This is a genomic window from Cyanobium sp. LEGE 06143 (assembly GCF_015207535.1).
Classification (GTDB): domain Bacteria; phylum Cyanobacteriota; class Cyanobacteriia; order PCC-6307; family Cyanobiaceae; genus NIES-981.
On record NZ_JADEWP010000001.1, the window covers coordinates 1 to 56959 of the forward strand.

The following is a 56959-nucleotide window of genomic DNA, read 5'->3' on the forward strand; positions in this document are numbered from 1 at the left end:
GGCGACATCAGCTCGGCGCCGGGGATCACGGCAGCGGCCACCAGCCAGAAGGCCGCCGAGCTGATGTCGCCTGGCACTACCACGTGCTGCCCTGTCAGGCTGGCTCCCGGCCGCACGGTGACGCAGGTGCGCGCCTCCCCGCCCACCTCCAGATCGGCCCCGAAGGCCCGCAGCATGCGCTCGCTGTGGTCGCGGCTCTGGGCCGGTTCGATCACCGTGGTGTCGCCCCTGGCCGTGAGCGCCGCCAGCAGGATGGCGCTCTTCACCTGGGCCGAGGCCACCGGGGTGTGCAGGGTGCTGCCCTGGAGTGGGCGGCCCAGCACGGCCAGGGGCGCGAAGTTGCCGCCGCTGCGGCCATGGATCGAGGCCCCCATCGCGGTCAGGGGGTCGCCCACGCGCCGCATTGGCCTGGCCCGCAGGGAGCCATCGCCGTTGAGCACGAAGTGGCGCCCCTGCCGGCCGGCCAGCAGGCCCAGCATCAGCCGCATGGTGGTGCCGGAGTTGCCGCACTCGAGCACCTCAGCGGGCTCCTGCAGCCCATCGAGCCCCACCCCCTGCACCCGCACCAGCTGGCCCGCGGCGATCGGTGACACCTCAACACCCATGGCCCGCAGGCACGCCGCCGTGCTGAGCGGGTCTTCGGCCGGCAGCAGGCCCTCGATGCGGGTCTCACCGCCGGCGATGGCGCCGAACAGCAGGGCCCGGTGCGAGATCGACTTGTCGCCCGGCACCCGCACGCTGCCGCGCAGGCGGCCTCCGGCCGGCAGGGGGAGCGGCGTGCTGCTGGAGAGCTGGACCAAGGCGGTGGCTTCGCGTTGCGGCGATCCTATGGAGCGCGCCCGCTCAGCCCAGCAGCAGACCGGCCTCGCCGTCGCGGCAGGCCTCGGCACTGCGCAGATCGAATAGCAGCTCCTCCAGGCTCAGCTCCAGCAGCGCCCGGGTCACGGCCCGCTGCAGCCGGGCCTCCAGGGCCCGGGTCACCTGGTCAGCGGCGGAGCCACCGCTCTCGGCAGAGGGGCTGGAGGGTCCCTGCACGGCGGCGATCACCTCCTGCACGCCGATCTGATGGGGCGGTCGGGCCAGGCGGTAGCCCCCCAGGCGGCCGCGCCGCGCCTGCAGCAGGCCGGCCCGGCGCAGCCTCAGCAGCAGCTGCTCCAGCATCGGCTCGGCCAGCTGCTGGGCCTCGGCCAGCTCCCTGGTGGAGCGCCAGCGCTCCGGGGCCTCAGCCAGTTCCAGCAGGGCCCGCAGGGCATCGGTGCTGCCCTTGCTCAGCATCAGCCGCCCAGGCCGGCCTGGCTGAGTCGCTCCAGCACGTGTTCGAGGGTGTAGCCGAACAGGGCGGGGTCCGCCTGCTGGCTGCCCACATCCCCCAGCCCCAGCTCCTGCCAGCGACCGTCGAGGCGGGCCTCCAGCTCGGCGGGGCGCTGCAGGGGCTCGCCCCAGGGGTGGCGCTTCTCCGGGCCCACCTTGGTGGTGGCATCGATGGCCAGGCGGCCGCCCAGGCCCAGCCGCTCGCTGGCGAAGTCGAGGCTGTCGAAGGGCGTGTCGCCCAGCACGAACAGATCCCGCTGGGGATCCACCAGGGCGCTGATGGCCCAGATCACCTGGCGGGGATCGCGGATGTTGATCGCCTTGTCCACCACCACCACGAACTTCGTGTAGGTGAACTGGGGCAGGGCCGTCCAGAAGGCCATCGCCGCCCGCTTCGCCTGGCCGGGGAAGGCCTTGTCGATGGCGATCACGGCCAGCTTGTAGCTGAGGCCCTCCATCGGCAGGAAGAAATCCACGATCTCAGGGATCTGCTGGCGCAGGATCGGCGTGTAGATGCGGTTCAGGGCGATGGCCAGCATGGCGTCCTCCTTGGGGGGACGGCCGCTGAAGGTGGTGAAGTAGATCGGCTGGCGGCGCTGGGTGACGCACTGGAAGCGCACCAGCGGCGAGGGCTCCTCGCCGCCGTAGAAGCCCATGTGATCCCCGAAGGGTCCATCGGCCAACGCCTCGCCGGGGGTGATCGTGCCCTCCAGCACCACTTCGCTGTGGCTGGGCACTTCGAGGTTCACCGTCTTGCATCTGGCCAGCCGCACGCCTTCGCCGGCGTAGATGCCCGCGAACAGCCACTCGCTGAGCTGCACCGGGATCGGTGTGGCCGCCGCCATCACCAGCAGGGGGTGCACGCCGATGGCGATGGCGATCTCCAGCTTTTTGCCCAGGGCCGCCGCCTTGCGCAGGTGGCGGGCACCGCCGCGCACGCTCAGCCAGTGCACGGTCATGGTGTTGATCGACTGCTGCTGCAGCCGGTAGACGCCCACGTTGGGGGTGCCGGTCTCGGGGTCCTTGGTGATCACCAGGCCCAGGGTGATGATCCGGCCGGCATCACCCGGCCAGGGGCGCAGCATCGGGATGGCATCGAGGTTCACGTCCTCGCCCCGGAACACCTGCTGCTGGCAGGGGGGCAGCAGGTCGAGGTCGGGGCGGGCCTTCACCACGTCCCAGAGCACCCCGCCGAAGCGGGTGGCCTCGCGCAGGCCCTTGGGCGGCCTGGGTTGCTGCAGCAGGGCCAGGCGCTCGCCCAGGGCCTCCAGCTCTTCAGGCCGCTCCATGCCCATGCTCCACAGCACCCGCTCCTGGGTGCCGAGCAGGTTGATGGCCACCGGCATTGAGGAGCCCAGCACGTTCTCGAACAGCAGGGCAGGCCCGCCGCAGCTCAGCACCCGATCGGAGATCGCCGCCAGCTCCAGATCCGGGTCCACCGGGGCCTGGATGCGCCGCAGCTGCTGGCGGCTCTCCAGCAGCTCCAGGAAACCGCGCAGATCCCGGCGGTTGCGGCGACGGGTGACGGGGGCAGCCTCGGTGGCGGTCATCGCGGTGAGGGAATTCGGTGACATCGAGCCGCGGCACGCCAGGACGCGCCGCCCGATGCACTGTGCCGCAGCCACTCCCGCCGCTGCGGCCTGAGCCTCGTGGGGCACGCTCCCTACGCTGAGGCCGCCAGCGTTGCCGCCTTCGTGCAGATCTCCTACTACCCCACATCCGAGTGCGTGCCACCCGTGGTCGCCGCGGCCGAGGGCGGGCCCGAGGCCGCCGTGGTGATCGATGTGCTGCGGGCCACCACCACCATCGCCTGGTCGCTGCAGAACGGCGCCGAGGCGATCGAGGCCTTCGCCGATCTGGAGGCCCTGGATCGGGCCGCCGCCGCCTGGCCCCCAGCGCAGAGCCTGCGGGCCGGGGAGCGTGGCGGCCAGCGGGTGGCGGGCTACGACCTGGGCAACTCACCCCTGGCGGTGACCGCTGAGCGGGTGGGGGGCAAGCGCATCTTCATGAGCACCACGAACGGCACCCGCTCGCTGCAGGCGGTGCGCGCGGTGCCCCTGCTGGTCACCGCCTGCCTGCCCAACCGCACTGCCGTGGTGCGACGGCTGCTGGAAGCGGGCGTGGAGCGGGTCTGGATCGTGRGCAGCGGCTGGGAGGGCGACTACTCCCTGGAGGACAGCCTGGCGGCGGGGGCCGTGGCCTCAGCCGCCATCGAGCTGGCGGTGGCTCCCCACCGGGGAGTGGACCTGGGCAATGACGAGATGCTGGCCGCCCTGGCCCTCTGGCAGCAGTGGCACAGCGACCCTGAAACCTGCCTGCGGGCCGCCAGCCATGGCAAGCGACTGATCGCCCTGGGCGACCACGACGCCGATTTCGCCTGCTGCAGCGCCGTGGACACCCTCACGWTCGTGCCCACCCAGAGCGGGCCTGGGGTGCTCAGAGCCGGCTGAGGGGGAGGCCCTTACAGTGCGGCGATTCTTTTTCGGCATCAGGTGAGCAGTTATCTGGCGGCAGCGGTGCAGCTCACCAGCACTCCGGTCCCGGACGACAACTTCGCCGCCGCCGAGGAACAGATCGAGTTGGCCGCCCGGCGTGGGGCCGAGTTGGTGGGTCTGCCCGAGAACTTCGCCTTCATGGGAGACGACGAGCTGCGTCTGGAGCTGGCACCCAGCCTGGGGCAGCGCTGCAGCAGCTTTCTGGTGACCATGGCGCGCCGCTACCAGGTGACCCTGCTGGGTGGGGGCTTCCCCGTGCCGGCCGGGGACGGCCAGACCCTGAACCGGGCGGAACTGGTGGGCACCGAGGGCCAGCTGCTGGCCCGCTACGACAAGATCCACCTCTTCGACGTGGACCTCCCGGACGGCAACACCTACCGCGAGTCGGCCACGGTGCGTCCCGGCACCGAGCTGCCCCCGGTTGTGGCGGTGCCGGGGCTGGGCCGCATCGGCATCTCCATCTGTTACGACGTGCGATTCCCTGAGCTCTACCGCCACCTGGCCGGGGCCGGCGCCGATGTGCTGATGGTGCCCGCCGCCTTCACGGCCTTCACCGGCAAGGATCACTGGCAGGTGCTGCTGCAGGCCAGGGCGATCGAAAACACCGCCTACGTGCTGGCACCGGCCCAGACGGGTCACCACTACGGTCGCCGCCAGAGCCATGGCCATGCCCTGGTGATCGACCCCTGGGGCACGGTGCTAGCCGATGCTGGCAATGCGCCCGGTCTGGCGGTGGCCCCGGTTGACCCACGCCACGGCGAGCGGGTCAGGGCTCAGATGCCGAGCCTGCAGCACCGTCGTCCGGCCCTGTTCTGAGTGGCGGCCCCCATGCCACTGAGGCGCTCCGGCAGCGCCAGGTCCCCGCGACGCCTCGGCCTGCTGCGGCTGCTGCTGGCCGTGGCCCTGGTGCTCGCCGACCTGCCGGCCCTTGCCTCGAGCCTGGCCGCCTGGCGGATCACCCGTCAGGGTGCCCTGGAGCTGCGCACCAGCCCCAATGTGCGGCTGCAGGCTTTCTTTGAAGACGGCACGCGTCTTAGGGGCCCACGGGTGTGGGTGGACCTACCGGGGGCTCCTTCCCGCTCCCGCTCGATCCGCGGCAGCGGCGATGTGCGGGAGGTGCGGATCGGCAAGCCCACGCCCACCACCACTCGGATCGTGGTGGAGTTCAGACCGGGCACCCAGCTCGACCCTGCGGACCTGCGCCTGGTGGGCACCGCCTCGGACCGCTGGAAACTTGAGTTCAAGGGGCTGAGGCGGCCGGTGCTGCTGGGCCTGGGCGAGGGGGATGTGGACCGCCGCACCCCAGTCGCCTCCAGGCGAAGCCCGAGTTTCCCAACGGCCAGTACACCCCTCTCCGCCGATGGCCTGCCCGTGGTGCCGCGGGGCCGCTTCCGGGTGGTGATCGACCCCGGCCACGGCGGTCCTGACCCAGGCGCGGTTGGCATCCGCGGCCTGCGGGAGACCGACATTGTTCTGGATGTGTCCCTGCAAGTGGCCCGGCTACTCCAGGCCCGTGGCGTCAACGTGGTGATGACCCGCACCTCGGAAGTGGATGTGGACCTGCCGCCCCGAGTGGCCCTGGCCAACCGGGTGGGTGCCGATGCGTTCGTGAGCATCCACGCCAATGCCCTGAGCATGGCCCGCCCAGATGTGAACGGCGTTGAGACCTTCTATTTCTCAGGAGGGCGTTCGCTGCGCCTGGCGCGAGCGCTGCAAGCCCAGATGATGTCTGTGTCACCGGGTTCGCCGGATCGGGGCGTCAAGGCCGGCCGCTTCTTCGTGATCCGCCGCACCGTGATGCCGGCCTCCCTGGTGGAGATGGGTTTTGTCACCGGGGCCTTCGACGCGCCGCGCCTGGCCGATCCCTCCCATCGCCGCCGCCTTGCCATGGCGCTGGCCACGGGCATCCTGCAGTTCCTGGGGGGGCGCTGATGGAGCTGCTCGTGGGCCTGTTCGACAGTGGTGTCGGCGGGCTCACGGTGCTGCGCCGGGTCACCGAACGGCATCCCCACTCCCGCTGTCTCTACCTGGGGGATACGGCCCGGGTGCCCTATGGCAGCCGCAGCCCGGAGGAGATCCGGCAGATCGCCGCCGAGGTGGTGCGGTGGCTGCGGGCCGAGGAGGTGGGGGTGCTGGTGATGGCCTGCAACACCTGCAACGCCCTGGCGCTGGACGTGGCCGTTTCCGAGGCCGCCGTGCCGGTGCTCGGGCTGATTGACAGCGTGGCCACTGTGATCAAAAGTGATCGGGTGGGCGTGCTGGCCACCCCCGCCACCGCCGCCAGCGGTGCCTACCGCCGGGCCATCCATGCCAGCCGCCCCATGGCGGTGGTCACCGAGGTGGGCTGCCCGGAGTTCGTGGGCCTGATCGAGGCTGGCCACCGCGATTCCGATGTCCTGCGTCGGGTGGCCCAGGCCTACCTGGCACCGCTGCTGGCCGCCGAGGTGGACATGGTGGTGCTGGGCTGCAGCCACTACCCCCTGCTGCGGCCCCTGCTCACCGAACTGCTGCCGGCGGGGGTGGAACTGGTGGATCCGGCCCTGGCAGTGGTGGAGCGGCTCGGCCCCCTGCTCGGCAGCCTCGGCGAATCGCCGGAGGTGGAGCGCCGCACCGAGCTGGTACTGCCGCTGCAGCAGCGCTCCCGCCTCTGCGTGACCGGCTGTCCAGACACCTTCGCCGCCGGCGCTGAGGACTGGCTGGGTCATCGCCCCGCCGTGGAGCATGTGGACCTGCGGACGGCAGCACGCGCCTTCTAGGATCTCGGCACGGCGGAGGTGATGTGGCAACGGTTGCAGAGCTGCTCCAGCCGGTGGAGGCCGATCTCGACACCCTGCTCTCGGATCTGCGCAGCCTCATCGGCGCGGGGCATCCCATTCTTCAAGCGGCGGCCGAGCACCTGTTCGCCGCAGGCGGCAAGCGATTGAGGCCGGGCATCGTGCTGCTGCTGTCGCGGGCGGTGGCTCCGGATGGGGAGCTCACGCCGCGCCACCGGAGGCTGGCTGAGATCACCGAAATGATCCACACCGCCTCCCTCGTCCACGACGACGTGGTGGACGAGGCGGCCACCCGCCGCGGCGTGGACACCGTGCACAGTCGCTTCAACTACCGCGTGGCCGTGCTGGCCGGAGACTTCCTCTTCGCCCAGGCCAGCTGGCACCTCGCCAACCTCGACGACCTCGACGTGGTGAAGCTGCTCAGCCGCGTGATCATGGATCTGGCCGATGGCGAGGTCAAGCAGGGCCTCTTCCGCTACGACACCACCCAGAGCTTCGAGAGCTACCTCGAGAAGAGCTACTGCAAAACGGCCTCGTTGATCGCCAACAGCGCCCGGGCCGCCGGCGTGCTCTCGGCCCTTCCCCCCAGCCACCTGGACGATCTCTACCGATTCGGCCGCCAGCTCGGCCTGGCCTTCCAGGTGGTGGATGACATCCTCGACTTCACCGGCAGCGACCAGCAGCTGGGCAAGCCCGCCGCCAGCGATCTCGCCTCCGGCTACCTCACGGCACCGGTGCTCTACGCCCTGCAGGAGCGGCCTGCCCTGGCGGGGTTGATCGAGCGCGAGTTCTCCGAGGACGACGATCTCGACCAGGCCCTGGACCTGGTGCGGGGCTGCGAGGCCATCCCCCGCTCCCGGGCCCTGGCGGAGCAGTTTGCGCGGGAGGCGGCCGAGTCGATCGACTGGCTGGCCCCATCCGAGCCGCGCAGTGCCCTGCGAGGTCTGCCGGATTTTGTGCTCAGCCGGCTCTACTGATCACCTGCGCACTGATCCCCCAGCAGAGCTACTCGAGCAGCACGTCCTCGAGTGAGCGCAGGCACTGCACTGCCGCTGGATAGTGCTCCCTGAGGGCTCCATCGGGCAGCAGCACATACACCTGGCAGCCGGCCCCCAGGGCCGCCTGGCTGCCGGCAAGGGAGTCCTCGAAGGCCCAGCAGTCGCAACTCGGCACCCCGAGACGTTGCGCTGCCATCAGGAACGGATCAGGCGCCGGTTTGCCGGCGCTGAGCTCGGGGTCATCGCCGTAGACGCAGGTCTTCATGCCGCCCAGCCAGTCGTGGGGGGCGCACTTGAGCGCCACGGAGGCTTCGGCGCTGCTGGTCACCAGCGCCATCGGGAKCCCCCGCTCGCGGCAGCGCTGCAACAGCTGCGGGGCTCCCTGGATCGGAGGGGCCTGCACCAGCAGGGCCTCCGCGATCGGCTGGCGCACGGCCAGCAGTTCGGCCACAGCGGGCTTGGCAGCTGGGCTGGCGTTGGGGCTGGCGCTGATCCAGGCGCACACCTGCTCGGCGCAGTCCAGGCGGCGCCGTCCCCGCAGGCTGCTCAGCTCCTCGGGNCTCAGGGGTCGGCCGAAGCGGCTGGCGGCCTCCTGCCAGGCCCTGGCATGGAGCGGTTCGGTGTCGAGCAGGAGCCCGTCGAGATCGAACAGGCAGGCCGCGGGGCGGTTCATGGCGCCATTCTCTCAGGGGGGTTGCCCTCACGGCGCTGGCGCCGGCCGGCTGAACGACACTGCAAACCGCCCCGGCTGGCCACAGGCCTCGGGGTGGAGCCAGCTCCAGCGGGTCCAGATCAGTAGAKAGAGCTGGGTGTTCTCGGGACCCTCGGCCCAGTCGCTGCCGAGGTAGTGACCCCAGACCACGGGTGGGCCGCTGCCCTGGGAAGACTGGGCCGGGCCCCTGGCCAGCTCGCTCCTGTGCAGGATGACCCGGSCGTTGTAGGTGAACACGGGCTGCAGACCTTTCACCGCCCCGCGATCCACCCGGAACCACACCCTCTTGCTGGTGCGGAGGTACCAGAACCCCCAGGCGTGCCCGCTCACGGCATGGTTGCCGTAAGTGGAATACACAATGCCGCGGGCCTGGTAGGGGTGGGCACTGGCCGCTTCAGTGGTTCCTGCTGGTGCCAGTGGCTGTTCCTCTGGGTCGGGTCGTCGCAGCTCAGAATGCACCCTGACTGCTGCCATGGCGATGTCTGAGGTCACGATCGAATCGGTGCTCCACGAGGAGCGGGTCTTTGCGCCGCCGGCAGAGCTGGCCGCCAGCGCTGGGATCGGTTCCATGCAGGCCTACCGCGATCTCGTGGCCGAGGTGGAGGCGGATCCGGATGGCTTCTGGGGCCGGCAGGCCCGCGAGCACCTGCACTGGTTCGAGCCGTTCCACACGGTGCTCGACTGGAGCGATCCGCCCTTTGCCCGCTGGTTCGAGGGTGGCCGCACCAACCTCAGCTACAACTGCCTCGACCGCCACCTGGCGGGGCCCCGGGCCGACAAGACGGCCCTGATCTGGGAGGGAGAGCCCGGCGATACCCGCCGCTTCAGCTACCGCGAGCTGCATGGGGCGGTGTGCCAGGCGGCCAATGCCCTCAAGGCCCTCGGCATCGGCAAGGGCGATCTGGTGGCCCTGTACATGCCGATGGTGCCGGAGGCGGCCATCGCCATGCTGGCCTGCGCTCGCATCGGGGCACCCCATTCGGTGGTGTTCGGGGGGTTCTCGGCCGAGGCCCTGCGCGACCGGCTCATCGACGGCGACGTGAAGCTGGTGATCACCGCCGACGGCGGCTTCCGCAAGGACAAGCCCGTGGCCCTCAAGCCGGCGGTGGATGCGGCCCTGGCGGGCGGTGCCGCCCCCAGCGTTGAGCATGTGCTGGTGGTGCGGCGCACGGGCGAGAACTGCGCCATGGAGCCGGGGCGGGATGAATGGTGGCAGGAGCTGGTGGATCCCCAGGCCGACAGCTGCCCGGCCGAGCCGATGGCCAGCGAAGACCGGCTGTTCGTGCTCTACACCTCCGGCTCCACCGGCAAGCCCAAGGGGGTGGTGCACACCACCGCTGGCTACAACCTCTGGGCCCATCTCACCTTCCAGTGGATCTTCGACCTGCGCGAGGACGACGTCCACTGGTGCACCGCGGATGTGGGCTGGATCACCGGCCACAGCTACATCGTCTATGGGCCCCTCTCCAACGGCGCCACTACGGTGATGTACGAGGGCGCCCCCCGGCCCTCCAAGCCTGGGGCCTTCTGGGAGGTGATCCAGAAGCACAGGGTGAGCCTCTTCTACACCGCGCCCACGGCGATCCGGGCCTTCATGAAGAGCGGGCGTGAGGTTCCTGATCAGCACGACATGAGCAGCCTCAGGATCCTCGGCACGGTGGGCGAGCCGATCAACCCCGAGGCCTGGATGTGGTACCGGGAGGTGATCGGCGGCAACCGCTGCCCGGTGGTAGACACCTGGTGGCAGACCGAGACCGGTGGGGTGATGGTGAGCCCGCTGCCGGGGGCCACCCCCACCAAGCCCGGCTCCTGCACCCTGCCCCTGCCGGGCATCGTGGCCGATGTGGTGGACCATGAGGGGGTGTCTCAGCCCGCCGACGCCGGCGGCTACCTGGCGGTACGGCGCCCCTGGCCGGGGATGATGCGCACGGTCCACGGCGACCCGGAGCGCTTCCGCAGGAGCTACTGGGAGGAGATCCGCCCGGCCGACGGCTCCTGGCTCTACTTCGCCGGCGACGGTGCCCGCCGCGATGGCGACGGCTACTTCTGGGTGATGGGCCGCGTCGATGACGTGATCAATGTGAGCGGTCACCGCCTGGGCACGATGGAGATCGAATCGGCCCTGGTGAGCCATCCGGCCGTGGCGGAAGCCGCCGTGGTGGGCCGGCCCGATGACCTCAAGGGCGAGGGGGTGGTGGCCTTCGTGACACTGGAGAGTGGCCGCTCGGGTGATCAGGCCCTGGTGAGCGAGCTGCGCGCCCACGTGGGTCAGGAAATCGGCCCGATCGCCCGCCCCGATGACATCCGCTTCAGTGATGCCCTGCCCAAGACCCGCAGCGGCAAGATCATGCGGCGCATCCTGCGCTCCCTGGCGGCGGGCCAGGAGGTGAGTGGCGACACCTCCACCCTGGAGGACCGCTCCGTGCTCGATCAGCTGCGGGTGTGACCCCTTGAGCCGCAACATCCCGAGGCGTGGAAGCCCCCGGCATCCACGGGTTCAGCTCCGGCGACGGCTGGAGGATTCACTGCTGGCCACGTTCTTCCGGGGACTGGTGATCGTGATTCCGCTGTACTTAGCCAGCTTGCTGGTGCTCAAGGCCATGCGTACGGTCGCCGGACTTGTGCGGCCGGTGACCCTGGTGGTTCCCGACAGCGTGCCGCTGGAAAGGATCCTGTCCGTGCTGCTGCTGATCGCCATCTGCCTGGCGGTCGGCGCGATCGTGCGCACTCCCGCTGGCCTGGAGTTGCACCAGCGCCTGGAGCGAAGGCTCTATGACCGCATTCCCGGCTACGGCCTGATCCGCAGCCTCGTTCAGCAGCTGCTGGGTCTGTCGGAGGAGAACGTCTGGAAACCGGCCCTGTTCGAATCCGATGAGGGCCTGATGCCAGCCTTCATCATCGAGGAGTTCGAGGATGGTCGCTTTACCGTGTTCATCCCGTCGATCCCGACGCCCTTTGCCGGGGCTGTGATGATTCTCGATGCCAGCCGGGTGCACATCATCGATGTGCCCTTCACCGTGGCGATGCAGAGCGTGGCCCGCTGGGGATCGGGCAGCAAGGAGATGGTGCTGGCCTTCGAGCGCGCCGGAGGCAGGCTACGGCCACGCCCCCTGGAACCACTGGACTGAGGGGGCCTTCAGCTGCGGGCCACGCCAGGGGGCGCGCGACTCACTCCAGCTGCTGATCTGCCCCACCAGCCGCTCCATGCCCCGCTGGCGGGCCGGATCATCGGCCCAGGCCCCGAGCACCTGCTTGCGCAGGCCACCGCTGGCCGGCGTCAGGTGGTCGCCGGGCAGCTCCAGCAGGGTGGAGTCGTCGCCGGGACGGGCCTTCAGCACCCCCAGCAGGCGGCTGCTCTGGTCGATGCCGTCGCGGCTGAAGCGCACCAGCAGGTTGTGGGGCTGCAGGTAGGTGGCGCTGATCTGGCTCAGCGTCTGCTCCGGCGAGGGGCTGAACTCACTCCGGAAGCGCAGCTGCTGGCCGAGTTCCGCCAGCAGCGGCACGGAGCGCTCGGCTGAGAAGTTGTTGAAGCTCAGGGCCACCAGAGCGGCGTTGCGGCGGCCGCCATCCGGCGCCAGCAGGTGCAGCTTGCAGCCGAGGCTGTGGCCCAGGCGTAGCACCGGCAGCCGGGCCGCCGCCGCCGATTCCAGCAGGGCGCCGTCGCCGGCCCGGCTGAGCCGAAACAGGCGCCAGGCCTGATTGGCCTGGGCCTGGTGGTCGAAGCCCGGCACGTAGCTCCAGGCATGCACCCGCCAGCCCTGGGCGGCCAGGGCCTCCAGCAGGCGGCGATAGCTGAGCTGGGGGCTGGCGGCCAGATAGCTGCCCCCGATGAACTCGATCAGACCGCGGGGCCTGCCCGCCGGCTCCAGGCACCAGAGCTTGTCCCGTTGTTGCCAGGGCGCCATGGCGCTCGCTCCGTGTCGGTGGTGGGCTCTCAGGTCGCCTGCAGGGCCTGCAGGGCCTGCAGGGCCTCGCGGCGATGGGCTGGGCCATCGAGCAGGTTGTTGAACTGGTGGCGCACCACCCCCGCCCCATCGATCACATAGGTGACCCGGCCGGGGAGCAGGCCCAGCACGCTCGGTATCCCGTAGGCCTTGCGCAGGGCATTGCCCTGATCCACCAGCAGCGGGTAGGGGAGGTTGTGGCGCTGGGCGAAGCGGCTGTGGCTGGCGGCGTCATCGCCACTCACGCCCCACACCTCGGCGCCGAGGGCCTGCAGGTCGGCGAAGCTGTCGCGGAAGGCACAGGCCTCCATCGTGCAGCCCGGGGTGTCGTCCTTGGGGTAGAAAAACAGCACCAGGGCCCGGCCCCCCAGCTGGTCGCTGCGCCGCTCGCAGCCGCTCTGGTCGGGGAGGGCGATCAGGGGGGCCCGATCGCCGACGGCAACACCCATGGTCAGCAGTCGTGGTGCCCAGACCCTAAGCAGCGGCAGGGGCTCATCGCTTGCCGGGGCTGGGAGGATGGAGGGGCGCAACCGCCAGCTCTGTGAGTGGACCTCCTCCGGAACAGGACAGCCTGTGGCAGCAGCAGGATCTGCTGGGGAGTCTGCTGGCTGCTCCCGCTTCCGCAGGGCCTGAGCCCACACCAGCTCGGGGCCCTGAGGCCGAGCTGCAGCTGCTGCCGAGCGCCGAACCCGAACCCGAACCCGAACCGCAACTGGACCGAGGGCCTTCAGGGGAACAGCGGGCTGTGCCCGAGTTTCTGCTGATCCTTGACACCGAAACCAGCGGGCTGGATCCCCGCGAGCACGTCTGCCTCGAGGTGGGGGCCATTCTGTTTCACGTGAGCGGCCGGGCTGTGCTCAACCAGGTGTCCTTCCTGCTGCCGGCCCACAGCAATCCGGCCGAGGCGATCAATGGCATCGCCCCGGCCATCACCCGGCTGCCCCAGCCCTGGCGGCAGGGCCTGGCCTGCTTCGAAGCGATGGCGGCCCACGCCGATGCGGCCCTGGCCCACAACGCCCGCTTCGATCGGCAGTGGTTTGGCCGTCAGGAGCTGCCGGAGCTGGCGCTGCCCTGGATCTGCTCCATGGACGACATCCGCTGGCCGGCCGAGCGTCAGCTGCGGCCCAGCCCCTCGGTGCGCGATCTGGCCCTCGCCTATGGGGTGCCGGTGTGGGCCGCCCACCGGGCGCTCACCGACTGCATCTACCTGGCGGAGGTGTTCGCCCGCTGCGACGATCTGGAGCTCCTGCTCGAGGCAGCCCTGGAACCGAGGGAGCTGTTCCGGGCCCGGCTGCCCTATGCGGAACGTCATCAGGCCAAGCAGGCCGGATTCCGCTGGAACAACCCCGTGCCCGGCGCCTGGACGCGGCGCCTGAGTGCCCGGGAGGCCATGGCCCTGCCCTTTGCCGTGGAGCCCGTGGCGGAGGGCAGCGCCGCGGCCTGATGGCCAGCCTGTTGCCCGGCCTCCTGATGGGCCGCCTGCACCGTTTTGCTTCCAGTGGTTGAAGCGCAGCGGTGGGTTCCGGCCTCAGCCGCAGCGCGCTCTGCATCCTGGGGCTAACAGGGTTGTTCAACCGATGGTCATGCCCTATCGACCCTGCCGCCGGGCCGGCAGGCCTTCGCCGCGGCTGCGGCTCAACCGCTGGCAGGTGAGCCGCTCCTGGGCCCGGCTGATCCGGGAAGCCGAAGGGCTCTGGCGCGTGGATGTGCGGGCGCTGCATCGCCTGGCCGCCCAGGAACTGGGCCAGCTGCACGAGGAGGTGCCCGTCCTGCTGCGCGGCCGGGTGAACCGCTGGCTGGTGGGTTTCAGGGTGCGCACCCGCCTGGTGCCCAGCCCAGCAAAAAGCCGGCTGGGGAAGCCGGCGGAGGAAGACATCACAGCTGAGCGGGCTCGAGCTGGGCCCTCAAGGGGCCGGTTGAATCGGAGCGGCGGGATTTGAACCCACGACCCCCACTACCCCAAAGTGGTGCGCTACTATGTGTAGCTCCTGCAGGGCAAGGGATTTGAGGGTAGGCGAGAGAGGGTTGGACTAAAAGCAGGACTAAAGACGCTCGCAAATGGCCCGAAATAACTAGGGCCAAGTGGGTGCTGAAGCGCCAGGCGAGCAGGGGCTACTGGAAGTATTCCCCAGTAGGTCTGGCGGTGTGTGGCGAGTGTCGGGGCTTTGGGAGCACGGCTTGAGACAAGCAAAAAGCCAGTGAGGGAAAGGAATTACAACAGCAAACCCAGCAGATGAGAGCTGTTGAGAGCCAAGGAAGAGCACACAGGGCTTCGTAGCGTTGCCCAGCTGCTACGAGATGAGGGACGACACACTCCTCTCTCTTTTAGCCCAGCCCTCTACACTGCTATGCCAGCCCACTTGCCACAGGCCAGAAGGCACGAACGCATAAAGCAGCCGTGGGAGAGCACCCCAGCCATTGCGGGGGGGGGGATCAAGCCAGATGCATAGCCTGGCAAGGACACCGCCCACGTGACGGCTGGGGAACCGCCTAATCAGCGTTAGCCATGCCTAAGAAGACAAAGAATCCATGACTTGACAAGTCATTGCTACTAGAGTACTATGAATATATACAAGCAATCGGCAAAGTGAAACTTTTCAACAATAGAAAAGCAGATGTCATCATCGACCCTTCTGGTGCGTCCAAAGTCAACATTCTTGAAACCATCCTTAGCCCAGAAGGGAAGAAAGAACTCAGCGATATGGCTGAAATTGCAGAGCTGTATAACTTACGAAATTCTCAGTCCCATTCGTAGTGAACGCGCTTCCTTCCAGGCTAGCGGGAAATGCCTTTTAATTCCCTCCTACTGCCATTAGCTGGAGGGTTTCTTTTTATATCATTTTGGAACAAGACGAAATACAATGCCAATAGATCAAACGGCCAAAGGCTTATTCTAGAATCTGCTTTATGGGGGATGCTATTTCTAGGAATAGCATATTTTATTATTCGTCTGCTGAACTGGATGCTTCCAGCTTTTTATCCAATTTGGCACTATTGGATTCCTTATCCGCAGCTTGGGCCGCCAATTGGGTCATTGTTAATTGGCTCATGTCTTCCATGTATTCTCAATAGGTTCTGGAGCGAGAAAAAGGAGAATGCTATCAGCTACGAAGCCTTCTCCGATTATATTGGCCTGGTCTTCTTCAGGGCACAGACAAACAGAAAGCCTGTCATGATTACCTTGCGCAATGGCAAGGTATATATAGGTTTTATACGTGGCTGCAACTGCCCTGGCAATCACGACGGGGGAGGGTCGCTATACATGCAGCCGTCAATGAGTGGATACCGTCGAGAAGAAACCCATGAAATGCATCTAACAACCGACTATACAGCAATCCTTCAGAGCATTGCAGCTTCTGTAGAGGAAGAACAAGCAAGACTTGATGCAATGGCAAAAAGCAATGCCAAGAACAAGATTGAAGTTCAACAGGAGCTGCGCGAAAGACTCAAAGAGGTGAAGACTGCTGCCCTAGAACGACTGGATGTCCTATATATGGCCATTTCAGTCTCGGATATCGTTTCGGCGGGGATATTTAACAAGTCGGCTTATAAGCAGTTTAATCCCATGTTCAAGGAACCTCTGAAAAACCCAATAGAATCAGCCTAGATCCAAGACTGAGACTGGGAACGGATGGCAACACCCCTCCAGCTGGGCTTCACAGATTACGAGCAGACCTACGCCAAGAAGAAGACGCGTCGGCAGATCTTCCTGGAGGAAATGGACACCACGGTTCCGTGGGACTCCTTCCTGGAACTGGTCCAGCCGGTGTACTACAAGCCCACTGCCAAGGGTGGGCGACCTCCATTGCCGTTAGAGGTGATGCTGCGTATACACCCCCTGACGCAGTGGTTCACGCAGTCCGATCCATTGATGGAGGAGATGCTGATCGACACCCCTGCTTCCGCCGCTTTGCGGGGATCGACATGATCGAGGGCCGGATCCCTGATGAGACAACGATTCTGAACTTCCGGCACTTACTGGAAGAGCACCAGATTGCGGAGCAGCTCCTAGAGAGTGTGAACCAGAGCCTGAGCGAGAAGGGCGTGATGCTCAAGGAGGGGACGACCCTCGATGGAACGATCGTCAATGCCCCCAGCTCCACCAAGAACAAGAAAGGTGTGCGGGATCCTGAGATGCACTCGGTGGGCAAGGGCAACCAGTGGTTCTTTGGGATGCGCTGCCATATTGGCGTTGATGCAGTCTCGGGCTTGGTCCACTCCGTGATGAGTACGGCAGCGAACGTGCATGAGCTGAATACTGCGGCCGATCGCATCCATGGCGGGGAACGCGTGATCTATGGCGATGCTGGCCACATCGGCATTGAGAAGCGCGATGCTTTGAAGGGCTGCGCGGCTGAAATGCGTATAGCTATGAGGCCCGGACAGCGCCGCGTGCTACCGGACATAGTAGAAGGCAGCCTGCTTGATCTGATTGAGACGGCGAAAGCGCATTTCAGGGCGAAGGTGGAGCATCCTTTCGGATCATCAAATGCCAGTTTGGATTCCGGAAGGTCTACTACCGAGGCATCAATAAGAACGGCCTCAAGCTTAAGATGCTCTTTGCACTGGCCAATCTCTGGATCATGCGAAAGCGTTATCCTTGTATAGTGTGAATGACAGGGGTCAGTGTGCCTTGCATGAGTCAACAAGACGCAAAACAACAGTTGACTCTCAGGAAGCGTGGATAAACAGGCTGATTGCTCACCCAGCGGAGAAGCCCAAGGTCATAAACGGCTCATATTCGTCTCATTGACGAGAAAGAGACAGGCGTCCTACGAATTGGGCGGCTTGATCAGAGTTTCCTCAAGCCCTAGAGAGAAGTAAGGCCAAGAAGATCTGATGCCTTGAGGGGCTGGTCTCTTGGCAGCTAAGAAAATGCGTACAACCTCTAGGGACGTCGCAAGGGAGTACCTTGATTCATGAAAAGCAGCCTGGGGCCTAGTGAAAGCAGAGGTTAGGCAGTATTAAACGACACGCGGGACTATCCCTGCGATTGGCATGATTAAACACACAATGGCGAACATTAGTGGCTGCTTCTTGGCAGAAGGCATGACTGCATAGCTTCACGTGAGGTCCTGGACTAAAGCTTTCAACCCTGCTTGCACACTCCCGGGACCAGGGGTGGTGTGCAATCACACACCACCCCTGGGCAAAGTCGTAGCATAACCCTGAACCTGCTGCAGGCGTGGGATATCATTCTCAGATATACAACAGGGAGAGAGTGGCATGCGGCTTGTCTCGTTCAACGTCAAGAGCTTCCGTTCGATTAACGACAGCGGGCCAGTCGATGTATCCCAGATAACCGCGGTCTTAGGCCGCAACGAGAGTGGCAAGTCAAATCTTCTGCGGGCGCTGTACAGCATCAACCCTGCAGAGGGTTTCCAGCCCCTTAACAAGGTCAAGGACTTTCCGCGCGATCGACGCTTGGAGGAATGCACAGACGACACTGAAGTCATAAGCTCCCGCTGGTTTCTAGACACCAAAGAGAGGGGCGAGCTTGTCGAAATACTTCCCCGCGCCAAGGACGTACAGGAAGTGGTCATTTCCAGGCGATACAGTGGCAAGAATTGCATTGTCACATTAGAAGGACTAGCTGAGCAAGACCTCAGTGAGAAAGATGTGAAGGCCAAGGTGCGAAAGGTTGTGCCAATAGTCGAAGCGGCGGCAGACAATGCCGCCATAGAGCATCAGCAAAGTCTAAAAGCTGCTTGCAAAGCCTTCGAAACTGGGATGGCTCTGCTACCGGACCGAACGCAATGGGCAACGAACGCAACGCAAGCGGTGAAAAATATGCGCAAGTCGTTAGCGGCGGCACAAGTCGAGTTGACGGATAGACAAGAACAGCCTATTTACGAGCTTGAGGAGCTCTCGGAGACGATTACTGGAGACAAGGATGCCCAACAGGCTGCAAGATGCTGGGTGATGGAGAAGTTGCCGAAGTTCATCTATGTCGATGAGTACCCAGAGCTGCAGGGTCATCAGAACATCGCAGAGTACCTTTCTCGAAAGTCACAAGGTGCGCAGTCCCTTACGCCCGCGGATCGTCAATTCGAGAAGCTGTGCAAGGTTGCAGGACTTGATCCCCAGCACTTGCAGGGACTTCTAAAACACAGCGAGCAGGAGACACGAAATCAGCTTGCGAACCGAGCTGGCGCCTTAGTCACTTCGGAGATTCGGCGGCTATGGAAAGACCGCGCGCTCAAAGTCCGGTTTGGTCTTGATGCGCAGTACCTCGACACGCTGGTGTCTGATCCCAACGCCGCGTATGACGTGGAAGTGAACCTTGATGACCGAAGCCGCGGCTTCCAGTGGTTCTTCTCCTTCTACATCACTTTCTTTGCTGACACGAAGGGAGGTGAAGCAGAGAACGCAATTCTATTACTCGATGAGCCTGGGCTGTATCTGCACGCTCGATCGCAAGGCGACTTGCTGCGTCACTTTGAGAAGGACTTTAACAATCAGATCATCTTCACGACACATTCGCCCTTCATGGTCCCAACGCATCGCTTGGATTCAGTGCGCACAGTGAGCATCGGAGAGAGCACAGGCACCACAGTGACAAACAGCCCAACCGGGGACTCGCGTACGCTGTTTCCACTTCAGGCGGCGCTAGGATACAACATCTCCCAAAGCCTATTCGTCGGTTCTAAGAATCTGGTGGTTGAGGGTGTTACTGATTACTGGTTTTTAGCGTCAGTTTCAACATACCTCGCCGAGGCGAACGGAGTATCACTAGACCCGGAACTTACATTGACGCCGGCCGGCGGCGCACAAAAAGTCTCGTACATGGTCGCGCTCCTAACGTCGGAACATCAAAGCGTTGTGGTGCTTCTGGACCAAGAGAGAGATGCCAAGGCGACCAAAGACAGTCTGGTCAAGAACAAGCTGATTGCCGAGCAGAATGTCGTCTTCGTTTCCGAGGGCTTCCCTGCGCCCGCGCAGACAGATCGAGATGTTGAAGACATGCTTGACCCAACTGTGTTCGATGAGCTTGTGCGTGTGTGCTATGAGGCCGACCTAGACGGGAAGTCGCTAGTGCTGAATCCCAACATCCCCAGGATAGTCAAGAGATACGAAGCTGCCTTCAACACCTTAGGCATCAAATTCAACAAGAGCCGGCCTGCGCGGCTGTTCTTAAACATGATGGCTAAGGATCCGGAGGCTGTACTGCCCCAAACGAGCATCGCAAGGTTCGAGTCGCTGTTCCGGACCATCAACGAGCGCCTTGTGAGGCATGCCGACCATGGGGCTGCCCCTTTCCGGTAAGATGCTCAGATATCAGGGTTACAATCACAAGTTGGAGCGGCGGTATGGCACGACGAGTTAAGCTGCAGATAAGCCCAAGGCAGATACTAGATACAGCTTCAACCAAGTGTCGCGTAAAATCCGTATGCACATAAGCAGCTCCAGCAGGCTTCGCTCGCAGGTTATTGAGGTTGTTCGGCATCTACGAGATTCCAATAGAGAGACTGACCTTCATTGTTGATGAGTCTAGAGGCAGAGGTGTTTGCGGCAGGCAGGAGTCATCACCTGTCGAATCTGGCGTAATGGCTGGACTCATGGTCTCATCCAACAAGCCCATTGAGTTGCATCTAACATACAAGACCTGTTATAGGGTTAAAGCCATCAAAAAGGCTAGAGATGACAGAGTCCTGCCTGATTGGGCACCATAAGTTGCACGAAACGACGCAGTAGCTGCTACTAGTATTAATAAGATTACCGAAAAGAAGCTCAAATAATGGCAGCTAGTCATGCTCAACACTATTGCAACGCTGCCCATGAATGGGGAGGGTGAAGCAGTATAGCGATAGCCTTCACTTCACAGGACAAGAATCTCGGAGAGCCATGAGCAGGGACATAGGTTTCACCGGTGACGAATTCGCTTGTAACCACTCTTCTTTGCACGCTGCTGCATCTCCTTGATCAACCCCATGGGTAGAGGGCTATTGGTGAACGGCCTTGCCCCACTCCTTGGCCTCAGGTTGAGCTTGATCCTGCCGATCCGCTTCTTGGCTTGCTGCGAGCTTGCAGCCTTCCTCTGGAGCGATTTCAACGATGATTTCTCCAGTATCAGTCGCTTCGTGCGCAACCGGCTCTCTTCCCTGCTCTTAGGTGGTTCAGCCTTCCACTCCTTTTGAATCCTCTCGATATTCCCTTCCCGCTCTTTGATCTTGCGTAGCAAGACTCTCCTGTAGCCCCCCACCCGGCGCCGCACGCTGTGCACGCCTTGCAGGCTCGACAGCTGACCACCAACCTTTCGACCCGCCTGGGAAGCGAACCCAGCTCCGCGAGCTGCCAGGCCAGCAGGGGTGCTGAAAGCTTCACCTGGCCCCTGCACGGGTTCAATGCTGCGACCAACCGCGGGGAAGCTTCGACCCAGCGCGGACCCCCGGCGGCGCCCCGCAGGGCCGCGCATCGAGCTACGGGCTGCGAGGGTGCCGATGTAGGCGGCCCCGCCAACTGCGGCGCCCCCAGCGGTGATCTGGGCGGCCCGTTTCAGCTTGCCCCCCGCAGGCCCAGCGGGGTGTGCAGCCCCTGCGGGCTGGTTGCGCTTCCCCCCACCCCGGCCCGACGCGAGCAACAACACCATTCACCTTCGGTGGGTCGCTGAAGGAGAAGATGGGGTCGTTCATGACTGCACCCCCCGCTGGGGCTGCTTCCTGCTCTTGCTCTTCTTCCAAGGCTTGTACGGCTTACCGGTGCGGTAGCTCAACCACGTGCCATCGGCGTCTTGGTAAAGATGCTCGCCGTCTATATCGAGAGTGATAAACGAGTCGTTGCGGCTAGTTGCTCCGCAGGAGTCAGCAGCGGTGCGCCTGGCAGCAACCCGGTCAGCAGAGGAGCAGTCGTCGTCGTCGTCGTCGTCGTCGAGGTCTTCTTCTTCTTCGAAGGTCGCCATGCTGTAGCTGAGCTTGGCAATCTCGGATGGATCGCATTGCCTGCCGTTCCAGTAGGCGCTGGTAAGGCGAGCGTCTGCTGCAGTAATCGGGTGATTGCGGTTATTCATGGGTGGCTCAAGGGGTCAAGAGTGAAAGCGGGATAAACAGATGGGAGCCCAGCCCCAGGCCGGGGGCTGGGGGTGTTACTGAGGTCGGATCGGCCTCCGAGTTAGCTGCCACTGGCCACGCTGAGCGTGAAACACCACCTGGCCAATGAGAGCATCGGCAAGAGCTGCATCGCAGCCTGAGTAGAAGAAGGTGCCACCTCGCGAACGACACTCGCGGTAAAGCGGCAGTACCTTCTCTTTCATCTCGCTGTTCGCGAGATCGAGAAGTCGAGCGATATTCGCAAGCAGCGGTTCCGCTTGCTTAGTTAGCTCTTCAATCCTGCGCTGATCTGCAGCTACTTTTCCCGCGAGTTCCTCCTGAGCATACGCAGCTTCAAACTCTCGGTTGGCTTCTTCGAGTTTAGCCTCAGCTTTTTCTGCGAAGGCTTTCTTTACGGTGCCAGGCAGTTCAAGCTCTTCAACAGCCTTGTACTCGGCTAAAGCTTTGTTGTAACGCTCGCCGGCGCGTTCGAGTCGGACACTGCCTCTGGCGATGACAGAGATTACGCCGATTGATGTTGCAGTAGGGGACATAGAGAGGGGGGTTCTGTACTCTCAGTATAGGACAGTTAAGGGTGCATTGTTGTTAGAATGTGGTGAGGCCCCACCGGACTCTCGAAATCTCAAACACACACATGAGCCATGACGCCTTTTTACACACCCGACCCAAGTGATCCGCTCCTTCAGCAAGCCGGAGCGGATTATGTCTACTTAGAGTTGCCCGAATACTTGTTCGACCGTCTGTATCGAGAAGGATTAGACGTGAGTCGCGGGATGATCGGCCCTAGTCATCAAATCGAGAGAAGCAAAGCAGAAGTGGCGAAGCATGATGAGCATTACGCACCGGAGCACATCTCAGAGACACTGGATCTGCTGGCGCGATCTACCTGGAAACCGGAGCTTCCGACTAGAGAGTTAATGGAAGCGACGCGAGAGCTAGCTCACGAACCGGGAGCTGATTACACTCCGGAAGAGTTCCGAGAGGCGGCAGCTTATCACTACTACCATGCGATGTACATCGCGTTGTGCGCGAATTACTCTGAAGAATCAGCGATGAGGCTGCTGCACAAGATCCAAGGCGCTGAACACGATGAAGAGATCGATCTAGAGCTCTTCGAAGAAGAGCCAGCCGTAGAGGTGCCCTGGTACTTGCTGAGCAGCTGGTTGAGGCTTGGCTACAGAGAAGGATGGAGAATGGCAGAAGCGTTTGGGACTAAGAGTAAGAGGGGGCTAGCGCCTCACTACATCCGGCGTGTGATCAAGAGAGGGGAGCAGCCGTGAGAGCGCCGTCGCTACAAAGCCGCTACGATGCTCAGCACGCTGGGGCAGGCCCAGGGAGGGGGTACCCCAACCTCGTAGAGCGTTATAACTCAGCGCTGAAGCTTGAAGAAGATCTCACCCTGCGGAACTTCAACAAGGCTCTAACACAAAGCTACCGCTCGCTACTTCCACGCATCACGGGCGAGATCCAACGTGGAGCGTTGAGCCGCGTCGGCTACAACTTAGAGATAGCTCGCCAACTCCAAGCTTTGCTGCCTGCGGCCGCACCGGATGAGCCTGACCGCTACGAAAAGGGCTTTGAGCGACTGCTTCGCGATGCCAGCAAGCTCGGCACCACCCTTGGTGAGGGCCTGCTGGCCCAGGGGGCTGGTGGTTCGCGAGTCTCCGCTCTTGCAGTTGGTGTGCCACTGGAATCGGCTGTAGCAATGGCCAGGGAGTCGAGGCGCTATCTGCAGAGACACGGTGAAGACTTCGCAAATACCGCAGCGGAGCTGCTCACCAGCGGGATTCTCGAAGGGCGCAGCAATCAGGAGATCGAACGAGTGCTGCGATCTCGGCTCGACGTGGTGAAGAACGCGGCGGAGGTGATTGTGCGGACTGAGAGCATTCGCGCTTACACAGCCGCGCGGCACGACCGCTTCAAGGCTGCTGGGATCGAATACGTGCAGTACTGGGCGACGGCAGACGATCGTACCTGTCCCATTTGCAGGCCCAGAGCTGGGGTCAAGTATCGAGTCGATGACCTACAACTGCCGGTGCACCCTCGCTGCAGATGCACCTCAACGCCGTGGGTAGCGAAGATCGCTAGGGCGCATCGGAAAGAGGTGCTGAGTGGACGTTAACTCCGTCAACAGCTCAGCACCCACCTAACCGGACTGAACGCAACCATGGACCACCCCGATTTCGCCTCCCATTTCGCGGCCGCCAAACAAAGAGCGGTAAACCGCCTTGCGGCTTGGTTAGAAGCTCGCTTTATTGAAGAAATATCGGAGCCGAAGTGGAAGTGGACTGACACTGAGCTTAGGGATATCATCGATACCGGGAGGCTTCGATCCTCTCTACAAGTCAACATCACGAGTGAGGGTATCACCTTTACCTGGCCGGTTGATTATGCACGAGACGTGCACGATGGTGCTGTGCTGCGTGGTAGCGGGAAGCGCCTGCCAGCCAGGCCATGGACGGAGGCGCCGCTGGCGGAAGCTTCGGAGCGGTTCGGCGAGTTTCTGCAGGAGGAGTTGGAGCGGGGTTGACCCGCACCGCTGGGAGAGCTGGCCGCTGGAGCTGGCCCAGGGGGTGGGTAGTGGTGGTGGTGTGCCGCCGCTCGCCGGCTGCGGCGTTGGCGTGTCGAGGAGGCATAACGTAAGTGTGATGGCGTTGTATTCCCCTACACGCCAACGAAGCTGGGCCAGCGTGGGGCTTTCTCTACGAGTGATCTTCTCAATAGAGCCAACTGTCACACCCCATCGCCGCTGGCGGTTTTGGACAACATGGGAACCCCCGTTTTGGCCACAAAATCCGGCGTTTCGCCGGTTCAGCCTCTGCTGCTTATTGAGAAAGCCTTTTGGGGAGCGGGTCAACTGGCACACTGAGCGCCGCGTACCTGTGTTCCAGGCAGTGACGCTGGACAATCGGGACGGCCTCACCACGCCATCGGCAGCGCCGCCAGCAGGTCAGCGCGACGACCGCTGTGCGAGAGACTCCGAGGCAGGCCCAGGTGGTGTGCGGTCTGCCTCAGCTCGCGGACGGTGAGAGCCTGCAGCTCAGGCACCAGCGGTGCTGGTGAGGGGGACAGGGCCAGCGGACCCAGCGGGGGGTGTGGCTTCCAGAGGAGCGAAGCTGCTGTGATCAGCTCCAGCAGTGCTGCTGCTGTAATCAACGCCGCGAGGAGCAGCAGCTCCACGGGGTGGAGGTGAGTCTCAGAGGCATGCGTAGCCGCCGTCTTAGTCGTTTGAATAGTCATGAGGTCTGAGGCGAAATGGTTTCTCCTCCGGCCCGTCGTTTCCAGGGCTGCGGAGGAGGTGAGCCTCAGATGCTGAGCAGAGCTGCACCAGCGGGTTGGCTGCTCTATCTCTTCAGTTGTCGAGGTGCGGCGATGTGTTCTGCACATCGTGGCTTGGTGGATTTTACCGCTTGCGGGAGTGGTCGGCAAGCGACCGGGTTGTGAAGCTGCGGTGAATCTGCAGGTTAAGAGCAGGTCAAGACTGCGGCTATTTGCCGGAGGTTGCTTATTACTTCAGGGTCAATGGCTGAAGAGTGAAGTCTCCAGCTCAGAGGAGACTCGCTGCAGGGCAGGGGATCAGACCCAGGTGGGGGGTGGTGGTGTGTGCTTGTTGCGAGCAATTCTCAACAAGCATCGGAAGGGCCGCCGCTGCTCACCCCCCACAGCACCTCTGGGCCAGGGGTGGGTGCTGCTGCCTATTGCGAGCGACTCTCAACAAACATCGGAAGCTGCTGCAGGCCCAGCAGGGTGGTTGGGGGGCGCCTCGGTGCGCTGCAGGACGGCCCCAGTAGGCCCAGCAGGGTGCCGGTGCCCGCCGCTCACCCCCTCAGCGACCGACCGGCTGGGTCAGCGGCGGGAAGGGCTGCTTGTTGAGAACCGCTCTCAAGAAGCATCGGTGGGGGGGTGTGCTGCCGGAGCCGGCCCGCCCCGCTGCCCCAGCCGGGTGGTGTGGTGTGGAGGTGAAAAAGCCAGTCCCTCACTGCGCTGTAACGCCTAAGCTCAGGTGTAACAGGGGGATGTTACAGCAAATCCCTTGCGCTGGAAGGGTTGTAACGATGTAACACCTGTAACAAGAAATATAGATACGTACGAGAGAGGAGGAGGGAGGAGAGGGAGGGGGAGAGAGAGAGAAAAGATTTCCCACTTTTTAAGGGGGTATGTCTCTATGATTTCGCGTTACACCGTTACATCGTTACTTCCCTTCCAGCGCAAGGGATCTGCTGTAACAAGGGGGTGTTACAAACCCCTCTGGCGTTACAGCAGATCCCCGTAACGCCACCTCCACCCCACCACACCAACACGCTGGGCCCGCGTAACGCCGCGCACCTCACCCCCACAGCGGGTGCTGTGCCGCTTCACCATCGCCGGCCTCACCGCTCTCCGGCTCCATCCCGCCCAGCACCTCCAGAGGCACACTCACTCCCCTCGAAACGCCGATCACCGGGAACCGGGCCACCGCTTGCAGCCTCTGTGCCCCCTCCAGGTCGAGCAACCGCTCTGCAAACGCCTCGTTCGCCCACTTCGTGCCGTTGAAGACCTTCCCCATCCCCGTCTTCGGCCCAGTGGCGATCACCAGCCCGCGTTCCTTGTCCACCTTCAGGCCCAGGCGGCCCAGTGCGTCCTGGGCTGCCTTGTAGCTCGCTGCGCCCTTGGCGGTCCCTGCCAGCGGGCCGACCCAGCGCGCCAGCTCCCTCACGGTGGTGACGCCAGCCGGTGCGAGCGCCCCATCGTGGAAGCGCACCTCGTGGCCCAGCAGATGCTGAAGGCAGCGCTCAGCCTCGCTGGCAGCGGCGCAGCTCTCGGCGGCCTCATTCTCCAGCGTCCAGCCCTGCGCCTCGACCCAGGCCCGAGCTGAGGGCACCTCCAGCCGGTCGGTGCTGACCAGCAGATGGGCTCCGGCCAGCAGCGCTCCGTAGGTGTCGCCATTGCGGGCCGTGCCGCCCATGGCCTGCACCACCAGGCTGAAGGTCTGCACGTTGTGCAGGAGCACCTTCAGATGAGTCACCGTGCGCCGGATCAGACGCTCGCCCACATCGCGGGTGATCAGCTCACGACGGCGGGTGGCCACCGCCTCCCACTCCGCACCGGTGAGGTGCCTACGCGTCACCACGGCCAGGCGGTTTCGGTCCGCCGAGTTGGGCACCGTGGCGTTGATCCCGATGAGGCAAAGGCTGGAGCGGACTGCATACCTCATTGCCACACCTATTTGTGTGCCTTTCACCTGCTCCACACCGTCGTAGGAGTACCGGGCCAGGCGTAGTTGCTGCTCTCTTCGCCTGAGGTCTTCCTGCTCTGACTCATCGATGAGAGCAGGAAGAGAGCTATTCCCAAGCATCTGCCGCACCCCCGCCTCAGTTGAGCCACTGGAGTACCTCGCAAGCTCCGCTTGCAGCGGCTGCAGGACGTTTTCGACGCTATCGCTTTTGCCGATGCCGGATGAGCCGGTGATCTGCAGCGCTGGCCGCTTCCTGAGAGCGCCGCCGACGTTGGAGAGCACCGCCCAGCCGGCCAGATGCAGCCCATCGCAGGTCTGCTCCCAGCCCATGCCTTGGATCACCTCCAAGATGGCGACGCCTTCTTCATCACTCAGCGGCGCTGCCTCTGGATCAACCGCCAGCGGTACTTCTCTGCTGTAGCAGTACTGGCCGGCGAACGCATCCAGATCGGTCAGTTGGCCGGCAACCTCCAGCCGGTCGCCCAGGTGCCAGACCGGAAGGCCGTTGTCGACCCACACGCCTTCCCCCCGTAGCTTGCTCAGGTTGAAGACCCTGACGTGACCCCCTTTATCGGTCCAGGGCTTATGAGAGTGGGTGGTTGTGGTCATGCTGCAGCTCCCTGTTGAGCTGCCTCCAGGGGCGTACGCCCCTGGAGGGCCGAGTGCGGCCTGAGTGAGTTGTACTCCCAGCGCCAACGATCGGCCAGGATCTGCGCCTCGGGAGCTGTTGTGAACAGCTCGGTGTTGAGGAACTCATCCCGGAACCGGCCGTTGAACGACTCGGCGAATCCGTTCTCCCACGGGGATCCTGGCTCGATGTAGGCCGTGCTGGTAATGCTACTGGCCTCGCACCAGTCCCGTAGGGCCTGGGCAATGAACTCCGGCCCGTTGTCCGATCGGATGTACGCCGGTGCTGGGTAGAGACTGGTGAGTTCCTCCAGCACCGCCACCACGTCCTTGGCCTTGCAGCGCCTGCCCACCCGGATGGCCAGACAGAGGCGGCTGTGCTCATCGATCACGTTCAGGAACTTGAGCCTGCGCCCATCAGCGGTGGCGTCGAACTGGAAGTCCATGGCCCACACCTGGTGGGGATGCTCAGCCCGATGACGCCGCACCGAGCCGTCCGCGGGCCGTGCCCGCTTTCGCTTCCTGGGAGTGGGCCGCTGCAGCCCCTCCTCGCGCCAGAGCCGTTGCACCCGTTTGTGGTTCACGGTCCAGCCCTCCCGCCGCAGCAGGCGGTAGGCCATCCGGCGGCCCCAACGGATGTGGTCCGCGGCGATCTCGCGGAGACGCTGCCGGAGCTTGGCCTCCTCGATCGAGACGACCTTGCCGCCATGGCGATGGGTGCTGCGGTGCTGGCCCACCACCCGGCAGGCCAGGCGTTCAGAGGCCCGGTAACGCTCCTGCAGGACCGTGACGGCCCTGTGGCGACGCTCCGGGCTCAGAAGTTTCCCTCGGCGAGGTCCTTGAGCATGGCCTTCTCCAACTCTGCTTCCGCCAAAAGCTTCTTGAGCCGGGCGTTCTCCTTCTCCAGCTGGGTCAGCCGTCTGGCCTCCTCGGCCTGCATGCCCCCGTACTGCTGCCTCCAGCGGTGGTACGTGGGAGCCGATACCTCCAGGGTCCTGCAGACGTCAGCGACGGTCTGGCCCTGGTTGAGGAGCTGCTCAGCGGTGCGCAGCTTGCGGATGATCTGCTCGGGCGTGTGGCGCTTGCGTTTCATGGGGCTTCTCCTGGCCAAGTCTGGCCGGTAGGGAAGCTCTCATAAGGTCTGGTTCAGTTTCTGGGGTCCACGTCAAATCCGCCCTTCCAACACCAGCTCCTCAGCAATGGCCCGGATGGCCGCCCAGAGCGTGTGGCCGGTTGCAGACCCGTTGGGGTGGCGCCCCATCATGACGAGCACAAGGCATCCACCCGGTGCGAGTTCGATCGCCCGCAGGGCCAGAAACCGGCTCCAGTCCTGGTGGGCCTGCTCCGCCATCTCCAGGGCCTCCGCTCCCGCGAGTTGGTCGAAGAACAGGGCTGTGCCGGCAGATGCAGGCCCTGGCCGCTCGAGCCACTGGAGCGCCGCAAAGCTCAGCCCGAGATTGAGCACCCCTGGAGGCATCACGAGCTGGTAGAAGGAACATGCCGCCGTCATGGGAGTGATCGGCCCCTCACGCACTCGCAGATAACTCTCCTCGCGGCGCAGGGCCTCATACAGGCCAGCCCAGTCGTTCTGCAGAACGTCGTTGTGAACCACATGGATGGGAATGTGTGGAGACCGCGTCCGAATGCTCTCCACGGAGCTTCGAATCAAGAGTGCTGTCGCCATTCCCTGGGCGCAGCCCAAGTCGGCGATCACGACGGCTTTGGTGCTGGAATCCAGCGCGATGCGATCGGCTGCCGAGAAGACCCTGACCTGGAGGGCGGTGGCGTCCTGAGCAGCGGCACGGTGCGACCCAGCGGCCCCTGCCGGGTGCGGCTTGAGCGCACCACGCCAGATGCCGGCCCCGGGTCCCGCGATGAGGCCGAGGCCGTGCTGGCAGCCTCCGGCAGACCCCGCTACAGCCTCAGCGCGACTGCCGGCACCACCATGACTGGGATCTGGCGCCAGCAGACGGAGGCGGCCTGCACGTCCGCAACGCTGGCGGGAACGGTGCTCAGCCAGTAGCAGGGGCTCAGCTGGGACGGCGGCTGGCGGCCCAATGCCGTGGTGCAGCGCGAAATCTGGAGGGCGGGTGCCGTGCAGGGGTTGGCCCTGAGCAGCTATGCCGGCAAGGTGGAAACGGCCTCCTACACCGGCCCTTCCGTCCAGAGGGCTCCGGTATGCAGCCGCTCCACCGCGGCGTTGCCCAGCACGTAGCGCCGGAACGCAGGCTCAACTACCTCGATGGCTGGGTCTGGATAGGGCACCAGCCCTCCCTGCCAGTCTCTGGGAACCGCTTCCGTCATCCGTTGCCAAGCTCCCGGGAGGTGCTCTCCGCTGAATCCAGACGCAGTTCCGGATCGCCCACCTCCGCCTGCTCCCGGCAGCCCAGCACCGCCTCCGGATGGGAGTAGTGCTTGAACTCCAGCCAGTTGCCGGAGGGATCGTTGAGGAAGAAGGTGTGATGCTCCAGCGCCGAGCCCGGATAGCGGCATTTCGGCGCCACGGCAAAAGGCTCGCCGGCCGCCTCCACCCGCTCCCGCAAGGCCTGCCACTGGGGGAGGGAATCGAACTGCAGGCCGAAATGGCGCGGGTAAATGCCCTGCTGCACGGGCTCCGGATCGGGGCCATGGGGCTGCTGTTGGGCCACCAGCTGGTGCCCGCCCAGATCCAGGATCAGCGCCGCCGCGCTGCTGCGCCCCGCAACGCAGCCCAGCACCTGCTCATACCACTGGCGGGTGAGCGTCAGGTCCCACGCCGGAATCGAGAGGTGGAAGCTGGGCGATGCCACCGGCAGGCTCCTGGCCGCACGGGCCGTTCTGCGATCGCCTCCATTCTGGTTCAGCTGCCCAGCTCGAACTGCAGCTGCACGGCCGTGGGGTCCTGCACGGCTGGCTGGCGTCGCCGCCGCCGCGCGCTGGCGGCAAGGCCGGAGCGGCGGGAGCCATGGCGTTCCTGGATGGCATCTGCCAGTTCCGCGAAGCCCTGCTGCCGGCGGCGGCTCCAGATCGCCTCGCGGGCCTCCCGGGCCGCCTGGGCCGGATCCACCCGCCGCTGGGTCGAGGCGGGCATCGTCCAGGGCTCGTGCAGGTTCACCGCCGGCATCCGCGCCAGCTCCGGCAGCCACCGGCGGATGAAGCAACCCTGGGGGTCGTGGTCGTGGCCCTGCTTGATCGGGTTGTAGATGCGGATCGTGTTGATGCCCGTGGTGCCCGACTGCATCTGGCACTGACTCCAGTGGATGCCGGGCTCGTAGTCCACGAAGAGGCGGGCCACCGCCATCAGCATCGCCCGCATACGGAAGTTCAGCCAGCCGGTGGCGATCAGAGCCCGCATGCAGGCATCCACAAATGGCAGCCCGGTGCGGCCCGCCGCCCAGGCCGCCAGCCGCTACGGATTGCTGCGGCGCAGGCCGGCCGTGAGTGGATGACTCTCCTCGAATTCGATCGCCGGCTGGCTTCCCAGCTTCTGGATGAAGTGGCAGTGCCAGTGCAGCCGCGCCTCGAGGCCCCGCGGCGTCACCACCCGCCGCCGGCTGTGCTGCACCAACTCCCGCAACGACAGCGTGCCCCAGCTCAGATGGGGCGAGAGGCGTGAGCAGCTGCCGAAGGCCGTGAGCGGGCCGGAGAGCTCCCGCKGGTAGCGGGCGCCGCGCCCCTGCAGACAACTCTCCAGTGTCGCCAGCGCCTGGGAGCGGCCGCCGCTCTGGCGGCCGGGGCAGGGATCGGGAGCCAGCCCCAGGCAGGCTGCACTGGGAATCACGCCCTGATCCACGCCGCCGAGCGGCTGCAGGGCCGGGGGCGGCGGCGCCAGAGGTTCGGTCATGCGCTGCTTCCAACGCCGCGCCCAGCCGTCACACTTGATCTAAAATTGAGAGTTTGATCCGTCCTAACTTCATAGGATCAAGGTAGGACTTGTTCTGACAATTAGAGCCATGATGCGAAGACACCGCGGCCCTACACTCTTCCGATTCCCTTAACCGGGCTCCGATCGCTAAGGCCATCTCCCGAAACCAATATGATTCCCGTTCGTGAGACCCTTGCTTGGACATCTGGCCTTGCCGAACAACCAAGATCAGCCGCCACGAGTGCATAGCAAGGCGACTTGAAGTCGGAATCAAGCGCACAATTAGGAGCGGACCCGGTTCGCAGGAAGCCTTGGCAGAACCACTAGCGCATGCCTCGGTGCTGGGCACCATCGACTGAGACGCACTCGCCGGCCACCCAGTTTGCGCGCGGGGAGACTAGGAATACCGCAACGTCCGCAATCTCCTGGGGAGTACCGAAACGCCCAGCAGGGATGGCAGTGCGCACACTCTCGTAGATTTCGGGGTACTGCTCTCGTGAACGGGACCAGATACTACCCGGAAACTCTGTCGAGCCGGGAGCAATTGCATTGACGCGAACTCCTTCGGAGGCGTGAAAGACCGCGAGCTTCTTAGCGTGCGCGATGAGCGCTGCTTTAGCAGCGGTATAGCCATAATCCGGTGCCGAATCGCACTCCAGGCCGGAGATGGACGAGACGAGAAGAATGCTACCGCCCCCACCCGCAGCCATCCAGGGGATAACTTGGTCACAAGCACGTACGGCTGCCATGAGGTCCACCTGAAGACTGGCGTTCCAGTCGTCATAGGTCGGCCCAACGGCGAGTGCCGACGCGTTGTAGATTAAACCATAAATACCGCCAAGTTCATTCTTCGCGGTGAACAGAAACGAAGTCAGAGCCTGTGAGTCAGCTATGTCACATACAGCAGCATACGCTTTAACCCCAGTGGCAACAAGGGCATGCTCGGTTTCTCGAAGTGCTTCGTGGTATCGGGCGCAGATGGCGACGTTGGCCCCCTCATTCGCCAAGCCGAGAGCGATCGAGCGGCCAATTCCTCGGCTTCCTCCGAGTACGATGCAGCTCTTCCCTTGCAACTGTAGGTCCATAGAAAGTCCCCCTAACCGTGAGTGAACGATAAGCCCACCTGTCACAGGATCTCGGAAACTGGTGGCTTTCCACAGGTGCCGAACGTTTGCCATCACTTGGCTGCGAGGAAATCATTCTGCGTGATGATACCTATGGAGGCGGCCCAGGTGCATGGCAATGGTGGGTGGGTGCTTTGAGTAGAAGGATCACTTGCAAGCAGTTAATTGAGATCTTAGCGACACCCAAAGGCTAAACGCTGAGCAAGAGTCTTTGGCATTTTGCTTCTCGAATATGAAAGCCACCCAAACCACATTTAAATCCCTGAAGGGGTCGTGAGCATTCCATCTATCCATTTCCCAGAGGCCGGTCGCCTGCGTGTTGCAGGAGCTTTGGACGGCGCCGGGGCTGTGCTCGATGCCTCCGGCCTGAGCCGGCCCACAGTGGCTGGCGCCCCAATGGCGTTCTGGAACACGAAATCTGGTCGGATAGGGGCTTGCGCTGGCTGGCCCTGAGCAGCGATGCGGGACGCTTTCAGAAGGCCTCGTACACCTGAAGCATCGATGCAGCGCTAACTGCCTCGCCAACGTAATACAGCAAGACAGCGAGGAGGTAAGGTACGATTACTTCTAGGCGGTACTGGCCGATGGCAGCTGCTACCTCTACCTCTAGGAGGATCCGTCCGATCTCACCATCGGCTGGCTGGGGGCGATGCTTCCACGCCCAGTTCCTTGGGGTTGAGGTGTTATGTTCTGGCTGCCATGGTCGGAAGGACTTGGGGTGATCCATACCCAAGGAGATCTGGACCATCTGGACCAGATCTATTGTAGGCACTGGAATCAGGCCGCTTAAACTAGCTCGCTGCGTTCATGAATCCAATCACGCCACGGCGACAACTGCTCATGCCAGCATCAATGGCATTTGGTGTCGTTAGGCGGCATCACTTGAGGGCGGCGAGCTGCTGAGAAGGGGCGTTGAATCACCTTCGATTTGTCAGAGATCATTCTCTGGATACAGCCAAAGATCCATTCCGGTTGTAGCCGGCGCAAGGGGGTGCTCAAGCCTCTGCCGCTCAACACTTCCTTAACTCAGACTTAACACTCTAAAAGTCATCCGATCATAATATTCAACCTGATACAGCATTTCAGATGGGTTTTCGCCCCACTTTTCTGCCATTGACACTCTGGCTTCTGATCGCGATCTCGGCCTGTTCTGCGGGCAGACAGGAGGCCGATCAGGCTGGATTGACAGGGGAGACCAGCCGGGACATGCCTGCAACTCCTCTCATCAAGAAAGATATCGAAGTCTGTTCAACAGAGCAAACCTCCTATCTTGACATTGACGACAATGATCGGCTCAGTGTTGGCGATACCCTGATCTATACAATAGCTCTGTCAACAAACAAGAACTGCTCATCGCCCGATGGCACATTCTATGGCAAAGAAGAATTAATTCAAGATCTCGGTCAAGGTCAAAATGGAGATTTTCTGTGGTTAACTAGTTTCCAGGGCCACCTTGTACTTCCTGACGGAACAGTGCAGGCACGTTCCTTAGGCCAGGTCGAAATTTCTGCCCAACAGGTTCAGGCCATTTCTGCCGCTGCTCCTGGTCCAGTGGAGGCCACGATTGAAGATTTGCTGCCTGTAGCCTTCACCTCTTCGCTGCTGGGAACTGATAAGGCCTACGGTGGCACCGTTGGAACGATGAGCTTTGACGATGCTGATCGCGATATCCTTCAGATTGAATTGTTCCAGCGGCCCTAAGAGTCTGGTGAAAAACTGCCTGACCAGCTGAGTTTTCCCTTCCGAGAGCTAAGGAGGCTCTGGAAAACCCAAGCGATCCGCGCGACAATATCCCTGTAATCGCAGGCGCGGACTGGGTCATGGGCAGCAAGCCGCTCGGCCACCGCTTCGCGGAAGGCTGCGCCTACAGCGATTACGAGCAGACCACGGCCAAGAAGCGCACGAGGCACGAGCGTTTTTTGGCCGCAATGGAGAAGGTGGTGCCGTGGAAAACGCTGCAGGATCTCATCGAGCCCCACTATCCCAAGACCAGCAGCAAGGGAGGCCGCCCGCCCTATCCACTTGAGTCCATGCTGCGTATCCATCTGCTGCAGCAGTGGTACGACCTGAGCGATCCGGCGATGGAGGATGCACTGATCGAAGTGGAGACGATGCGCCGCTTTGCCGGCATCGCCCTGATCAGTGATCGGATCCCTGATGAGACCACGATTCTCACGTCCCGGCACCTGCTGGAGAAGCATGATCTCGGCCCACAGACCTTTGAGGTGGTCAAAGCCCATCTCAAAGCACGCGTCATGTCCATGAAGTAGGGCACGATCATCGATGCCACCTTGATCGCGGCACCAAACTCTACCAAGAATTAGAATAAGGAAAGGGATCCGGAGATGCACCAGACCTGCAAGGGCAAGCAGTGGTATCACCGCTACGCGGAAGGCTTCGCCTACGGGATGAAGGTCCACATCGGCGTGGATAGCGAGAGCGGCCTCACCCACTCAGTGGAAACAACGGCTGCCAATGTGCATGACCTCACCCCAGCTGCTGATCTTCTGCACGGCGAGGAGACCGTGGTCTATGCAGATGCCGGCTACCAGGGAATTAAGAAGCGAGACGAGATGCAAGGCCGGGGAATCGGATTCCGCGTTGCCATGCGCCCTGGGAAGCGCCGCCTTCTTCCGGACACGCCGCAGGGACGACTGGATGATCTGGTCGAAACCGCCAAAGCTCACATACGTGCTAAAGCAGAGCATCCGTTTCGGGTGATCAAGCAGCAATTCGGCTTTCAGAAATCCCGGCTGCGGGAATGCTCAAGAATAGCTACAAAGTGAATGTGCTGGTAGCCCTCGCGAACCTATTCATGGCACGTCGCAGGTTGCTATTCAGTACGTGACTGGAGGACTAGTGTGTCCATTGAGGGCAAGAACCGCCCCACATGGGCTGGTTTTGGCGGCCGACAATGTGAAATCAGGCAACTCTAGAATCAGATCGCCAAGACTTGTTCATTGAGAGCATATTGCGCCCTTGAACCCTCTTTCAGGGCTCATTGCCCAGAGGTTCCCTAGCTCTGTGGGGCCCTCAAGACGTTGTTTCCTCAGCCCGCCAGGGTTCTCGACCGTGCGTCTGCGTTGGAAGCACAGTCAGCACCATGCTGATCGCTCTGCCGCTCCTGCGCGGCAAGGGGCTGCGGGTGCAGCGGTGCCAGTTGGGCCAGGCGGTTGGCCTGCAGGGGATTGAGGTTGTCGTCGCTCAACAGCAGCAGCGTCGGCCGGCCGTCGGACAGCGGCGGGCCGGGAATCAGGCCCTCCCAGTTGTCGGGGCTGAGGCCGGTGGCGATCAGATCCCATTCGGCCAGTGGCGGCGCCGCGGCGTCATCGGTGGCTGCCGGCAGGGGATAGAGAGCCAGCTGGATCTGCCAGTTGAACGGGGGCTCGAAGCGCCGCAGCAGCGCCAGCCCCAGCGCAGCAGCCGCACCTGACGGGGGGGGCCTGCAGCAGGGGCCCCAAGGCTCAGCAGCTTGACCGCAATCGCTGCGGCGATGGTCAGCAGCATGGGGGTTCAGCCCTCAGCAAGAAGCAAAACGCTCTCTCAGGCCGCCAGGGGTTCCGAGTTCTCTTCCTCGGCAGGGGCCAGGGAGGTGGATTCTCGCTCGGCCCGGAACAGCCCCACGTCCACGCCCAGGTGTTGGTCGGGACGGCCGGTGATCAGCAGGGCGGTGCGCTGGCGGGTAGCGATCTGCCACATCCACTTGGTGAACAGGGTGATCCGGTTCTCCGTATCAGGGATGAAGGCCAGATGGGCCAGGGCCCAGAGCACCCACCCCGCCAAGCCCGTGATGTGCAGCCCCCGCAGGTCGGCCACCGCATACCAGGGGCCGATCACGGCCATGCTGCCCAGGTCTGTGAAGCGGAAGGGGGCGAGGCTGCGGCCTTCCCGCCCAGCCAGGATGTGGGCCGCCACCCAGCTGCCCATCTGCACGGCGGGGCCTGCCATGCCGGGCAGGGGTGTGCCGTCAGTGGTGTGCAGGTAGGCGCAGAGGTCACCGATGGGGTGGATCTCGGGGTGGCCCGGCACCGAGAAATCGGGCTCCACCAGCAGCCGCCCACCGTGGTCCACGGGGCAGCCGCTGCGATCGGCCAGCAGAGCGCCCAGCCGGGAGGCACGCACGCCAGCGGTCCAGCAGATGGTGGCGGCTTCGAGCTGCTGCAGGCCATCGGCCCCCTGCAGGCTCACCCGCCCGGGGGCGATCGCCTCCACCTTCGTCCGCAGCCGCACCTCCACGCCGGCCTGCTGCAGGTAGCCCGCCGCGGCGGCGGACAGCTTCGGGTGCATCGTGGGCAGCACCCGCTCCACCGGATCCACCAGCACCACCCGGCAGAGGTCGGGGTTGAGCTGCTTGAAATCCCGGCGGATGGCGCGGTGCATCAGCTCGATCAGGGAGCCAGCCAGCTCACAGCCGGCGGGGCCGGCGCCCACCACCTCCACGGTCTGCAGGAAGCGGCGGCGCTCGGGATCGAGCGTCTGCTCCGCCTCCTCCAGGGCCATCAGCAGACGGCGGCGGATCTCATCGGCGTGCTCGAGGATCTTCATCGGCGGCGCCAGGGGCCGCCACTCCTCGCGGCCGAAATAGGTGCTGCCGGAGCCGCTGGCCAGGATCAGATGATCGTAGCCGTAGCGGTGGTCGTTGAACACCACCTCCTTGGCCTCGGGGTCGATGTCCACCACCTCCCCCAGCAGCACCTGGATGTTCGGGGCCTGGCCCACCATCTGGCGCAGGGGGGAGGCCACATCCGCCTCAGACACCAGCCCCGAGGCCACCTGATATAGCAGCGGCTGAAACAGGTTGAAGTTGCGCTTGTCGATCAGCGTCACCCGCACGCGCTTGCCGGCCAGGGCATGGCAGGCCTTGTGAGCCCTGCAAAGCCACCACCCACGATCACCACATGGGGCCAGTCGCGCAGCGCACAGGCGGGGGGGTCCAGTTCCAGGAAGAAGCGTTCCGGTGCCATGGCCCTCCTGAGCCCAGTCTTTCAACCTATGGATGGCTCTCTCTGGGCTCTGTAGTGGGGGAAGCCATTCGGTGGCTCCATCAGCCATTCCACACCTGCAGCAGCCCCGGGATGAGCTGCGCCCTCAGGCCCCTGGCACCGGTCGCGTGCGGCTCACCACAGTCCAGTGGGACTGCAGCGTGGCGTTCACCTGCTGATCACCAATGCGGCAAACAGGCCAACCGGACCTGCCGCTTCTGCGCCAGCTGGAATCCAATGAGCAGCAGACGTGGCTCCCCCTCGCCGAGCCAGTTCAAGAGCAAAGCAGTGACGTTCGGGCTGTACGCTAACCTGGCACGGTGTCAGGCAGAGGTAACACCACGTCGGCTCAGCCCCCTTCACCCCGAAGGCACCGGCCACGTGTGACCGCCCAGCAACTCGCGCAACCGCGCAGGGGTGCCCTCACCCGTCAAGCCATCCTTGACGCCGCCGTGCAGTTCCTCCGGGACGAGTCATTCCGCGATCTTTCCGTGGCGGTGCTGATGGCCGAGGCTGGATCGAGTCGAGCCACCTTCTATCAATACTTTGAGGACATCTACGCCCTGATGCATACCTTGCTGGACGATGTCCGTGAGGCGATTCTCAACGCCGCCGACCCTTGGTTCCAGAGCGACAACGACCCATGCCAGCTGCTCCGGCAGACCCTGCAGGCCATGGTTGACGTGGGCTCAGAGCAGGGTCCGATCCTTCGGGCCGTGGCAGAGGCGGCGCCGTTCGATCCCAAACTTGAAAAGGCCTGGAACAGCTTTCTGGCCCATTTCGATACAGCCGTCACCGCTCGCATCGAGCAGCACCAGGAAAGGGGTTGGATTCCCGCCTTCCCAGCCCACAGCGTCGCTGTCGCCCTCAACCGGATGGATGCGGCAGTGTTGATCAAGGAATTCGGCACCAGCCAGCGGGGAGATCCCTCGCGGGTGGCCGACAGTCTCTGCCACATCTGGCTCTCTACACTCTACGGGACCTCGTCATGAATCGCCCCTCTGCCGTATTGGCTGCTTTCCTCCTTGCCTGCTTGGGTACTCCCTCCTCAGCTGAGGTGAACCAGGCAACGCTCGACTCCATCACCACCCCCGATGCAGTGCAGACTTCGATCGGCACGCTGCGCTTCATCGATGGGGCTCCTCTGCCGCAAACTTCGGCAAAGGTCTATGACTACCTCGACACGATGCGGGGCGTCGATACATTCCTCAAAGGAATTCCTGCGGCCTCGATCTACGCGATCATCCACGGCACCGAAAGCCTTGGAGCCGTAGAGGCGCATCAGATCGTCCTGTTCGACAAACTCGCGGGTCCCGATCAAATCGGCCTGACCTACAACAACACTACGATGTATGTGTTCCCAACAACCGATCTAGAGCGGGATGGGCCCACGGTCATCGAAGTTCCGCCTGGGGCGCTTGGAGCGCTGCACGATGCCTACTTCCGCTACGCCGGAGACTTCGGCCCAGCTGGGCAGGACAAAGGCAAAGGCGGTAAATACCTGATCCTGCCCCCTGGTTACGAGGGCGATGTGCCTGATGGCTATTACACCCTTGATCCAGGTTCCTACAAAAACTGGATTCTCCTACGCTATTCCATCGCTGATGGCATGGAAAACGCGGCAGCATTTATCCGGGACAATCTAAAGATGTATCCGCTCTCGATGGCGGACAATCCCCCCGAGATGGAATTTATCAGCGGTTCTGCAACGCCCTGGAACACTGTGCATGCTAATAATTTCGAGTTCTACAATGAGCTTAACGCCGTCGTACAGAAAGAGCCAATTGACTTCCTTGACCCTGAGACACGCGGACTCTTTGCCTCCATCGGGATCGAAAAAGGTAAACCTTTTGCTCCCGATACGCGAATGCGGAAAATCCTTGAAGACGCAGTCGCGATCGGCAATGCGTCAGCTCGTTCGATTGTCTGGTACCCGCGAGTCGACATGAACCTCGATGGGTTGAAGCTCTATCCAGATCGCAATTACTTCACTGGATTTAATGACAGGAACGTTTTCTTCAACGGAGATGATGGCTACACCATGAATTCTGATGCCCGAGTGGCGTTCCACTACGGCTACACAGTGGTCACACCGGCCATGGCGACGCCTCGGGTGGGTACAGGGTCAGATTATGCGATCGCTTATGTCGACAATACGGGACAGCCGTTTGACGGATCTAAGACCTACATGGCGACATTGCCACCCAACCCTCCTGCAAGAGATTTCTGGGCTTTTACTGTCTACGACGCGCAGACGCGATCCATGTTGCAGACCGATCAAGCTGCGCCCTCGCTTGACAGCGTGCAGCGCAATCCAGTTGTGAATGCTGATGGCAGCATCGATGTGTATTTCGCTCCTGTGGCTCCCGAAGGAAAGGAGGCTAACTGGATCCAAACGATCCCAGGCAAGAGCTGGTTTGCTGCGCTTCGGATGTATGGCCCGCTCGAGCCTTGGATCGAGCAGACCTGGAAGCCGGGTGATGTCATGCTGGTCGAATAACGCGGGATAGACACTGTTTTCTGACCCGTTCGAACAAAGGCGGCCCGACGACTATCGGGCCTTTATCCAATCAACACCGATGATGATCAAGCACACGCTCAGCGTCGCGGCAGCTGCCGCTCTGTTGTCAAGTACCGCGTTGGCAAAACCCATTGTCGTCACCGCAGAGAACTTCCCTCAGGCGTACACCAACCTGCGATTCGCTGCCATCATCGAGAAGGCAGGTGGTCTCAATCGGTTTTTGAAAATGCCAGTGCCGAGTAGCGATCCGAAGGAACAGTTTGTTGTGCGCATGAACCGTGATACGGCTTACTCAACTTCGGTATTCGATCTGTCCAGCAGGAATGTCTACGTTACGATCCCAGAAACCGATCAATATGTAACGATACAGACTGTTGATGAAAATCATGAAACGCAACGCATGATCTACGGTCCTGGCAGATATCTGCTTACTGCTAAGACCGACCATGCATTTGTCATTGTCCGCACGCTTGATCCAGGCTTACGAGACAACATTTTGGTTGAGGCACCTGACCCGAAACCCTTCGAGGTCAAGGAATGGGATGAGGGGTCGTTCCAGGCGGTTGAAAGGGCCGGTAATGAAGACTTCAGCGATGGTTATGATCAGTCAAGAGCATTTAGCAATGTCGAAAGTGGTCAAACACCTTACATGAACTACGTTGGCGCGGCTGGTGGCTGGGGTGGCGCCATGGTGCAAGACAATATCTACCAGACGAGCCCCTACTTCGATGCCGATGGTTGCTATGAAACAACGTTTGTTGATCCAGAGCCGAAGTATTTCTGGTCAGCTACGGTTTACAATGGGGATGGCTATATATTCAATGACGTGGCCAATATCTCCAGTGAAACAAATCCGGTGCAGAATCCAGATGGCACCTACACATTGCGTTTTGGTTGCAAGGGTCTACCCAACAATATTCCAGTTAGCAAGGGCAACACCACGGGCAAGTTCAACGTGCTGATGCGTCACTACGGTCCAAGCGAGATGGTCAGCAATGGCGAATATGGCTTCAACATGACCCAGTTCATTCGATCTGCTCAACCTCTCAAGACCCAATGAGCTCATTGGATGCCTGTTTCAGTTGCTGCGGCCTACATCGCCCAGGCTTTCTCGGACAATTACACTCAAGCATCGATGGCTGATCACGAAAAGATACGCCATCCAATCGATTGGCCTCCCGGTGGCTTCATTGTTTGTAGTCGCAGGGACCCCTGTGGCGCAACCCTGACCACGTGGGCTCCTGCGACCCGGAAAGCACTGGGTTGGCTGCTTCCGTGGGGATCGTGAAAGGGCAACCCTTTGCTCCCGATGAGCGCTGGAAAGCCATCCTCACCGAAGCTGCCGCGATTGGGAACGCATCGTCCCGGCCCATCCTATTTTGCCCCTGCAGCCAGGCTGTCTACTTCTACCCTGGTCAGTGTCAATGGCAGTCGCCTTTGGCAGGTGGACGTTACGAGTTCCTGAATGAAGGCGCTCGCATGTTGGATGATCGGGTTGCCTTTCACTACTACGCCACCGGCATCACCCCGGCCATGACCACTACGAAGGTGGGAACTGGCTCGGTTGACGCTATCAGGAGCAGTAGATCAGAACGCCGTGCCTCTCGACGGTGGCAGCACCTATGCCGTGACCCTTCGGGCCCTTATCCCAGCAGCCAACTCCTGCTGCTTCATGGTCTATGACAACCACCCCCGGCCAGTCCTTGAGACCGATCAGTTGACCGGAACTCTCGACAGCAATTCCGAAGCCTTACAACTGAAGCCCGATGGAGCAGCGACGGTTTATTTTGGCACCAAGGCTCCTGAAGATAAGCCAGGAGACTGGATTAAGACACTTCCAGGTAAAGGTTATAATGTATTGCTGGGCCTCTGCGGCCCCGAGCAGGCATGGTTCGAGAAAACTTGGATGCCCGTTGACTTTGAACCCGTGAATTGACGCTTGCCACTGGTGGGTGCCGCTCAGCGGGGAAACAGCAACTGAACTTGAGCCCTCAGGCTCCAGTCTCCGGCAGCATCGGGCTTCACCACATTCCAGTAGGCCTGCAGCGAGGCATTCACCTTCTGGTCACCGATGGCGAACACCCGGCCAAAACCACCTCCGATCGGAACGGTCCATGGCTCTTCACCGGCGGGGGCTTCCCAGTTGGAGGTGATGATCGGAGCTGATACCAGATACCATCCCTTCGGCAAATTGTAGTTCAGGAACGGTTGCACCAGGAGCTGATTGACCGACTCCCGATCACGGTCACCGGCAAACGACCAGACGTTGTTAGCGATAGCCCCGCACACCATCGGGCCTGTGGACACGACCACAACCGCCGCTGGACCGGCGCTCCATTTCCCCTGGCCAAGAACGTCTTCCGTGGCCGTGGGTAGATCAAAAGTGGGCCCCACACCCCAGGTGACCTTGCTTTCCGAGACTGGGGAGAAGAAAAACTGAGGGTTGATGTCTCCCAGGCCAAAGGCACTGCCTTGCCTCGTTGCCGACGCGGGTTGATTGACGACAGGGACGATGGTGCGGGTGACCAAGAGCAGCTCCTCCGATAGAGGAACTGGAATCACAGGCTGAATATTGAGAAGATTCGGAGTGCCCTCCCCCGACGGCCCAGCACCGAAGGTGGTGTTGTTCTGGAAGGGCACACTGATCAGACTGGCGATCGGATTCTGGGACTCCTTGGCAAGGTCGGCTGTACGCAGTTCAGGTTGATCGTCACTCGCTTCGCTGTCAGGGAGCTCGCTCTCGGCTTGGGCCAACGATGCCGCTGGGGAGGCCGGAACGAGCGTCACCGGCTGACGGAACGGTAGGGGGATGGTTGATGACTCGCTCCCCTGGGATGGGCCCGCGGGATGGGTGTTTGCGATAGCCTCTGGGAACAGGGCGAAGGCACACAGTAGTAGAGCGAGCTTGATCAAGTATCGATCCTTTTCATTGGCTAATCTACGCAAATAAGCACGAACTAGTGACTTGTTGGAGAGGTTCGCAGCCACTAGAAAGATTGTCTGCTGCTTGGCAGAATGCCATTGGGCTGGCCGGCTGGTGGGGTGGTAACGGGTGGGTGATCACGTCAGTCCACGATCAAACTTCAGCCATAAACGATTGGCTAGGACGATGAAAGTAAGCCTCGTCGATCACCCAAGGCTCAGCGCAGCGGCACGAAGATCCGGTTGCCGTTGGCCGGGTTGGTGAACTCGGCGTTGCCCTGCACATACACCCGCCGCTCCCAGGTGCCGCCGAGGGAATCCCGCAGCGTCGAGAGGGGGAAGCCCTCCTTCACCAGCCGGTAGGTCATCGCCTGGCCATCCTCCCAGACAATGCACACCCTGCCATCAGCGGAGTGGTTGTCACGGCAACCGATCGGCTGGTCGTTGTAGGCACAGCTCTTCCAGGCCTCGGCCAGGGCTGCGGGAGCCAGGACCGCCGGGGCCAGAACCGCTGCAGCCAGTGCGCTGCTGATCAACGCCATGGTCAGGGGGGCACGGCCCAGAGGTCTCGGCATGGCTGGTGCAGCCTGGAACCTGAGTATGGCCAGGCCCTGCGTTGGGCTCACACGTTGTGGCCATTTGGGTGCCGATGGATCCGCAGTTCGGCGTAACCCGTCGCTGGATCCAGCTCTCGCCGGAACTACCAGTGCGGCAGCAGCCCCACCAGCAGCTCGGCGGTGGTGCGCACCAGCGAGCCGGGGGCCAGATGGCCGCCGATCACCGCTCCGGTGTTGTCGGCGATAGCGATGTGCAGATGGGCTCCATCGGCAGAGAGCGTGCCGGCCAGGCTGACGATTTCCAGTGCGCCGTCCAGGGTTGTGCTCTCTTGACGGTCAGCCAGCCGCAGCAGGGGGCAAGGTGGACGTGGCTGGATGGGATCAATCCCCGAACTTGCGATCCAACCAAAGCGTGAGCACATAGACGCCGATGAACATCGGCAGGTAGGCCACCCACATGTTGGGCAGATTCAGTTCTGAGTTGTTGATCAGAACAAGTCCTGAGTAGCTGACCAGGCCATAGATCAAGGCTCTGCGCAATGGACCGGAAAGTCTTTTCATCGCAGACCTGCCCAAGCACTTGGCCCATGGTATCGGCTGTGATTCCGCGCGCCGAACCTGGGTTTGAGGCTGCACAGCCCGCCTTGCCCGCCCATGATGGCCGTCGCCCCAAGCGGTCCTGCCGTGTGGTCTGTTCCATGCCCCATCCACCCCGGTCTTCAACGCCGCTGATCAGGGCTCTGACGGCCCTGCTGGTGGTRGCGCTGCCCCTGGTGCTGCAGCCCCAGGCCGCCAGGGCCCGCCAACCCCTGAACCCCGACATCGACACCATGTGCGAGGGGTTGGCCCTGATCAACCAGAAACTGGGCGCCACCGCTGCTCCGGGCACCCCCATGGCCGAGCTCATGGAGCAGGAGCTGGTGATCACGGCAGGCCAGTACGAGGCGCTGTGGTCGTTGATGAAGCTCACTCCCACGCCGATCTGCGAGTCGCTGTACTGATGGCCCGATGAGCACGCCCTCTCCGGGCCGGCTGCAGCAGGTGCTGGGGCTCGGCTTTGGCCTTGCCGGCGCCGTGGGGGGCACGATCGGGGCCGGCATCCTGCGCACCCCCGGCATCGTGGCGGCCCAGCTGCTCGATCCCTGGCTGATCCTCGCGGCCTGGCTGCTGGGTGGCCTCTACGCGGTGCTGGGAGCCCTGTGCGTGGCCGAGCTGGCCAGCAGCCTGCCCCGCGCCGGTGGCTGGTATGTGTACGCCGAGCGGGCCTTCGGGGCCCGGGCCGGCGGCTTGGTGGGCTGGACCGACTGGCTCGCCCACTGCATCGGCCTGGCCTGGGTGGCCACCACCACGGGCGAAGTGGTGGTGCAGCTGCTGCCCGATGCCGGCCTGTCCGAGCGCCTGGTCGGCCTGCTCACCATCGTTCTGTTCGGCCTGATCCAGTGGCGCGGGGTGCGGGCCGGCAGCGCCAGCCAGGAGCTGCTCAGCCTGGCCAAGGCGGTGGCCTTCCTGGGCCTGGTGGCGGCCTGCTACCTGCTGCCGCCGCTGGACTCCATCAGCGTCTACACCAGCGCCGGCGCTGGTGAGCCCCTGGCCTGGGGCAACCTCGGCCTGGTGGCCCTCATGGCCCTGCAGCCGGTGATCACCACCTACGACGGCTGGGCCAGTCCGATCTACTTCTCCGAGGAGTTCACCGATCCCGCCAACGACCTGCCCCGCTCCCTGATCGGCGGCGTGCTGGCTGTGCTGGTGCTCTACCTGCTGATCAACGGGGCCCTGCTGCATGTGCTCACTCCGCAGCAGCTGGCCGCCTCCAGCCTGCCGGCCACCACGGCGGCCCAGTTGCTGGGCGGTGCGATCGGCGGTCAGGTGATCACGGCGGTGGCCCTGGTGGCCCTGCTCGGGCTGATCAACACCGTGGTGATGGCCGCGCCGCGCATCCTCTACGGCCTCAGCCGCGATGGTCTCTTCCCGGCCCTGGCCCAGGGCGTGAACCCAGGCGGCACCCCCACAGGCGCCCTCGGCCTCAGCCTGGCGGCCTCCATGGCCCTGGTGCTGGCGGGATCCTTCGAGCACCTGCTGGCCATGGCCGCCTTCCTCTATGTGTGCCTGCCCCTGGTGGGCATCGCCGCCCTGGTAGTGCTGCGGCAACGGGAGCCCGAGCTGGAGCGGCCCTTCCGGCTGCCCGCCTACCCGCTGGCGCCGCTGCTGATCGCCCTGGTGTCGGTGGCGTTCCTGGCGGCGGCGTTGCTGCAGGACAGCGCCAACAGCCTGGCGGCCCTCGCCCTGGCCAGCCTGGGGCTGGTAATCCCGCGGCGTTCCAGCCCCGATCAGGCGGAGCCCGGGGCGGCTGGCGCCGGCGGCTCCAGCCAGTAAGTGGTCATCGCCCCCACCCCCTTCACCAGCAAGGACCCGCGCTGCTGCACCTGGAAGCGTGGCTCCAGCCTGCGGGCCAGGGCCTCGCTCAGCTGGATGCGGCCGGCGAGGCCATGGCTTTCCATGCGGCTGGCGATGTTCACCGTTTCGCCCCAGAGGTCGTAGATGAACTTCTTGGTGCCGATCACCCCGGCCACCACCGGGCCGCAGTGCATGCCGATCCGCAGGGCCATGCCCTCGGCCTCCGGGCTGCGGAAGTCGCGCATCCAGGCCTGCATGTCCAGGGCCATGGCGGCGATGGCGTCGGCGTGGTTCTCGCGGGGGAGGGGCAGGCCCCCCACCACCATGTAGTTGTCGCCGATGGTCTTGATCTTCTCCAGGCCATGGCGTTCGCAGAGCTGATCGAAGGCGCTGAACACCTGGTTCAGCAGCTGCACCAGGGCATGGCAGGGCAGCCGCGCCGCCAGGGCGGTGAACCCCTCGATGTCGGCGAACAGCACGCTCACATCGGCATGGGTCTCGGCGATGGTGCGCCGTCCCCGCTTCATCTCCATTGCGATCGGCGGCGGCAGGATGTTGAGCAGCAGCTGGTCGGCCCGCTCCTGCTCCTGCTGGGCACTGCGCTCGGCCACCTGGCGGCGCTCCATTTCGGCCGCCGTGGTGAGAAACGACTGGTTGAAGGCCTGCTCCACCTCCCCCACCTCATCGGCAGCCCCGAGGGGCAGCAGCAGGGTTTCCGGGTTGCTGGTGGAGCCCGAGGCCAGGGCCCGTCCGCCCAGCACCAGCCGATCCCGCAGGGTCACGATCCGACCGATCACCAGCCGCTGCATCACCACCAGGGTGATCAGGGTGAGGAAGGCCGCGATCCCCAGCACGATCAGGGTGATGTTGAGGGTGTAGCTGAGCAGCCCTGCGCGGATGCTGCTGGCCTCGTGGCGCATCACCAGAAGATGGTCGCCGCCCAGGCTTTCCGGCCCCCACGCGGCGTCGTAGCTGCCGCGCAGCGGATACCAGCGCCCCTCGATGCGATTCCGGCTGGCCTGGACCCCTGAGAGCTGCGGCAGTGCCCCGAAGCCGCCCAGCCTCTCCCCGCTGGACGCCCGGTAGAGCGCAGCCCCCTCGATGTCCTGCAGCATTGAGGAGCTGCGCAGCCGCTGCACCGCGGCCAGCAGCTGAGGCGATGAGCCCGCCTGGCCTTCGGCCACCAGCCAATCGATCTTGGCGGTGCTCACCTGCCGCAGCTGCGCCCCGAGCCGGTCGGCCTGGCGCAGCACGGAGGGCACCAGCACCAGCGCCTCCACCACCAGGAAATTCAGAAAGATCCAGAAGGCGATCCGCCGAGCCAACCGGGCCCGGAGCATGGCGGGCAGGGGCACAGCAGCAGAGCACGGAATTCCTCCGGTTTACCGGACTGGGGCCCAGGCGGATGTTTCGCTTCAGTCCGCCACCTGGGCGCCCTCCATCCAGAGCCAGGCCTGCCGCAGGCTGCCCGCCTCGCCGAGGTTGCCCGGGAAGGTGAGCAGGGGCAGCCGCAGCAGCGGCGCCTCGGCTGGCGGCAGCACCAGCGACAGCCCCGGCAGCAGCTGCCCCTGCAGCTCCACGGCATCCAGGGCCAGCCCGTCGCGCAGCAGCGCCGAGCTGGTGATGCCCCCCTTGCTGATCACGTAGCCCAGCTGCGGCATCACGGCGGCGGCCAGCCGGGCCATCAGGGCCGCCAGCCCCTGCCCCAGTCGCAGCCGCTCGGCGGCACTGGCGCAGCGCAGCTCGCCGCGGCTGGTGTGCAGCACGGCCGTGCGGCCGCTGTGGAGCACGGCCTCGAGCTGCTGCAGCCAGTCGGTCTCCAGGGAGGCCAGCAGCTCAGCGGGCAGGGGCCCCGCCAGCACCCGCGCCAGGCGGCGCACCGGCAGTTCCACCGCCTGGCAGGTCGGCTCCTGCAGCAGGGTCTCCAGCTGGGCATCGGCCAGGGGCACGTGGGAGCCCACCAGCACCAGCCCCGGCAGGGGGCCGGCTGGCCCCCGGCGCCGCAGGCCCGCCAGGGCAGAGGGTGTCAGCGGCTGGGGGGGCAGCGGCACCAGGCCGTTCAGCAGGCTGGCGGCGCACTGGCACAGGAACCGCCGCGGCCGCCCCCAGCGCTCGCTGGCCGCTGGAGCCGTGAGCTGCCGCACCGCGGCTCCCAGGGCCGCCAGCTGCTGCGGCCGCTCCGCATCCACCACCACCACCGGGTTGCCGCGCAGCGCGGCCAGGCGTGCACAGAGGGCCGCAAGGCCATCCGCCGAGGCCGCCGCCGCGTCGAGTTCCGCCAGGCCGAGCCGCTGCACGCTCCTGGCCGGCAGCCGGCCCGCACTCTTTTCCTCCACCCAGGCCGCCAGGTCGCTGCTGCTGTAGCCGAACAGGCCGTCGCGGGCGAAGGGCGTGGTGTGCACCGGCACGCCGTTGAGGCGGTGCACTCCCCCTGCGGTGGTGCGCCCCCCAGGCAGGAAGGCTGGTGCCAGCATGGTGGCATCGAAGCCTCCGGGCTCCCGCTCCCCCGGCGCGCTCAGCAGCGGTGCCAGCTCCCGGGCGATCACCTCGCATTCCAGGGGGAAATGGCTGCGCAGGGTGGAATCGCCCCGGCTCACCACCAGCCAGTGCCGGCAGCGCCCCTCGGCCTGCTCCGCCCTCAGTGCCTCGAGCAGGGCCCGGCAGATCTGCGCCACCCGCTCGGCCGCCGCGGCCGGGGCCAGGGCGCGGCTGTCGGCCAGCACGAACAGCAGTGGTGAGGGGTGCTGCAGGCCGCGCCGCAGCGTCGCCACATCCCAGCGCAGCAGCAGCAGACAACCGTGCACGGTCTGGGATCCGGTGGGGTCGTCGTCGAGCACCACAACCTTCATGGCACCATCGTGCCGTGATGACTCCCGAGCCCAGCGATCTGCAGGCCGTGGTGCAGGACCTGCACCGGCGCAACGTCACCTGGCTGCCCGCCGGACTCGGCAGCCGCCTCGACTGGGGACCGCCGGTGGCGCAGCCCCACACGGTGCTGAGCTGCCGGCGGCTGAACCGGATCCTGGAGCACAACCCGGGCGACTTCACCATCAGCGTGGAGGCCGGCACACCACTGGTGGAGGTGCAGCAGGCTCTGGCCCACCACGGGCAGTGGTTACCCGTGGACTGGCCCTGGGGCAGCGGCCCCGCCGGCGAGGCTTCCGGCTCCGTCGGCGGCCTGGTGGCCCGCGGCCAGGCTGGCGGCTACCGCCAGCGCTATCTGGGCGTGCGCGACCAGCTGATCGGCATCCACCTGCTGCGCAGCGATGGCGTGGCCGCCCGGGCCGGCGGCAAGGTGGTGAAGAACGTGGCCGGCTACGACCTGATGCGCCCCCTCTGCGGCAGTTGGGGCTCCCTGGCCCTGATCACGTCCGTCACCCTGCGCACCCAGCCGATTCCGCCCCACCGCCAGGGGCTGCGGCTTGAGGGGGCCAGGCCCGCCCTGGGCAGCTTCTGCCGCTGGCTGCTCGGCTCCAGCCTCAGCCCCGAGCGGCTCGACTGGCAGCGCCGCGGCGGCGAGGCCAGCCTGCTGGTGAGCCTGGCCAGCATCAGCGCCCAGACGCTCCAGGAGCAGATCGCCTGCATCGAGGAGAAGGCCGGCGGCGAAGGCCTGGGCTGCGGCTGCCTGGAGCCCGATGCCCTGGCCGCGGCGGAGTGCTGCGGCCAGGGCGACCCCGAGCCCGCCTGGCTGCTGCGCCTGGGGGTGCTGCCCGACCGCCTGCCGGAGCTGCTGGAGCAACGGGCCCTCGGCGGCCTGGAGCTGGTGATGGGCGCCGGCAGTGGCCTGGGCTACGCCTGGGGCAGCGCTGCCGCGGTGCCGGCCCACCGCGTGGAGAGCCTGCGGCGCCACTGCCATGCGGCCGGAGGGGCGCTCACCCTGCTGCGGCAGCCCAGCGGCAGCAGCCTGCCCGCCTGGCTCGATGCACCCTCCCGCCCCCTGATCGAGGCCCTCAAGCGGCAGTTCGATCCGAAGCAGCAACTGGCGCGGGGTCGGCTGCCTGGCGTGGCTCCTGTGGCTGGCTGAGGCCCGCCAGCCAGCTGAGCAGGGCTTCATTCACCTGGTCGGGCACTTCGTCGTGGGGGCAGTGCCCCGCCTCCAGCACCACCTCGGTGGTGATCTCGGGCGCGTGGCGCTGGAAGGCCTGGCGGCGCCCCACCGCGTTGATCCAGGGATCGCGGATGCCCCAGAGCAGCAGCAGCGGGCAGCGCAGCTCGGCGAACAGCTCATCGAGGGGCTGGCCCCGGGGAATGTCGAACACTGTGCGGAACACGCCGAAGGCGCCCGGATCCAGGGAGGGCCGCCGGATCGCCTCCACCAGGGCGTCGTCCACGTTGGTGCGGTCGATGTACACCTGGTTCAGGGTGCGGCGGATCGTGGCGGGGCGGCGCAGATTCTCGAACAGCAGCCGCTGCAGCACAGGGCTGCGCAGCAAGGCGCCGCCGATCGTCTGGCGGGTGATGGCGCCCCAGCCCTTCGGCGGGGCCTGCTCATCGCTGAAGGGGCCGGCGGCATTCACCAGCACCACCCCGGCCGCCTCGCGACCCGGCGCGGCCTCGCCCTTGAGGGCCGCCGCCGCCGCCAAGGCGGCGAAGCCGCCGAGGGAATTGCCCACCAGCACCGTGGGCCGGCCGATGCGCTCGGCCACATAGGCCACCAGTTGATCGCGCCAGAGTCCGCCGCCATAGGCCAGCCCGGCGGGCTTGGCGCTGCGGCCGAAGCCGAGCAGATCCACGGCATGCACCTCGTGGCTGCGGGCCAGGGCCGGGATGTTGTAGCGCCAGTGGTCGGTGGAGGCCCCGAAGCCGTGCACCAGCAGCACCGCAGGCCCCAGCGGCCGCTCCGGCCCCGCCACCACGGCGTGCACGGGGTGGCCCAGGTGGGTCCAGGGCTGGGCAATCGGCTGATCGAGCACGGCAGCGGCCGGCAGGGAGGGTCGATGCTAAGGAGCACCGCGAGCTCACCCTTGCCCCTCGCCAGCATCGACTGGATCGCCCTGCTGCCGGGGATCGCCCTCTGGGCGCTGGCGCTTTACCTGCCGCTCAGCCTGCCCCTGGCCAGGCTCGAGCAGGCCCTTGAGGCCGGCAGCTGGCCGCCCCTGCTGCAGCAGGTGGTGCTGGTGGGGCTCAGTCTGGCCGCAGCCGTGGCCGTGGGTGCCCTCACGGAGATCGGCCTGGGCCTGGCCCTCGGCCCCAGCTGGGCCTCCAGCCTCGGCCTGATCGCCGTGGGCTGGGGGCTGTTCACAGCTCTCGCCAGTCGAGCCAGGGAAGACGAGGAATGATCGCTGCGGTGGAGTGCCGGTAGGCGGCGTAGTCGGGGTGGGTGCAGGCCAGGGCCCGCTCCTCGCGCCGCGCCTTGCCGCCCAGTACCGCGCCGAGGGCCAGCAGCAGGCCCAGGTGCAGCAGGCTGCCGAGGGCCAGCGTCACCCCCAGGGAGCAGAGCAGCACCGCCTGGTAGAGGGGGTGGCGGCAGCGGCCGTAGGCGCCGCTGGTGACCAGGGCCGCCCCCGGAATCGGCTCCGGCAGGGGCGAGAGGCTGGCGCCCAGGCTCAGGAAGCCCTGCAGGGCCAGCCCCATCCCCACCAGGAACAGCACCGCGCCGCCCAGGGCCAGGGGCAAGGGCCAGGCATAGCCCCAGGAGCCAGGCGCCGGCCAGGGCGGCAGCAGGTGGGCGGCGATCAGCAGCAACTGGGCCAGCAACCACCACTCGCCGCGGCGGTTGTCGCGCCAGCCGCCCCAGCTCAGGCCCCAGCGCCGCAGCAGAGACACACCGGCATCAGGTGGGGATTTCGGCGAGGGGGTCAAGGTCGGGTCCTCCGGATTGGCCGCCGAGCACCAGTCTGAGCAGGATCGGGGCCAGGAAGGTGGTGCCGATCACCATCAGCAGGATGGCCGCCTCCAGCGACTTGGTGAGCAGGCCGGCCTGGCTGCCGAGCCCCAGGAAGATCAGTCCCACCTCGCCGCGGGGCATCATCCCCAGCCCCACCACCAGCCGGTTGGTCTTCACCTTGCTCACGTAGCTCCAGCCCGCCGCCACCTTGCCCAGGATCGCCACCACCAGCAGGAAGGCGGCCACGATCAGCCCCTCGTGGTTCTCGGGGTTCATCGGGTTGAGCACCGAGAGATCCATGCCGGTGCCGATCAGCACGAAGAAGATCGTGGCGAACAGGGCCACCAGCGGCTGCACCGTGCCCTGGATCGCATGGGTGTGCTTGGAGCCACTGAGGATCAGGCCCGCCGCGAAGGCACCCAGCGCCGCCTCCAGGCCGATCGCCTGGGCGGCGAAACAGCACAGGGTGAGCACCACGAAACCGGCCACCACCACCTCGCCGGGAGCCTTGAGCCGATCCAGCACCCAGTCAAAAGCAGGCGCGGCCGTGCGGCTCAGGAACAGTGCCGCAGCCACGAACACCCCGGCGGCCACCACCAGTTTCAGCAGCGGGGCCAGCTCGAAGCTGCCGCCTCCGGCCAGGCTCACCACCACGGCCAGGATCACGATGCCGAGGATGTCATCGAGCACCGCCGCGCCGATCACCGTCTGCCCCTCACGGGTGCGCAGGAACTTGAGCTCCCCGAACACGCTGGCGGTGATGCCGATCGAGGTGGCCGTCATGGCCGCTCCGGCGAACACGGCCGGAATCAACGGCACGTCAAAGAGGTAGTAGAGGCCGGCCGTGCCCAGGGCGAAGGGCAGCACCACGCCGGTCACCGCCACGGTGGTGGCCTGGGCGCCCACCGCCACCAGCTCATCGAGCTCACTCTCCAGACCGGTGAGGAACAGCAGGGCGTAGAGCCCGATCTCCGACACCTGCTTGAGGTTGGGGAAGGTTTCGGCGTAGAGATCCTGCACGCTGGCCGGCTCCAGGCCGGAGAGCGATCCGAGCACCGAGAGGCTCCATGTGGACAGCTGGGCCTGGGTGTCAGGCGGCACGATCAGGTGCAGCCCCGACACGCCGATCACAACGCCAGCCACCAGCTCGCCCAGGATCGTGGGCAGCTGCAGGCGCACCATCAGCTCAGCGAGCACCCGCGCCGCCACGAAGATCACCAGGAATTCGCCAACGGAAATCAGCGTTTCGGCCACCTCGKACTGGTGACTGTCGACAKCGAGCAACAGGGCTGGCRGGKTCATGGAGAGGTTYATCTKGGGCCGATCGGGTCGTCGKCGCCGKTGTTCGSACGCAGATCTCTAGCCAGCGGCGCCGTTCCACGGTGGCCATCGTCGCTACCGTCCGCGCATGCCGTTTCTGGGCTGACTGAGATGGGAGAACTGCTCTCCACCGCCATCCCGAACCTCACCAGCAGCCTGCCGCCCCCGTCCACCAAGCCCTCCCAGCAGGACCTGGCCCTGATCGATCGCTGGTGGCGCGCCGCCAACTATCTGGCGGTAGGGATGATCTATCTGCAGGACAATCCGCTGCTGCAGCAGCCCCTCCAGCCCGAGCACATCAAGAACCGGCTGCTGGGCCACTGGGGGTCGAGCCCGGGTCAGGCCTTCATCTGGGCCCATGCCAACCGGCTGATCCGGGAGCGCGACCTGGACATGCTCTACCTCTCTGGGCCAGGCCACGGCGCCCCAGGCGTGCTGGCCCCCACCTACCTCGATGGCAGCTACAGCGAGGTGTACCCCGACATCTCCCGCGACAGCGAGGGGATGCGGCGCTTCTTCAAGCAGTTCTCCTTCCCGGGCCACATCGGCTCCCACTGCACCCCGGAAACCCCCGGCTCGATCCATGAGGGCGGCGAGCTGGGCTACGTGCTCTCGCACGCCTGCGGCGCGGTGTTCGATAACCCCGAGCTGATCGCCGTGGCCTGCGTGGGCGATGGCGAGGCCGAAACCGGCCCGCTGGCCACCAGCTGGCACATCAACAAATTCCTCAACCCGATTTCGGACGGGGCGGTGCTGCCGGTGCTGCACCTCAACGGCTACAAGATCGCCAACCCCACCCTGCTGGCCCGCATCCCGCGCGAGGAGCTGGTGAGCCTGCTGCGCGGTTACGGCTGGGAGCCGATCCTGGTGGAGGGCCATGAGCCCCACGCCATGCACGCCGCCATGGCAGCGGCCATGGACCAGGCCGTCGATGCGATCCAGCAGGTGCGCGCCACCTGCCGGGCCAGCGGCGAGGCCGTGCGCCCGGCCTGGCCGATGATCGTGCTGCGCTCCCCCAAGGGCTGGACCGGCCCCGCCGCCCTCGGCGACAAGAAGATCGAGAACTTCTGGAGGGCTCACCAGGTGCCCCTGGCCGCCCCCAAGACCGATCCCCAGCAGCTGGCCATGCTGGAGTCCTGGATGCGCAGCTACCGGCCTGAGGAGCTGTTCGACAGTGAAGGCCGCCTCTGGCCCGACCTCGAGGCTCTCGCGCCGGTGGGCCCCAGGCGGATGGGCTCCAGCCCCCATGCCAATGGCGGCCAGCTGCGCCGCAAGCTGCGCCTGGCCCCGGTGGAGGCCTATGCCGTGCCGGTGGAGCAGCCAGGAGCCACTGAGCACGAGAATACGGCGCCCCTGGGCTGCCTGCTGCGCGATTCCATTGCGCGCAACCCCGATTCGCTGCGGGTGTTCGGCCCGGATGAAACCGCCTCCAACCGCCTGCAGGCGATCTACGAGGTGAGCAAGAAGGTGTGGATGGAAGACCTCCTCCCCGAAGACCTCAACGGCAGCGAACTGGCCCGCGAGGGCCGCGTGGTGGAGATGCTGTCTGAGCACACCCTGGTGGGGATGATGGAGGGCTACCTGCTCACCGGTCGCTACGGCTTTTTCCACACCTACGAGGCGTTCGCCCATGTGATCGCCTCGATGTTCAACCAGCACGCCAAGTGGCTGGAGAGCTGCATCCACCACGCCACCTGGCGGGCCCCGATCGGCGCCTGGAACTGCCTGATCTCCTCCACGGTGTGGCGCCAGGATCACAACGGCTTCACCCACCAGGATCCCGGCTTCATCGATCTGGCCGGCAACAAGAGTGGCGAGGTGGTTCGCGTCTACCTGCCGGCCGATGCCAACTCCCTGCTGGCGGTGGCGGAAGAGGCCCTGGTGGAGCCCAACGTCTGCAACATCATCGTTTCCGACAAGCAGAAACACCTCCAGTACCTCAGCCTGGAGCAGGCTCGCGCCCACGTGGCCAAGGGCATCAGCATCATCAGCTGGGCCAGCAACGATGACAGCGGCACTGAACCCGATGAGCCCGATGTGGTGATGGCCTGCGCCGGCGACATCCCCACCAAGGAAACCCTGGCGGCTGTGCAGATCCTTCGTCATGAGTGCCCCAGGCTGAAGATCAGGGTGCTCAATGTGGTGAAGCTGTTTGCTCTCACCGAACCCTCGGAACATCCCCATGGCCTCAGTGATCGGGATTTCGACAGCCTGTTCACCACCGACAAGCCGGTGATCTTCAACTTCCACGGCTATCCCTGGCTGATTCACCGGCTGGTCTACCGCCGCACCAACCACCCCAACTTCCACGTGCGTGGTTACAAGGAAAAGGGCAACATCAACACGCCTCTTGAGCTCGCGATGAACAACCAGATCGATCGCTTCAATCTCGTGATTGACGTGATTGATCGCGTTACCGGGCTCGGCTCAAGGGCCGCCCATGTGAAGGAACGGATGAAGAACGCCATCCTGGCCAATCGCGCCCATGCCCACACCCATGGCATGGACGCCCCCGAGATCACCAACTGGCGCTGGAGTACACCCGAGGCATGACCACCATCCAACCCAGGCCTCTGCGCCTGCCCACCCCGGGCTGTTACGCCGACTCCGACCGCAGCGGCTCCGGACCGGAGGACCTGTTTGACGGCATGACCGGGCACCTGTTCTTCAGCCTCGGCAAGCTCGCCCCCACCGCCACCCGCCACGACCTCTACGTGGCCCTCAGCTACGCCGTGCGCGACCGGCTGATGACCCGTTACCTGGCTGGCCTCGAGGCCCTGCGGGCAGCTCCCACCCGGGTGGTGGCCTATCTCTCGGCCGAGTTTCTGATCGGGCCGCAGCTGGGCAACAACCTGCTGATGCTTGGCATCGAGGAGGCGGCGAGCCAGGCCCTGAAGCGCTTCGGCATCGACGATCTGAACCAGATCCTGGACGTGGAGGAAGAGCCAGGTCTTGGCAACGGCGGCCTGGGCCGCCTGGCCGCCTGCTTCCTCGAATCGCTCTCCTCGCTGGAAATCCCCGCCTCCGGCTACGGCATTCGCTACGAGTTCGGCATCTTCGATCAGCTGATCCGCGATGGTTGGCAGGTGGAGGTCACCGACAAGTGGCTCAAGGCCGGCTGGCCCTGGGAGTTGCCCCAGCCCGATCAGGCCTGCTTCGTTGGTTTCGGCGGCCGCACCGAGACCTATCGCGACAGCAACGGAATGCAGCGGGTGCGCTGGATTCCGGCGGAACATGCCATCGGCATCCCCCACGACGTCCCCGTGCTCGGCTACCGGGTGAACACCTGTAACCGGTTGCGCCTGTGGCGCGCCGATGCCACCGAGAGCTTCGACTTCTACGCCTTCAACATCGGCGATTACTACGGCGCCGTGGAGGAGAAGGTGGGCAGCGAAACCCTCTCCAAGGTGCTCTACCCGAACGACGGCACCGACGAGGGCCGGCGTCTGCGCCTCAAACAGCAGCACTTCTTTGTGAGCTGCTCCCTGCAGGACATGCTGCGCAGCCTGGAGGGCCGCGGTCTGCCGATCGAGGATTTCCCCCAGCACTGGGCGGTGCAGCTCAACGACACCCACCCCTCCATCGCGGTGGCCGAACTGATGCGGCTGCTGATCGATGAGAAGCAACTGCCCTGGGACACCGCCTGGGACATCACCAGCCGCTCGCTCTCCTACACCAACCACACCCTGCTGCCCGAGGCCCTCGAGAAGTGGGGCCTGGACCTGTTCGGCTCGCTGCTGCCCCGGCACCTGGAGCTGATCTTCGAGATCAACCGCCGTTTCCTACAGCAGGTGCGCCTGCGCTACCCGGGCGATGAGGGCGTGCTCAGGCGGATGTCGATCATCGATGAGGACGGCGGCAAGGCTGTTCGGATGGCGAATCTGGCCACGGTTGCCTCCCATCACGTCAATGGCGTGGCGGCCCTGCACAGCCAGCTGGTCACCACCGACCTCTTTCCGGACTTCGCCACGTTCTGGCCTGAGAAGTTCACCAACGTCACCAACGGCGTCACCCCCCGGCGCTGGATGGCGCTCTCCAATCCACAGCTGAGCGATCTGCTCAACGAGGCGATCGGTGAAGGCTGGGTGCGCGATCTCAGCCAGCTGAAGCGGCTGGAGGGCTTTGTGGATGACAGCGCCTTCCTGGAGCGCTGGGATGCCACCAAGCTGGCCGTGAAGACCCAGCTCAGCCATTACATCCATCGCCATAACGGCGTGCTGGTGGACCCGGCCTCCCTGTTCGACGTGCAGGTGAAGCGGATCCATGAGTACAAGCGTCAGCATCTCAACGCGCTGCAGGTGGTCGCCCAGTACCTGCGCATCAAACACGGCGATGGTGACCATCT

55 protein-coding genes, 1 tRNA gene and 3 pseudogenes (1 of these 59 cut by a window edge) are annotated in these 56959 nt (G+C 64.5%); 30 read left to right on the forward strand and 29 right to left on the reverse strand.

The features are described 5' to 3' along the window. From IQ216_RS00005 to IQ216_RS00015, 3 genes are all read right to left on the reverse strand, one after another. Positions 1-800: 3-phosphoshikimate 1-carboxyvinyltransferase (locus IQ216_RS00005; protein ID WP_193813778.1), on the reverse strand; the 800-nt coding region annotated here is incomplete at its 3' end. A gap of 43 nt (positions 801-843) precedes the next feature. Further along, a complete protein-coding gene (locus tag IQ216_RS00010) occupies positions 844-1275 on the reverse strand; it encodes an Rrf2 family transcriptional regulator (RefSeq protein ID WP_193813779.1) in 432 nt (143 codons plus the stop codon). Continuing rightward, entirely contained in the window at positions 1275-2861 is a 1587-nt protein-coding gene (locus tag IQ216_RS00015; protein ID WP_193813831.1) for a UbiD family decarboxylase, read from the reverse strand. The genes IQ216_RS00010 and IQ216_RS00015 overlap by 1 nt, the downstream gene beginning before the upstream one ends. A gap of 144 nt (positions 2862-3005) precedes the next feature. On the opposite strand from IQ216_RS00015, the gene IQ216_RS00020 reads away from it, so the two are divergent. The 5 genes from IQ216_RS00020 to sds are packed head-to-tail and all read left to right on the forward strand — an operon-like array spanning position 3006 to position 7557. Continuing rightward, positions 3006-3761 carry a 2-phosphosulfolactate phosphatase family protein gene (locus IQ216_RS00020; RefSeq protein ID WP_193813832.1) on the forward strand — a complete coding sequence of 252 codons (756 nt, stop codon included), beginning with the start codon at positions 3006-3008 and terminating at the stop codon, positions 3759-3761. A gap of 42 nt (positions 3762-3803) precedes the next feature. After that, a complete protein-coding gene (locus IQ216_RS00025) occupies positions 3804-4622 on the forward strand; it encodes a carbon-nitrogen hydrolase family protein (RefSeq protein ID WP_193813780.1) in 819 nt (272 codons plus the stop codon). Positions 4623-4634: 12 nt separating this feature from the next. Next, a complete protein-coding gene (locus tag IQ216_RS00030) occupies positions 4635-5738 on the forward strand; it encodes an N-acetylmuramoyl-L-alanine amidase (protein ID WP_193813781.1) in 1104 nt (367 codons plus the stop codon). Continuing rightward, positions 5738-6562, forward strand: coding sequence for a glutamate racemase (gene murI / locus IQ216_RS00035; protein ID WP_193813782.1), 825 nt, complete (start codon positions 5738-5740; stop codon positions 6560-6562). The genes IQ216_RS00030 and murI overlap by 1 nt, the downstream gene beginning before the upstream one ends. A 23-nt stretch (positions 6563-6585) precedes the next feature. Beyond that, on the forward strand, positions 6586-7557 hold the full coding sequence (gene sds, locus IQ216_RS00040; RefSeq protein ID WP_186696505.1) for a solanesyl diphosphate synthase: 972 nt from the start codon (positions 6586-6588) through the stop codon (positions 7555-7557). A 28-nt stretch (positions 7558-7585) separates the two neighbouring features. Here the strand turns inward: sds and IQ216_RS00045 are convergent, their stop codons facing one another. Then, on the reverse strand, positions 7586-8251 hold the full coding sequence (locus tag IQ216_RS00045) for an HAD family phosphatase (protein ID WP_193813783.1): 666 nt from the start codon (positions 8249-8251) through the stop codon (positions 7586-7588). Between the two features lie 27 nt (positions 8252-8278). Beyond that, positions 8279-8749: a hypothetical protein gene (locus tag IQ216_RS00050; protein ID WP_193813784.1), complete on the reverse strand. Its 471-nt coding sequence runs from the start codon at positions 8747-8749 to the stop codon at positions 8279-8281. Positions 8750-8768: 19 nt separating this feature from the next. On the opposite strand from IQ216_RS00050, the gene acs reads away from it, so the two are divergent. Then, the gene (acs, locus tag IQ216_RS00055) at positions 8769-10736 is read left to right on the forward strand and encodes an acetate--CoA ligase (RefSeq protein ID WP_193813785.1); all 1968 of its coding nucleotides are present in this window, start codon (positions 8769-8771) and stop codon (positions 10734-10736) included. A 4-nt stretch (positions 10737-10740) separates the two neighbouring features. Further along, positions 10741-11418 carry a hypothetical protein gene (locus tag IQ216_RS00060; protein ID WP_228006934.1) on the forward strand — a complete coding sequence of 226 codons (678 nt, stop codon included), beginning with the start codon at positions 10741-10743 and terminating at the stop codon, positions 11416-11418. Here the strand turns inward: IQ216_RS00060 and IQ216_RS00065 are convergent. Beyond that, positions 11386-12195, reverse strand: coding sequence for a DUF1350 family protein (locus tag IQ216_RS00065; RefSeq protein ID WP_193813786.1), 810 nt, complete (start codon positions 12193-12195; stop codon positions 11386-11388). The genes IQ216_RS00060 and IQ216_RS00065 overlap by 33 nt on opposite strands. Before the next feature lie 29 nt (positions 12196-12224). Further along, positions 12225-12683 (reverse strand): peroxiredoxin, encoded by a 459-nt coding sequence (locus IQ216_RS00070; protein WP_193813787.1) that lies wholly within the window; start codon positions 12681-12683, stop codon positions 12225-12227. Between the two features lie 92 nt (positions 12684-12775). Between IQ216_RS00070 and IQ216_RS00075 the strand changes: the two genes are divergently transcribed. Next, positions 12776-13678, forward strand: a complete 903-nt coding sequence (locus IQ216_RS00075; protein WP_370566524.1) for a 3'-5' exonuclease — start codon at positions 12776-12778, stop codon at positions 13676-13678. Positions 13679-13811: 133 nt separating this feature from the next. Then, complete coding sequence (locus IQ216_RS00080; protein ID WP_370566525.1) at positions 13812-14174, forward strand: hypothetical protein; 363 nt, start codon at positions 13812-13814, stop codon at positions 14172-14174. Here the strand turns inward: IQ216_RS00080 and IQ216_RS00085 are convergent. Continuing rightward, positions 14157-14223, reverse strand: a tRNA-Pro gene (locus IQ216_RS00085). The two genes, IQ216_RS00080 and IQ216_RS00085, sit on opposite strands and share 18 nt — an antisense overlap. Before the next feature lie 598 nt (positions 14224-14821). Between IQ216_RS00085 and IQ216_RS00090 the strand changes: the two genes are divergently transcribed. The 5 genes and pseudogenes from IQ216_RS00090 to IQ216_RS00110 all read left to right on the forward strand — a co-directional run bounded on the left by IQ216_RS00090 (position 14822) and on the right by IQ216_RS00110 (position 20372). Then, on the forward strand, positions 14822-14989 hold the full coding sequence (locus IQ216_RS00090) for a hypothetical protein (protein ID WP_193813788.1): 168 nt from the start codon (positions 14822-14824) through the stop codon (positions 14987-14989). Positions 14990-15019: 30 nt separating this feature from the next. Then, positions 15020-15841: a hypothetical protein gene (locus IQ216_RS00095; RefSeq protein WP_193813789.1), complete on the forward strand. Its 822-nt coding sequence runs from the start codon at positions 15020-15022 to the stop codon at positions 15839-15841. 24 nt (positions 15842-15865) lie between these two features. Then, positions 15866-16847 (forward strand): annotated as a pseudogene (locus IQ216_RS00100) (IS5 family transposase). A 613-nt stretch (positions 16848-17460) separates the two neighbouring features. Then, entirely contained in the window at positions 17461-19500 is a 2040-nt protein-coding gene (locus IQ216_RS00105; protein WP_193813790.1) for an AAA family ATPase, read from the forward strand. A gap of 722 nt (positions 19501-20222) precedes the next feature. Next, entirely contained in the window at positions 20223-20372 is a 150-nt protein-coding gene (locus IQ216_RS00110) for a hypothetical protein (protein WP_228006935.1), read from the forward strand. A gap of 491 nt (positions 20373-20863) precedes the next feature. Here the strand turns inward: IQ216_RS00110 and IQ216_RS00115 are convergent, their stop codons facing one another. After that, positions 20864-21241, reverse strand: a complete 378-nt coding sequence (locus tag IQ216_RS00115; protein ID WP_193813792.1) for a hypothetical protein — start codon at positions 21239-21241, stop codon at positions 20864-20866. A 75-nt stretch (positions 21242-21316) separates the two neighbouring features. After that, a complete protein-coding gene (locus tag IQ216_RS00120) occupies positions 21317-21814 on the reverse strand; it encodes a hypothetical protein (protein WP_193813793.1) in 498 nt (165 codons plus the stop codon). A 108-nt stretch (positions 21815-21922) separates the two neighbouring features. On the opposite strand from IQ216_RS00120, the gene IQ216_RS00125 reads away from it, so the two are divergent. The 3 genes from IQ216_RS00125 to IQ216_RS00135 all read left to right on the forward strand — a co-directional run bounded on the left by IQ216_RS00125 (position 21923) and on the right by IQ216_RS00135 (position 23811). After that, a complete protein-coding gene (locus tag IQ216_RS00125) occupies positions 21923-22561 on the forward strand; it encodes a hypothetical protein (protein WP_193813794.1) in 639 nt (212 codons plus the stop codon). Between the two features lie 200 nt (positions 22562-22761). Continuing rightward, positions 22762-23403 (forward strand): minor capsid protein, encoded by a 642-nt coding sequence (locus IQ216_RS00130; protein WP_193813795.1) that lies wholly within the window; start codon positions 22762-22764, stop codon positions 23401-23403. Positions 23404-23448: 45 nt separating this feature from the next. Continuing rightward, entirely contained in the window at positions 23449-23811 is a 363-nt protein-coding gene (locus IQ216_RS00135) for a hypothetical protein (RefSeq protein ID WP_193813796.1), read from the forward strand. 1797 nt (positions 23812-25608) lie between these two features. On the opposite strand, the gene IQ216_RS00140 is transcribed toward IQ216_RS00135, so the two are convergent. From IQ216_RS00140 to IQ216_RS00150, 3 genes are all read right to left on the reverse strand, one after another. Continuing rightward, entirely contained in the window at positions 25609-27105 is a 1497-nt protein-coding gene (locus tag IQ216_RS00140; RefSeq protein WP_193813797.1) for a hypothetical protein, read from the reverse strand. Further along, positions 27102-28216, reverse strand: a protein-coding gene (locus IQ216_RS00145; RefSeq protein WP_370566526.1) for an IS3 family transposase whose coding sequence is annotated in 2 segments (ribosomal slippage) — positions 27102-27955 and positions 27955-28216 — 1116 coding nt in all. Because the reading frame shifts where the segments join, the coding sequence is not laid out codon by codon here. Before IQ216_RS00145 ends, IQ216_RS00140 begins: the two co-directional genes overlap by 4 nt. Before the next feature lie 72 nt (positions 28217-28288). Then, positions 28289-28999 carry a hypothetical protein gene (locus IQ216_RS00150; RefSeq protein ID WP_370566530.1) on the reverse strand — a complete coding sequence of 237 codons (711 nt, stop codon included), beginning with the start codon at positions 28997-28999 and terminating at the stop codon, positions 28289-28291. On the opposite strand from IQ216_RS00150, the gene IQ216_RS00155 reads away from it, so the two are divergent. Further along, positions 28928-29146 carry a hypothetical protein gene (locus IQ216_RS00155; protein ID WP_193813800.1) on the forward strand — a complete coding sequence of 73 codons (219 nt, stop codon included), beginning with the start codon at positions 28928-28930 and terminating at the stop codon, positions 29144-29146. The two genes, IQ216_RS00150 and IQ216_RS00155, sit on opposite strands and share 72 nt — an antisense overlap. A gap of 122 nt (positions 29147-29268) precedes the next feature. Here IQ216_RS00155 and IQ216_RS00160 read toward each other — a convergent pair whose 3' ends face one another. From IQ216_RS00160 to IQ216_RS00175, 5 genes are all read right to left on the reverse strand, one after another. Further along, complete coding sequence (locus IQ216_RS00160) at positions 29269-29427, reverse strand: hypothetical protein (RefSeq protein ID WP_193813801.1); 159 nt, start codon at positions 29425-29427, stop codon at positions 29269-29271. After that, a complete protein-coding gene (locus tag IQ216_RS00165) occupies positions 29424-29912 on the reverse strand; it encodes a VOC family protein (protein WP_193813802.1) in 489 nt (162 codons plus the stop codon). Before IQ216_RS00165 ends, IQ216_RS00160 begins: the two co-directional genes overlap by 4 nt. A 50-nt stretch (positions 29913-29962) precedes the next feature. After that, positions 29963-30508, reverse strand: a complete 546-nt coding sequence (locus tag IQ216_RS14580; protein ID WP_370566531.1) for an FAD-binding domain-containing protein — start codon at positions 30506-30508, stop codon at positions 29963-29965. Between the two features lie 3 nt (positions 30509-30511). Further along, complete coding sequence (locus IQ216_RS14585) at positions 30512-30946, reverse strand: hypothetical protein (protein ID WP_370566527.1); 435 nt, start codon at positions 30944-30946, stop codon at positions 30512-30514. 344 nt (positions 30947-31290) lie between these two features. After that, the gene (locus IQ216_RS00175) at positions 31291-32052 is read right to left on the reverse strand and encodes an SDR family NAD(P)-dependent oxidoreductase (RefSeq protein ID WP_193813803.1); all 762 of its coding nucleotides are present in this window, start codon (positions 32050-32052) and stop codon (positions 31291-31293) included. A 1125-nt stretch (positions 32053-33177) separates the two neighbouring features. Between IQ216_RS00175 and IQ216_RS00180 the strand changes: the two genes are divergently transcribed. Together IQ216_RS00180 and IQ216_RS00185 are read left to right on the forward strand one after the other, a co-directional pair. Then, the gene (locus IQ216_RS00180; protein WP_193813804.1) at positions 33178-33792 is read left to right on the forward strand and encodes a hypothetical protein; all 615 of its coding nucleotides are present in this window, start codon (positions 33178-33180) and stop codon (positions 33790-33792) included. A 119-nt stretch (positions 33793-33911) separates the two neighbouring features. After that, a pseudogene (locus IQ216_RS00185) lies at positions 33912-34939 on the forward strand (IS5 family transposase). 201 nt (positions 34940-35140) lie between these two features. Here IQ216_RS00185 and IQ216_RS00190 read toward each other — a convergent pair. After that, positions 35141-35608: an esterase-like activity of phytase family protein gene (locus tag IQ216_RS00190; RefSeq protein WP_193813835.1), complete on the reverse strand. Its 468-nt coding sequence runs from the start codon at positions 35606-35608 to the stop codon at positions 35141-35143. 26 nt (positions 35609-35634) lie between these two features. Continuing rightward, positions 35635-37055, reverse strand: a pseudogene (locus IQ216_RS00195) (NAD(P)/FAD-dependent oxidoreductase). A gap of 401 nt (positions 37056-37456) precedes the next feature. Here IQ216_RS00195 and IQ216_RS00200 point away from each other — a divergent pair. The 4 genes from IQ216_RS00200 to IQ216_RS00215 all read left to right on the forward strand — a co-directional run bounded on the left by IQ216_RS00200 (position 37457) and on the right by IQ216_RS00215 (position 41530). Next, the gene (locus tag IQ216_RS00200; protein ID WP_370566528.1) at positions 37457-38065 is read left to right on the forward strand and encodes a TetR/AcrR family transcriptional regulator; all 609 of its coding nucleotides are present in this window, start codon (positions 37457-37459) and stop codon (positions 38063-38065) included. A gap of 65 nt (positions 38066-38130) precedes the next feature. After that, complete coding sequence (locus IQ216_RS00205; RefSeq protein WP_370566529.1) at positions 38131-39573, forward strand: DUF1254 domain-containing protein; 1443 nt, start codon at positions 38131-38133, stop codon at positions 39571-39573. Between the two features lie 82 nt (positions 39574-39655). Next, positions 39656-40654 carry a DUF1254 domain-containing protein gene (locus IQ216_RS00210; RefSeq protein WP_193813807.1) on the forward strand — a complete coding sequence of 333 codons (999 nt, stop codon included), beginning with the start codon at positions 39656-39658 and terminating at the stop codon, positions 40652-40654. A 504-nt stretch (positions 40655-41158) separates the two neighbouring features. Beyond that, positions 41159-41530 (forward strand): DUF1214 domain-containing protein, encoded by a 372-nt coding sequence (locus IQ216_RS00215; RefSeq protein ID WP_228006937.1) that lies wholly within the window; start codon positions 41159-41161, stop codon positions 41528-41530. 23 nt (positions 41531-41553) lie between these two features. On the opposite strand, the gene IQ216_RS00220 is transcribed toward IQ216_RS00215, so the two are convergent. From IQ216_RS00220 to IQ216_RS00235, 4 genes are all read right to left on the reverse strand, one after another. Then, the gene (locus IQ216_RS00220) at positions 41554-42348 is read right to left on the reverse strand and encodes a neuromedin U (RefSeq protein WP_228006938.1); all 795 of its coding nucleotides are present in this window, start codon (positions 42346-42348) and stop codon (positions 41554-41556) included. 386 nt (positions 42349-42734) lie between these two features. Next, positions 42735-43091 carry a hypothetical protein gene (locus IQ216_RS00225; protein ID WP_193813809.1) on the reverse strand — a complete coding sequence of 119 codons (357 nt, stop codon included), beginning with the start codon at positions 43089-43091 and terminating at the stop codon, positions 42735-42737. Between the two features lie 125 nt (positions 43092-43216). Next, positions 43217-43495, reverse strand: coding sequence for a PPC domain-containing DNA-binding protein (locus IQ216_RS00230; RefSeq protein ID WP_193813810.1), 279 nt, complete (start codon positions 43493-43495; stop codon positions 43217-43219). Continuing rightward, positions 43455-43634, reverse strand: coding sequence for a hypothetical protein (locus IQ216_RS00235; RefSeq protein WP_193813811.1), 180 nt, complete (start codon positions 43632-43634; stop codon positions 43455-43457). The genes IQ216_RS00230 and IQ216_RS00235 overlap by 41 nt, the downstream gene beginning before the upstream one ends. Before the next feature lie 137 nt (positions 43635-43771). On the opposite strand from IQ216_RS00235, the gene IQ216_RS00240 reads away from it, so the two are divergent. Together IQ216_RS00240 and IQ216_RS00245 are read left to right on the forward strand one after the other, a co-directional pair. Next, positions 43772-44074, forward strand: coding sequence for a hypothetical protein (locus IQ216_RS00240; protein WP_193813812.1), 303 nt, complete (start codon positions 43772-43774; stop codon positions 44072-44074). Positions 44075-44081: 7 nt separating this feature from the next. After that, positions 44082-45446 (forward strand): APC family permease, encoded by a 1365-nt coding sequence (locus IQ216_RS00245; RefSeq protein WP_193813813.1) that lies wholly within the window; start codon positions 44082-44084, stop codon positions 45444-45446. On the opposite strand, the gene IQ216_RS00250 is transcribed toward IQ216_RS00245, so the two are convergent. Next, positions 45401-46807 (reverse strand): adenylate/guanylate cyclase domain-containing protein, encoded by a 1407-nt coding sequence (locus IQ216_RS00250; RefSeq protein ID WP_193813814.1) that lies wholly within the window; start codon positions 46805-46807, stop codon positions 45401-45403. The genes IQ216_RS00245 and IQ216_RS00250 overlap by 46 nt on opposite strands. Positions 46808-46882: 75 nt before the next feature. Further along, entirely contained in the window at positions 46883-48316 is a 1434-nt protein-coding gene (locus tag IQ216_RS00255; RefSeq protein ID WP_193813815.1) for a four-carbon acid sugar kinase family protein, read from the reverse strand. 17 nt (positions 48317-48333) lie between these two features. Here IQ216_RS00255 and IQ216_RS00260 point away from each other — a divergent pair, with 17 nt between their 5' ends. Beyond that, positions 48334-49491 carry an FAD-binding oxidoreductase gene (locus IQ216_RS00260; RefSeq protein WP_228006939.1) on the forward strand — a complete coding sequence of 386 codons (1158 nt, stop codon included), beginning with the start codon at positions 48334-48336 and terminating at the stop codon, positions 49489-49491. Here IQ216_RS00260 and IQ216_RS00265 read toward each other — a convergent pair. Beyond that, positions 49418-50380, reverse strand: coding sequence for an alpha/beta fold hydrolase (locus IQ216_RS00265; protein WP_193813817.1), 963 nt, complete (start codon positions 50378-50380; stop codon positions 49418-49420). The two genes, IQ216_RS00260 and IQ216_RS00265, sit on opposite strands and share 74 nt — an antisense overlap. A gap of 51 nt (positions 50381-50431) precedes the next feature. Between IQ216_RS00265 and IQ216_RS00270 the strand changes: the two genes are divergently transcribed. Beyond that, positions 50432-50746, forward strand: coding sequence for a hypothetical protein (locus IQ216_RS00270; protein ID WP_186698176.1), 315 nt, complete (start codon positions 50432-50434; stop codon positions 50744-50746). On the opposite strand, the gene IQ216_RS00275 is transcribed toward IQ216_RS00270, so the two are convergent. Both IQ216_RS00275 and IQ216_RS00280 read right to left on the reverse strand, forming a co-directional pair. Continuing rightward, on the reverse strand, positions 50706-51269 hold the full coding sequence (locus tag IQ216_RS00275) for an isoprenylcysteine carboxylmethyltransferase family protein (RefSeq protein ID WP_193813818.1): 564 nt from the start codon (positions 51267-51269) through the stop codon (positions 50706-50708). The two genes, IQ216_RS00270 and IQ216_RS00275, sit on opposite strands and share 41 nt — an antisense overlap. After that, positions 51241-52596, reverse strand: coding sequence for a cation:proton antiporter (locus IQ216_RS00280; RefSeq protein WP_193813819.1), 1356 nt, complete (start codon positions 52594-52596; stop codon positions 51241-51243). Before IQ216_RS00280 ends, IQ216_RS00275 begins: the two co-directional genes overlap by 29 nt. A gap of 129 nt (positions 52597-52725) precedes the next feature. On the opposite strand from IQ216_RS00280, the gene IQ216_RS00285 reads away from it, so the two are divergent. Together IQ216_RS00285 and IQ216_RS00290 are read left to right on the forward strand one after the other, a co-directional pair. Continuing rightward, a complete protein-coding gene (locus IQ216_RS00285) occupies positions 52726-55167 on the forward strand; it encodes a phosphoketolase (RefSeq protein WP_193813820.1) in 2442 nt (813 codons plus the stop codon). Continuing rightward, on the forward strand, positions 55164-56959 hold the 5' portion of the coding sequence (locus tag IQ216_RS00290; RefSeq protein WP_193813821.1) for a glycogen/starch/alpha-glucan phosphorylase. 727 nt of this gene lie beyond the right edge of the window; 1796 of the gene's 2523 nt are visible here — the first part of the coding sequence; its start codon is at positions 55164-55166; its stop codon lies off the right edge, out of view. The genes IQ216_RS00285 and IQ216_RS00290 overlap by 4 nt, the downstream gene beginning before the upstream one ends.

What these genes read in the sequence shown, in the direction of transcription:
- IQ216_RS00010 (WP_193813779.1), bottom strand. Translation starts at nt 1,275, where the DNA reads ATGCTGAGCAAGGGCAGCACCGATGCCCTGCGGGCCCTGCTGGAACTG.
- IQ216_RS00015 (WP_193813831.1), bottom strand. Translation starts at nt 2,861, where the DNA reads ATGACCGCCACCGAGGCTGCCCCCGTCACCCGTCGCCGCAACCGCCGG.
- IQ216_RS00030 (WP_193813781.1), top strand. Translation starts at nt 4,635, where the DNA reads ATGCCACTGAGGCGCTCCGGCAGCGCCAGGTCCCCGCGACGCCTCGGC.
- murI (WP_193813782.1), top strand. Translation starts at nt 5,738, where the DNA reads ATGGAGCTGCTCGTGGGCCTGTTCGACAGTGGTGTCGGCGGGCTCACG.
- acs (WP_193813785.1), top strand. Translation starts at nt 8,769, where the DNA reads ATGTCTGAGGTCACGATCGAATCGGTGCTCCACGAGGAGCGGGTCTTT.
- IQ216_RS00065 (WP_193813786.1), bottom strand. Translation starts at nt 12,195, where the DNA reads ATGGCGCCCTGGCAACAACGGGACAAGCTCTGGTGCCTGGAGCCGGCG.
- IQ216_RS00070 (WP_193813787.1), bottom strand. Translation starts at nt 12,683, where the DNA reads ATGGGTGTTGCCGTCGGCGATCGGGCCCCCCTGATCGCCCTCCCCGAC.
- IQ216_RS00080 (WP_370566525.1), top strand. Translation starts at nt 13,812, where the DNA reads ATGGTCATGCCCTATCGACCCTGCCGCCGGGCCGGCAGGCCTTCGCCG.
- IQ216_RS00095 (WP_193813789.1), top strand. Translation starts at nt 15,020, where the DNA reads ATGCCTTTTAATTCCCTCCTACTGCCATTAGCTGGAGGGTTTCTTTTT.
- IQ216_RS00105 (WP_193813790.1), top strand. Translation starts at nt 17,461, where the DNA reads ATGCGGCTTGTCTCGTTCAACGTCAAGAGCTTCCGTTCGATTAACGAC.
- IQ216_RS00115 (WP_193813792.1), bottom strand. Translation starts at nt 21,241, where the DNA reads ATGAATAACCGCAATCACCCGATTACTGCAGCAGACGCTCGCCTTACC.
- IQ216_RS00120 (WP_193813793.1), bottom strand. Translation starts at nt 21,814, where the DNA reads ATGTCCCCTACTGCAACATCAATCGGCGTAATCTCTGTCATCGCCAGA.
- IQ216_RS00125 (WP_193813794.1), top strand. Translation starts at nt 21,923, where the DNA reads ATGACGCCTTTTTACACACCCGACCCAAGTGATCCGCTCCTTCAGCAA.
- IQ216_RS00135 (WP_193813796.1), top strand. Translation starts at nt 23,449, where the DNA reads ATGGACCACCCCGATTTCGCCTCCCATTTCGCGGCCGCCAAACAAAGA.
- IQ216_RS00140 (WP_193813797.1), bottom strand. Translation starts at nt 27,105, where the DNA reads ATGACCACAACCACCCACTCTCATAAGCCCTGGACCGATAAAGGGGGT.
- IQ216_RS00160 (WP_193813801.1), bottom strand. Translation starts at nt 29,427, where the DNA reads ATGACGGAAGCGGTTCCCAGAGACTGGCAGGGAGGGCTGGTGCCCTAT.
- IQ216_RS00175 (WP_193813803.1), bottom strand. Translation starts at nt 32,052, where the DNA reads ATGGACCTACAGTTGCAAGGGAAGAGCTGCATCGTACTCGGAGGAAGC.
- IQ216_RS00180 (WP_193813804.1), top strand. Translation starts at nt 33,178, where the DNA reads ATGGGTTTTCGCCCCACTTTTCTGCCATTGACACTCTGGCTTCTGATC.
- IQ216_RS00210 (WP_193813807.1), top strand. Translation starts at nt 39,656, where the DNA reads ATGATCAAGCACACGCTCAGCGTCGCGGCAGCTGCCGCTCTGTTGTCA.
- IQ216_RS00225 (WP_193813809.1), bottom strand. Translation starts at nt 43,091, where the DNA reads ATGCCGAGACCTCTGGGCCGTGCCCCCCTGACCATGGCGTTGATCAGC.
- IQ216_RS00230 (WP_193813810.1), bottom strand. Translation starts at nt 43,495, where the DNA reads ATGTGCTCACGCTTTGGTTGGATCGCAAGTTCGGGGATTGATCCCATC.
- IQ216_RS00235 (WP_193813811.1), bottom strand. Translation starts at nt 43,634, where the DNA reads ATGAAAAGACTTTCCGGTCCATTGCGCAGAGCCTTGATCTATGGCCTG.
- IQ216_RS00245 (WP_193813813.1), top strand. Translation starts at nt 44,082, where the DNA reads ATGAGCACGCCCTCTCCGGGCCGGCTGCAGCAGGTGCTGGGGCTCGGC.
- IQ216_RS00250 (WP_193813814.1), bottom strand. Translation starts at nt 46,807, where the DNA reads ATGCTCCGGGCCCGGTTGGCTCGGCGGATCGCCTTCTGGATCTTTCTG.
- IQ216_RS00255 (WP_193813815.1), bottom strand. Translation starts at nt 48,316, where the DNA reads ATGAAGGTTGTGGTGCTCGACGACGACCCCACCGGATCCCAGACCGTG.
- IQ216_RS00260 (WP_228006939.1), top strand. Translation starts at nt 48,334, where the DNA reads ATGACTCCCGAGCCCAGCGATCTGCAGGCCGTGGTGCAGGACCTGCAC.
- IQ216_RS00285 (WP_193813820.1), top strand. Translation starts at nt 52,726, where the DNA reads ATGGGAGAACTGCTCTCCACCGCCATCCCGAACCTCACCAGCAGCCTG.